Raw genomic sequence first — 56,946 nt, forward strand, 5'->3', positions numbered from 1 at the left:
GAAACGATCAGGTGTGGCGGCATGCAGCGTCCTCGATGGAATCGTGTCACCCCGACTAACGTATAGCCGAACGGCCTGCGACCACAAGCGTCGAACGCGTATGCTGGACGCCTCATACCGTGTCACAGGAGACGCCATGAAGACGCTCGTGATCGGCGCCAACGGCCAGATAGGCCGCCAATTCTGCGAACTCGCCAGCCGCGGCGGCATGTCGCTGCGCGCCATGATCCGCCACTCCGGCCAGCAGCCGTGGTTCCACGAACGCGGCATCGATACCGTGATCGGGGACCTGGAAGGCGACTTCCATCAGGCCTTCAACGGCTGCGACCAGGTCGTCTTCAGCGCCGGTTCGGGCCCGCATACCGGCCCCGACAAGACGCTGCTGATCGACCTCTACGGCGCGATCCGCGCCGTCGATCTGGCGGTCGAGCGCGGCTTGGAGCGGTTCCTCATGGTCAGCGCACTGCGCGCCAGCGACCCCATGGCCGCCCCCGCCAAGCTGCGGCCCTATATGGCGGCCAAGTTTGCCGCCGATGCCTATCTACGCAGCGCCCGCATTTCCCACGTGATCCTCAAGCCCGGCAAGCTCACCGATGCGCCCGCCAGCCGACTGGTCAGTGCCTCAGCCGCGCATGCCGACGGGCTCGAGGTCTCGCGCGGCAACGTCGCCTACGCGCTGCTACACCTGAGCCAGGCGCGCATGCTCAAGAACCGCGAGTTCGACCTGCTCGACGGCGACTCGAGCATTGCCATGGCCCTGCTGTAGATTGGCGGGGCCGACGGGAATCCGTATAGTGGCTGCCTACCCCCGCCAAGCTAAAGTGTCCGATGCTGCAGAATAACGCCCTGCTTGCCCAGCTCAAGCAACAGATTCGCTCTACCACGCCTCGCGTAGAGGGCGTGATCAAGGCCACCGACAAGGGATTCGGTTTTCTCGAGACCGACGACGGCGAGTCCTACTTCGTGCCGCCGCCGGCCATGAAGCAGGTCCTCCACGGTGATCGCGTCGCAGCCGTTGTCCACGAGGAGGGCGACAAGCGCTCCGTGGAGCCGGACACGCTCATCGAGCAGGGTCTGACGCGCTTCGTCGCTCGCGTGCAGAAGCGCGAGGGGCGGCTGGCCGTGGTGCCCGACCACCCGTCGATCAAGAATGTCCTCAAGTCGCGGATCAAGAACAGTCTCGACGAGGAGAGCATCGGCGACGGCGACTGGATCGTGGCCCGCCTGGTACGCCATCCGCTCAAGGAGAACGACCGCGGTTTCTTCGCCCAGATCGACGAGCTGGTGGTCAAGGCCGATGACCCGGCAGTGCCGTGGCGCGTGACCCTGGCCCGCCATGCCCTGGAACAGGCCTCTCCCGAGGCCGGTGACGAGTGGCCGCTGCGCGACGAGGGCCTTGCGCGGGAAGACCTCACCGCCGAGCCGTTCTTCACCATCGACGGCGAGAAGACCCGCGACATGGACGATGCGCTGCGCGTCGAGCCCCGCGACGGCGGCGGCTGGCGGCTCAGCGTGGCCATCGCCGACCCCACCGCCTACGTCGACGAACAGCACGCCGCCGATCTCGAGGCGCGCACCCGGGCCTTCACCGTCTATCTGCCGGGACAGAACGTCACCATGCTGCCGGAAGTGCTGGCCGACGACCTGTGCTCGCTGTGGGAAGGCCGTGAGCGGCCGGTGCTGGCCTGCCAGCTCGAGGTCAATGCCGACGGCAGCCTCGGCGACTACCGCTTCTTCGCCGCCACCGCCACGTCGCATGCCAAGCTCGCCTATGACCGGGTCTCCGACTGGCTCGAGGGCCAAGGCGAGTGGGCACCCGACGCGGCGATCGCCCCTCAGCTCGAGGCGCTACGCGACCTGACCGAGGCGCGCAGCGCCTGGCGCGCCGAGCATGCGCTGGTCTTCAAGGATCGTCCCGACTACGAGTTCGACCTCGACGAGGCCGGCAATGTCCTTGGCATCCGCACCGAGCAGCGGCGCATCGCCAATCGCATGATCGAAGAGTCGATGATCGCCGCCAATGCCTGCTGCGCCGATCTGCTCGCCGACAAGGTCGGCCACGGCATCTTCAACGTGCACCGCGCCTTCGATCCGGACAAGGCCGAGGCCGCTCACGAGTTCCTCAGCGCCCAGCAGATCGAGGTCGAGCGCGAGGCGCTCACCGAGCTGCCGCGCTACCGTGAGCTCAAGCGCGCGCTGGAGAGCCGCGAGGACGCCTGGCTGGACATCCGCCTGCGGCGTTTCCAGGGCTTCACCAGCATGTCGGCGCTGCCCGGGCCGCACTTCGGCCTGGGGCTTGCCGCCTACGCCACCTGGACCTCGCCGATCCGCAAGTATGGCGATATGGTCAATCACCGCCTGATCAAGCAGGTGCTCAAGGGCGAGAGCGCCTCGGCGGAGGCCAGCCAGCAGCTCACCGAGCAGCTCACCGAGCGCCGCCGCCTCAACCGCATGGCCGAGCGCGACGTCAAGGACTGGCTCTACGTACGCTTCCTGACACCGGCCGCCAAGGCCCAGGAAACCTTCGAGGCGGAGATCATGGCCATCAACCGTGGCGGCATGCGCGTACGCCTGACCGCCAACGGTGCCACCGCCTTCGTTCCCGCGCCGATGATGCACAGCGACCGCGACAAGGTCGTCATCGACGACAAGGAAGGCCGCATCCAGGTGGAAGGCGAAGAGCGCTACAAGCTCGGCGATGCGATTCGCGTGGCGCTGGTCGAGGCCCGCGAGGAGACTCGCTCGCTGGTGGCCCGCCCCGCCGAGTGAGTGCTATCCAGCCCGCGACACGGCCCCGCCAGGCTCGCTCTGGCGGGGCCGTGTTATGTGGGCAAGGTGATCGTAGTTCATGGATAGCGCAAGATAGCGCCCAGGGATGGGTTATAGCGCCTCCTCGCAGGGCTGTCGACGGATCAGTCCCGAGCGGTGCTACCTATCTGCGATGGCCCTGGCTATGTGGAGGAGTAACTCGCGTGTAAGAAAGGTTTATGCCAAGGTAACGCAAAAGGACGACAATGGTGGGTGAGTTGATCCATCAAGGAAGCTGATGCGATGGCAACACACCTCGGACTACGTGGTAAGTCGATCGCGACCTTGCTGCTGGCCTTCCTGCTGGCACTGGTCCCGGCGGTGTTGATCGGCTGGATGGCCGTCGAGGAGGTACGTCGCCACTTCGCCACCGCCTATGCCGAACAGTACACCCTGCTGCAGATGCAGCGGATTACCGCGCCGGTGTCGAGGGAGTTGGCGCTATCGCGGCGTTTTGCCAACTCGGTCGTTACCCGCGAGTGGCTTCGCCAGCCCGAGGATCCCGAACGCCGCGCCAGGTTCTCGGCCGAGGCCGAAGGTTTCCGCCAGCAGTTCGGCAGCAATGCCTACTTCATCATCGATCACGCCACCCGAGACTACTACTTCGCCGATCAACGCAGCGACGCACTGACCCCACGCTATCGCCTCGACGCGCAAGAGCCGCAAGATGCCTGGTACTTCTCCACCATGGCCAGTACCTCGACCTACAACATCCAGGTCAGTCACGATCGTGCGCTGGAGCGCACCATGCTGTGGGTCAACGTCAAGGTGCGCGACAGCGGCGAGCTGCTTGGCCTGGCGGGCGGCGCCCTGGATCTCGAGGAGTTCCTCTCCAGCGTCATCCGCACCGAGGCGCCGGGGCTGACCTCGATGATCGTCGACCCGCGCGGCGTCCTCCAGGCCCACCCCGATCAGTCGCGCCTGGCACTGGGCGCGATCAACAATCCCCTGGATGCCGATAGCCAACAGCGCATCCAGTCGTCGATTGCCGATGCCCAACAGCGTGAAGCGCTCAGGCAGGCGATGCAGGCAGTGATACGACGCCCAGGCGACATTCGCGCCATCGATGTCGAGATCGATGGCGCACCGAGGCTGCTGACGGTGGGCTACATCCCGGAGCTCCAGTGGCTGTTGGTCACTACCCTGGACATGCAGACCGCAGCGATCGTCGAAGGCCGCTGGCTGTGGCCACTGCTTGGCACCCTGATCCTGGTGCTGGGCATTCTCACCGCGGCCTTCGCCTTCGCTACCCACCGGCTGATACTGGCGCCGCTCCAGCACCTGACGCTGTCGGCCCGCACCATCGCGAGCGGCGACTACCGTCCTCGGCTCCCCACCCAGCGCCACGATGAGATCGGTGAGCTGTCCCAGGCCTTCTCGCACATGGCGCGCCAAGTCGCCGACCACACGCGCAACCTCGAAGCGCAAGTCCACGAGCGAACTCGCGAACTGGAGAACGCCAATGCGGCGATGGCCGCCGCGCACCAGCAGCTCGACGACTCCATCCAGTACGCCAGCATCATCCAGCGCGCCATCCTGCCCGACATGCAGCTCCGCGAGCATCTGGCGGCGCATCACGCCGTGCTATGGAAACCGAGGGATACCGTTGGCGGCGACTTCTATGTCTTCCGCGCCACCCCGCACGGCTATCTGATCGGCGTGGTCGACTGTGCCGGTCACGGCGTTCCCGGTGCCATGATGACCATGCTGGCGCGCGCCATCATCGACCACGCCATCGCCCAGCAGGGTGCCGACGACCCCGCCGCCCTCCTCAACGAGATCGATCGCCAGTCGCGTCAGCTGCTTCCCGAAGCGCAGCTGCCCTCGTCCATCGCCACCAATATGGATATCGGCCTCGCCTGGGTCGAGACAGCACGCCAGCGACTCACCTATGCCGGAGCCAAGCTCGACCTCTATGCCAGCGACGGCCACCAGCTCGAACATCTCAAGGGGCACAAGCGTGCCCTGGGGCATCGACGCCCGGCGCATTACACCAACCAGCAGCTGCCGCTTCACCCCGGTTGGCGCTATTATCTGTGTAGCGACGGGTTTCTCGACCAGGCCGGTGGCGGACACGGCTTCGGCTTCGGCAACCGCCGTCTAGAGGCACTGATACGAAGCCAGGCGGCGGCGCCACTCGATGCCCAGCTTGCCGCCTTCAAGCAGGCGCTCAACGAGTATCAAGGCCCACACAGTCAGCGTGACGACATCACCCTGCTGATCTTCTGCACGGAGTCGGAAGTCACCGAGTCCGTTCTCCATCGTCCACCCAGCCCCTCCCAGGGCTGACCCATTGCCAGCCAAGGAACTGCCATGGATCTACTGAGCATGCGAGAGAGCTATCTACATGATCGCATCATGCTGTGCTTCAATGGCCCCATATCACGCAGCCTGATCGAGGAGATCGGCAAGGCGCTACGCAACTACCTGGACACTCAGCAAGCCGCACCGTCCGCGGCCATGGATGTCTTTGCCGTCTATATCGAGATGACCCAGAACATCCGCCACTACGCTCGCCGCCAGGGCTATGACGATGAGCTTGCCGCGGCCACGGTGGCCGTGGCGCGCAGCGACCAGGGCCACTATCAGGTGAGCGCAGGCAATCTGGTCGAGCGGGCCGACGGCGAGCGGCTGGTGGCTGCCGTCGAGGCGCTCGCCCTGCTCGACAAGCCAGCCCTGAAGCAGGCCTACAAGCAGCAGCTGCGCCGGCCGCGTGATGCCGAGACACCCAGCGGAGCCGGCCTGGGCCTGATCGACATGGCCCGCAAGTCCAGCCGCCCCCTGCACGCCTCGCTGCAGCCATTGTCGAATCAGCGAAGTTTCTTTAGCCTTACAGCCACGATTTGAGCTGACCATGACAACCATGATTTCCGATCTCGACATTCCCGCCAGCCAGTCGGCGCCGGCGATTCAAAGCGACTGGCAGGCGGGACGTCTGGCCATGCAGGGCGACTCCTACCCGGAGAACTCCTACGAGCTCTTCGACCAGGTGATCCACTGGGTGCGCCTCTTCCTTGCCAACGAGCAGCGGCCACTGCACCTCGAGCTGGCCCTGGTGTACCTCAACACCAGCTCGGTGAAGGCGATGATGGATATCTTCGACCTGCTCGAGGAGGCTTTCGAAACGGGCCGCGAGGTATCGGTGACCTGGCAGTACGACGTGCGCAACGAACGCATCGCCGAACTGGCCGATGAATTTCGCGAGGACTGCAGCTACCCTTTCGCGATCACTCCCGTGTCGGTCGAGTCATGAAAGACCATGACGAAGAGACGTTGCTGGCAGAAGTTGCCGCCCTGCTCGACCTGCCCGAGCACATCGGCCACCCGCTGCATGGCGCCCTGCAACGCCTCTATCGTCAGCACCGCGATCAACGCCAGCAGGTCGAGCGCCTGATCAGCATTTCCGACCGCTATCAGCTGTTGGCCATCGAGGCCCGGCAAGTGACACAGCAGCGCTACGAACGCACCCTGCGGCGCCAGCGCAAGTTGTCACGCATCTCCGACGGCTACCAGGCGCTGATGCGCGAGCGCAACCAGGCACTGCAGCAGGCCTCGACCCACGATCCGCTCACCGGACTCCCCAACCGCCGGCTGGTCGGTGAGCGCCTGGAACAACTCATCAGCGAACGCCGCCGCTTCACGCTGGCACTGCTCGATATCGATCACTTCAAGCTGATCAATGATCGCCATGGTCACGACATCGGCGACCGGCTGCTGGTGGCCATCACTCAGGAGCTGAGCGCGACGCTGCGCCACTATGATCTCTGCGGTCGCTGGGGCGGTGAAGAGTTCCTGCTGCTTTTGGCCGACACCGATCTCGACGAGGCGCAGACCATCGTCGAACGCCTGCGTCACCGCCTTGCCGACGTCACGATCCACGACGACGGTCAGCCGCTGTCGGTCACCGTCAGCGCCGGCTTGAGCCAGCACCGCCGCGGCGAGCCCCATCAGCACACCCTCAAGCGCGCCGATGAGGCACTGCTCAAGGCCAAACGCGACGGCCGCAACCGCAGCCTGAGCGCAACGCGTTAGACCGTTCCCTGATGGCAATTGAAGAAGCGCAGCATCTCCTGAGCCGCATCGGGCCCTTTGGCATCCGTATGCGATCCCCTGGCATCGCCCCCTGACCAGGCATGGCCGGCCCCGTGGATGACCCACTGCTCGAGGTATAACTGGCCACCCGCATCATGATGACGGGTCCGTGTATAGGCGTGGCCATTGGCGACCTGCCCCCGCTCCACCGACTTGCTGGCCCCTCGTGAGACGGCGTACTGCGCGGCAACTCGATCCGCATTGGTGGGGTGCACCGTGGCGTCACGATCACCGTGAAATACTACGGCTGGCACCGTCGATGCCCAGGTGGAAGCGCCGGCCGATGAGGTGGCCGCCATGGGGCGTCCCCCCTGCATCGCCGCCAAGGCATCGGGGAGGCTCTGGGCCACCGCGTGAGGCAGCCCGGAGTGCACGCCCACCGCCGCATAGAGGTCCGGGTAGGTCATCGCCAGTGTGGTTGCCATGGCGCCACCTGCCGATAGGCCCGCGACATAGACTCGGCTCGCATCGAGCGCGTGGGTGTCGATGATCTGACGGGTCATGCCGGCGAGGATCGCCGGCTCGCCGCCGTCACGCTGCTGGTCCACGGCCTTGAACCAGTTCCAGCATTTGGAACTGTTGGCGGTCATCGGCTGAGCAGGATAGAGCACGCAGAACTGCTGCTCTTCGGCCAGCCGGTTCATGCGGGTCCCGGCGGCGAAGTCATCCGGGTCCTGGGTGCAGCCATGCAGCATGACTACCAGCGGCAGTGCCTGGCCGTGATAGCCGCTGGGTAGATAGAGTTTGTATTCACGGGTGCCGGCAGGATGGCTAAAGCGACCGGCAGTGAACGCCCCGGGCTGTGCCGGCTGCGGGGTGCGTTGCGTCTGCTCGGGCTTGGCCATGGGGTCGCGCAACAAGCGCCACGTGTCGCGCCACGTCGAAGCCATGCCGATGTCATCGCTGGCGGCAGTTGCCTGGCGGGCCTGACGAGACCCAGAGAATGGCGCCGCGCCCCCTGACGGCTCAGCGGTCGAGTGCCTCTCGGCAGACGCCGACGACACTTCCTCGTCAACGACTTCGCAGGTCCCGGTGAAGGTACTGCCCGTAGAGTAGGGCTCATCTGGCGTGTGTTCGCTGCTGCCCGCACTCTTCCCGTCAGGCATGGCGCCCTGCAGGATAGCCATGGCCTCGTGCAGCTGCCCGGCGCGGGTGAGCCGCGTCGCTTCTTGCATTCGCTGTGCGTCGATCATCTTCGATGTCCCTATTCGGTGCGTCAGTGGATTCGATCCGCCAGGGCCGCCTTGACCGCCTTGCTGGCATGCAGGGCTCCCAGCACGACCACCGATTCGATGGTGGCGCGGGCAAGCTCCGCTGATACGTCGTCGGCAATGCTGGCCATTCCCAGCACCTGAATCTGCAACATCTCTCCCGCTGCCTGCAGCGCCTCCAGGTCGCTGCGGCTGTAATGCTCGAGCCCCAACACGAAGGCCTTGCGCGTCACGGTGTCCCTGACCACTTCGGCATGGGTCGCCAGCTGGTTGCGGATAGCGGTACGGATCAGGTCGGTGCGATTGGAGTAGAAGCCTTCCTGGACCAGCAGGTCGATCTGCCCCAGGTCGACGACCCCCAGGTTGATGGTGATCTTCTCGCTCGAGTCGCCGCCCTTGCGGCGAAGTTCGTGCACGCTCATGTGCGTTACCTCGTTATCCATACAGCAGGCTCCGCGCCTGCCATCCAAATGGAAGTTATTTGGAGTCCATATACCATCCATATGGATGGCATAATAGGCCTTCTGGGCTGGTAGTCAATGTGCGGGCAAAAAGAAGGCCCGCCGATGACGGGCCACTCTACGCTGCGCAAGCAGGATGAGTTACAGGCCGCGCTGACGCTTCTCCTGCGCCCAGTCGATGGCGGGGCCGCGCATGCCGTGGCCGCCGCGATAGGGGGCATACTGCGGCGGCTGCCAGCCCTTGAGCAGGGCCGGATCGAGGCGATACACCTCGACGCCGATCGGCTGGCAGGTCGACAGGGGATCTTTCGCATCGGGCCCCCACAGGTCCAGCGATAGGTCGCCGCCGGGGCAGCACGACAGCGCGCAGAGCAGGTCGATCTCGGCGAAGAACTCGATGTAGTCGCCTTCGCGTGCCGGGCAGGCCTTCATGAAGTACTGGTCCTCTTCGTTGAGGCCGGTGCACTGGAAGACGTTGAGCACGTCGTGAACGTCGAACTCGGTGAGCCCGAATGGCGCCACCGCCCGCACCAGGTTCGAGTGGCAGTGATGGTCGAAGTCCTCGCCGGTGAGCAGCTTGTTGACGTAGGGGTCGCAGCGCGTGCCGAGCAGGTCGTGGACGCGGCCACCGTCGTCATCGACGCCGTAGCCCTCCAGCGTATCGGCAATGATGGTCGCCATCGGCCGCAGGTAGGGTAGCGTCGACCACAGCCGGTCGAAGGTCGAGACGTGGGCGCGCTGCAGCTGACGCGTCCGCGAGGCCCAGAAGCGCTCGCGGGGGTTGTGCAGGCTCCAGAGATTGAAGTCGCCGACCTGCGGGCCGTGTAGCGTCGACAGGCGCAGCACGTGCCCGGCCGGCACCGTCCAGGCCAGGCCGTCGCGCAGCGGCACCACGTGCTGTGCGATGCGTTCACGGTCGGCGGGATCGCGTAGCCGCGAGTAGAAGTCGCGGTCCACGTCGAGCACCGACCCCCGGCTTGCCTGATAGGCGGCGGGTACCTTAGCCATGCGTTTTCTCCAGGTCGGGTATATGCCTACATCTGATCGGGGTGTGGTGGCGTGCCGACCTTGACCTTGCTGATGCGCTCGGCGGAAAGCCCACGAAACAGCGCGAAGATCATGGCAAACACCATGATGAAGATCGGCAAGCCGATCACCGTGATCACCTGCTGCAGCGCCTCGAGCCCCGCCTCGCCGGCGAGCACGATCAGCATCGCTGCCACGGCGCCCTCGGACACCCCCCAGAACACACGCTGGCGCGCCGGCCCCTGGCCCGCGTCGCCGGTGCACAGCATGTCGACCACCAGCGACGCCGAATCCGACGAAGTGGCGAAGAAGATCGCCACGATCACCACCGCCAGCCCCTGAATCAGGGTAGTGGCCGGGAAGTGCTCGAAGAAGGCGAACATCGCCAGCGGCACGCTCTCGGCCACCGCCGCCGACATCACCCCGGCCTGGTCGCCCAGCGCCTCGCGGGCGGCGCTGCCGATACCGTCGATCTCCATCGCCGACCAGCCGAAGATGGCGAACCACACCAGGGTAAACAGCGAAGGCGCGAACAGTACGCCGAGCACGAACTCGCGAATGGTGCGGCCCTTGGAGATACGCGCCACGAAGATGCCGATGAACGGCGACCAGGTCACCGTCCAGGCCCAGTAGAACACCGTCCAGTTGCCCTGCCAGCCCCAGTTGCCGTCTTCCTGGGTATATTGCGCCAGGGTATCGTTCCAGAACGCCATGGGCACGATGTTGGAGACGTAGATGCCCAGCGTCTCGACGATGCCGCGCAGCAGGAACACCGTGGAGCCGGTCACCAGCACGAACAGCATCAGGCCGGTGGCCATGCCGATGTTGATGTTGGAGAGCACCTTCACGCCCTTGTCGAGGCCTGCCACGATCGACGCCACCGCCACCGCGGTCAGCGCGATGATGATCAGGACCTTGACGGTGACGTTGTCCGGCACGCCCATCAGCTCGGATAGCCCGGCATTGATCTGCGAGGTGCCAAGGCCGATCGACACCGCCACACCGAACAGGGTGCCGAGCACCGCGAAGATATCGATGGTCTTGCCCAGCGGGCCGTAGACCCGCTCCTTGAGCAGCGGGTAGAACACCGAGCTGACCCGCATCGGCAGGCCGTGGCGATGGATGAAATAGGCGAAGGCCAGCCCCGGCAGGGTGAAGATGGTCCAGGTATGCAGGCCCAGGTGGTAGAGCGAGAAGCCGATCGCCTCCTGGGAGGCCTCCACCGAGTGCGGCTCGATATCACCGTGGGGCGGATTGGAGAAGTGGAAGATCGGCTCGGCCACCCCCCAGAACATCAGCACCGTGCCGATACCGCCGGCAAACAGCATGGTGAACCAGGAGATGTTGCCATATTCCGGCTTTTCATCCTCGCGGCCGAGACGAATCTGGCCGTAGCGGCTGATCGCCACCCACAGCAGGAACAGCAGCCAGGCGTTCACCCCCATGATGAAGAACCAGCCGAGATTGGTGACGACCCACTCGCGGCCGTCGGCGAACACGTCCCTGATCGTCTCCGGGGCGATCAGCAGTGCTATCAGAAACGCCACCATCAAGCCTGCCGAGGTAAAGAAGATGGTCGGTTCGGTGCGCAACCCGAGTCGTCTGGCCAGCTCGTCCATATCGCCCCCTGCTCCCTGCTGTGGTGGGATGTCGCGCATCCCCATGGCTTTACGCCATTCAGCCTAGCAGTTCCTCGCCATCTCACCGGCGTGGCCCCATCAACGGACATGAAAAAGGGCACCCGAAGGTGCCCTTTGGCGTCTTGCGACTGAAACGGCCTGCGACTTACCAGCCGGTTACCTGCTTCAGGGCATCGCCGATCTCGGCCAGCGAACGCACGGTCTTGACGCCGGCATCCTCGAGGGCGGCGAACTTCTCGTCCGCAGTGCCCTTGCCGCCGGAGATGATCGCACCGGCGTGGCCCATGCGCTTGCCCGGAGGGGCGGTAACACCGGCGATGTAGGAAACCACCGGCTTGGAAACGTTGGCCTTGATGTAGGCCGCGGCCTCTTCCTCGGCGGTGCCGCCGATCTCGCCGATCATCACGATCGCCTCGGTCTGCGGATCCTTCTCGAACATCTCCAGGATGTCGATGAAGTTGGAGCCCGGGATCGGGTCGCCGCCGATGCCCACGCAGGTCGACTGGCCGAAGCCGTGGTCGGTGGTCTGCTTGACCGCTTCATAGGTCAGGGTACCGGAGCGCGACACGATGCCGACACGGCCAGGCTTGTGGATATGGCCCGGCATGATGCCGATCTTGCACTCGCCCGGGGTGATCACGCCGGGGCAGTTGGGGCCGATCAGGCGCACGCCCAGCTCGTCACACTTGACCTTGGCGTCGAGCATGTCGAGGGTCGCGATGCCTTCGGTGATGCACACGATCAGCTTGATGCCGGCGTTGGCGGCTTCGAGGATCGAGTCCTTGCAGAACGGCGCCGGCACGTAGATCACGCTGGCTTCGGCACCGGTCTGCTCGACCGCTTCCTTGACGGTGTTGAACACCGGCAGGCCGAGATGCTCCTGGCCGCCCTTGCCCGGGGTCACGCCGCCGACCATCTGGGTACCGTAGGCGATCGCCTGTTCGGAGTGGAAGGTCCCCTGGCCGCCAGTGAAGCCCTGGCAGATGACCTTGGTGTTCTTATCGATCAGGATGCTCATTACTTGCCCTCCGCCGCGTTGACGACCTGCTGAGCCGCGTCGGTCAGACTGGTAGCAGCGATGATGTTGAGACCGCTGGAGGCCAGCTTCTCGGCACCCAGCTCGGCGTTGTTACCCTCGAGACGCACCACGACCGGTACGTTGACGCCGACCTGCTCGACCGCGCCGATGATGCCTTCGGCAATCATGTCGCAGCGCACGATGCCGCCGAAGATGTTGACCAGTACCGCCTTGACGTTGTCGTCGGAGAGGATGATCTTGAACGCCTCGGCCACGCGCTCCTTGGTGGCGCCGCCGCCAACGTCGAGGAAGTTGGCCGGCTTGCCGCCGCTCAGGTTGACGATGTCCATGGTGCCCATGGCCAGGCCAGCGCCGTTGACCATGCAACCGATGTTGCCGTCCAGCGCCACGTAGTTGAGTTCCCACTTGGCGGCGTCGGCTTCACGCTGGTCTTCCTGAGACGGGTCGCGCATCGCCTGCAGGTCCGGGTGACGGTACAGCGCGTTGCTGTCCAGCCCCAGCTTGGCGTCGAGGCAGTGCAGGTTGCCTTCGTCGGTCACGACCAGCGGGTTGATCTCGAGCAGCGCCAGATCCTTGTCATGGAACAGCTTGGACAGACCCAGGAAGATCTTGGTGAACTGCTTGATCTGGTCGCCCTTGAGACCCAGCGCAAAGGCCAGCTCACGGGCCTGGTACGGCTGCGCACCGACCAGCGGATCGATCTCGGCCTTGAGGATCTTCTCGGGAGTCTCCTCGGCGACCTTCTCGATCTCCACGCCACCTTCGGTGGAGGCCATGAACACCACGCGGCGGGTGGTGCGATCAACCACCGCGCCCAGATACAGCTCATCGGCGATATCGGTGCAGGTCTCGACCAGGATCTTGGCCACCGGCTGACCGTGTTCGTCGGTCTGGAAGGTGACCAGGTTCTTGCCCAGCCACTGCTCGGCGAAGGCCTTGGCCTCGGCGGGATCCTTGATCAGCTTGACGCCGCCGGCCTTGCCACGGCCACCAGCGTGGACCTGAGCCTTGACGACCCACATGTCGCCGCCGATCTTTTTACATGCTTCAGCGGCTTCTTCGGGTGTGTCCACGGCGAAACCCTTGGACACTGGCAGACCATAGTCGGCAAACAGCTGCTTGCCTTGATATTCGTGAAGGTTCATCGATTCATGCCATTGGTTGCATGTGACTCGAACGATGACCGCGGACACTCAGTGCGTTCCCGGGTCACCCCCGTCTGCTTCCGGTACGTCGCCGGAAGCACTGCGCCGCCCGTAGGCGGCGCTTGTTGTCTTACTTGCGCTTCTTGCGATTGGCCATATGGATGGCATGACCATCCACTGCCAGAGCCGCCTCATGGACGGCTTCCGCGGTAGTCGGATGCGCATAGCAGGTCAGCGCCAGATCCTCGGCGCTGGAGCCGAACTCCATGGCGATCACGCCCTGGGCAATCAGTTCGCCAGCGTGCTGGCCAACGATATGCATGCCCAGGATGCGGTCGGTCTCGGCATCGGCGATGATCTTAGCCATCCCTTCCGATGCATGATTAGCCAGTGCACGACCGTTGGCCGAAAACGGGAAGCTGCCGGTCTTAATCTCGATGCCGGCGGCCTTGGCGTCCTGCTCGGTGATGCCGACCCAGGCGACTTCCGGCGACGTGTAGATCACGCTGGGAATGGCGTCGTAGTTCATCTCGGCTTTATGACCGGCGATGATATCGGCGACCATCACCCCCTCTTCCGAGGCCTTGTGCGCCAGCATCGGGCCGCGCACGCAGTCGCCGATGGCGTAGACGCCCGGCACGCTGGTGCGGCACTGGTCGTCGACGAAGATGAAGCCGCGCTCGTCGAGCTTGACTCCAGCGTCGTCGCCCAGCAGGCCCTGGGTGTAGGGACGGCGGCCGACGCACACGATCAGCTTGTCGAACACCTGCTCCTGCTCGCCCTTGGCGTCGGTGTACTTGACGGTGACTTCCTTGCCGTTGGTCTCTGAGCCGGTGACGCGGGCGCCCATCTTGATGTCCAGGCCCTGCTTCTTGAGCAGTTTTTGGGTCTCCTTGGCGATGGCCGAGTCGACCATCGGCAGGAAGGAGTCCATGGCCTCGAGCACCGTCACCTCGGAGCCCAGGCGGCTCCACACGCTGCCCAGCTCCAGGCCGATGACGCCGGCACCGATCACGCCCAGGCGCTTGGGCGTCTCGTCGAACTCCAGCGCGCCGGTGGAGTCGACGATCAGGCCTTCGGTGAGCGGGGTCGGCGGGATCTCGACCGGCACCGAGCCGGAGGCGATGACGATGTGCTCGGCCTCATAGACGGCCTTGTCACCATCCTTGCTGACCTCGACCTGCTTGCTGGAGAGCACCTTGCCGGCGCCTTCCAGAGCGGTCACACCGTTGGCCTTGAACAGAGCGCTGATACCGCCAACGTTCTTGGCAATGACCTGATTCTTGAACTCGAGCATCTTGGGGATATCAGCGCTGACGTCACCAACGTTGATACCCACTTCGGCGAAATGATCGCGTGCCTCAACGAACTTGTGTGAGGACTCGAGCAGCGCCTTGGACGGGATGCAGCCCACGTTGAGGCAGGTGCCGCCGTGTACCGTCTTGCCTTCCTTGTTAACCCACTTCTCGACGCAGGCGGTCTTCAGGCCCAGCTGGGCGGCACGGATGGCGGCCACGTAGCCGCCGGGGCCCGCACCAATCACGATCACATCGAATTTATCGGCCATGAATACGTTTCCTGTATAGGTTGCGCGTTAGTCGTTGGCAGTCGCGTTATACGTCCAGCAGCAGGCGTGCCGGATCCTCGAGCAGTTCCTTGATGGTGACCAGGAACTGCACCGCGTCCTTGCCATCGATCATGCGGTGGTCGTAGGAGACCGCCAGATACATCATCGGGCGGATCTCGACCTTGCCATTGACCGCCATGGGGCGCTCCTGGATCTTGTGCATGCCCAGGATGGCGGTCTGCGGCGGGTTGATGATCGGCGTCGACATCAGCGAGCCGAAGATGCCGCCGTTGGTGATGGTGAAGGTGCCGCCCTGCATCTCGTCGATGCCCAGCTTGCCGTCGCGGGCGCGCTTGCCGAAGTCGACGATGGTCTTCTCGACGTCGGCGATCTTCATGCTGTCGGTATCACGCAGCACCGGCACCACCAGGCCACGGTCGGTGGAGACCGCCACACCGATATCCTGGTAACCGTGATAGACGATATCGCTGCCGTCGATGGAGGCATTGACGTCGGGGAAGCGCTTGAGCGCCTCGGAGGCCGCCTTGACGAAGAAGCCCATGAAGCCGAGCTTGGTGTCGTGGGCCTTGAGGAAGGTCTCCTTGTACTGTGCGCGCAGCTCCATCACCGCACCCATGTCGACCTCATTGTAGGTGGTCAGCATGGCGGCGGTCTGCTGGGCCTGGACCAGGCGCTTGGCGATGGTCTGGCGCAGACGGCTCATCGGCACGCGCTTCTCGGGGCGCTCGCCCTCGACGACCGGTGCGGCGGCGGCCTGCTTGGGCGCGCTGGCCGGCTTGGAGGCCTTCTTCGCGGAGCCCTCCTTCACGGCCTTCTGGACGTCCTCCTTGAGGATACGGCCGCCCTTGCCGGTGCCCTCGATCTTGCTGACATCGAGGTCATGCTCGGCGACCAGCTTGCGCGCCGCCGGGGCGAGGATCTTGTCGCCGACTTTCTCGTCGTCGCCGGCATCGGACTTGGCGCTTTCGGCAGGAGCCGCCTCACTGCCAGCGCTATCGCCACCGGCGCCTTCGCTGAAGATCGCCAGCACCTCTTCGGAGGCGACCTGGCTGCCCTCTTCGGCCTTGATCTCGGCGAGTGCACCGTCGGCCGGCGCCACGACTTCGAGCACCACCTTGTCGGTTTCGATCTCGGCCAGCACCTCGTCACGCTTTACCGCCTCGCCAACCTGCTTGTTCCAGCTGGCCACGGTGCCTTCCTGGATCGACTCGGGGAAGGTCGGCGCCTTGACGTCGTGCTGCTTGCCGCCCGCGGCGGGCTTGGCGTCAGACGCAGGAGCCTCGGCCTTGGCGTCCTCGGACTTTTCACCCTTGTCGGCCGCCTTGGGCTTGTCGCCCGCCGCGCCAAGAATGCCCAGCACCTGCTCGGACTGCACGGTATCGCCTTCCTCGGCGTTGATTTCGCTCAGGGTGCCGGCTTCCGGCGCCACCACTTCGAGCACCACCTTGTCGGTCTCGATTTCGACGATCAATTCGTCGCGCTCAACGCTATCGCCAGGCTTCTTGTGCCAGGCCGCCACGCTGCCTTCGGCAACGGACTCTGGAAAGGTTGGCGCTTTGATCTCGGTAGCCATGTCGTTTCCTTGTGTGTTCTCTCTCGTCCGGCAGGACGCCTCATGCATTGAAGGCGTCGTCTACCAGTTGGCGCTGCTGTTCGACGTGTACGGACATATAGCCCGCGGCGGGGGCAGCCGATGCCGGGCGGCCAGCGAACTTGAGCTCGCGCCCCAGGCCGTTGTGCAGCATGTCGGCAACTACCCGCATATGGTGCTGGCTCTGGTACCAGGCGCCCTGGTTGAGCGGCTCTTCCTGACACCACACGATCTGTTCGAGGTTGGTGTAGCCCTTGAGCGCTTCATAGAGCTCCTCCTTGGGGAAGGGGTAGAGCTGCTCGAGGCGCACCACTGCGGTGTCTTCGCGCTCATGCTCGCTGCGGTAGGCGGCCAGGTCGTAGTAGACCTTGCCGGCGCACAGCACCACGCGCTTGACCTTCTCGGCGTCGAGCTTGCCCTGGTCCGCCAGCACCATGTGGAACTTGCCGTGGGCCAGCTCCTCGAGGGTCGAGGTCGCCTCCTTGTGACGCAGCAGGCTCTTGGGCGACATCACCACCAGCGGCTTGCGTAGCGGCCGGATGACCTGGCGACGCAGCAGATGATAGATCTGTGCCGGTGTGGTCGGCACGCAGACCTGCATGTTGTGCTCGGCGCACATCTGCAGGAAGCGCTCCAGGCGCGCCGAGGAGTGCTCGGGGCCCTGCCCTTCGTAGCCGTGGGGCAGCAGCATGGTCAGACCGCACAGCCGGCCCCACTTGGTCTCGCCGGAGGAGATGAACTGGTCGACCACCACCTGGGCACCGTTGAAGAAGTCGCCGAACTGCGCCTCCCAGACCACCAGGTGGTTGGGTGCCGTCGTCGAATAGCCATACTCGAACGCCAGCACCGCCTCTTCCGAAAGGAAGGAGTCGTGAATGGTGAAGCGCGGCTGGCCGTCGGCCATGTGCTGCAGCGGCACATAGGTGCTGCCGTCCTTCTGGTTGTGCACCACCGCATGGCGGTGGGAGAAGGTGCCGCGCCCAGAGTCCTGGCCGGTAATGCGGATCGGGTGCCCCTGGTCGAGCAGGGTGGCGTAGGCCAGGGTCTCGGCAAAGCCCCAGTTGAGTCCCATGCCGCCGGCCTGCATCTTGCGACGATCTTCGTAGATCTTGGCCACCTGACGCTGCACCTGAACGCCGTCGGGCACCTCGCACATCTTGGCGGCGAGCTGCTGCATGCGCTTCATGTCGAAGGTGGTATCGGCATCGCCGGTCCACTCATGGCCCAGGTAGGGTCCCCAGTCGACGAACAGCTCGGTGTTGGGCTCCTTGACCAGGGCGTTGGCCACATGGTTGCCGGCCATCAGGTCTTCGCGATAGGTCTCGCCCATCGCCTTGGCGTCATCCTCGGAGAGCACCCCCTCCTCGACCAGCCGCTTGGCATACAGCGCCCGCGCCGAAGGGTGGTTCTTGATCTTCGAGTACATCATCGGCTGGGTGCCGGACGGCTCGTCGGCCTCGTTGTGGCCACGACGGCGGTAGCAGACCAGATCGATGACCACGTCGCGCTTGAACTGCTGGCGATAGTCGATGGCCACCTGGGTGGCGTGCAGTACCGCATCCGGGTCGTCGCCGTTGACGTGGAAGATCGGCGCCTGGACCATCTTGGCGATATCGGTGCAGTACTCGGTGGAGCGGGTGTCGTCGGGATGCGAGGTGGTGAAGCCGACCTGGTTGTTGATCACGATGTGCAGCGTGCCGCCGGTCTTGTAGGCACGGGTCTGCGACATCTGGAAGGTCTCCATGACCACGCCCTGACCGGCGAAGGCGGCATCGCCGTGAATGTTGATCGGCAGTACCTTGTCGCCTGCCGGATCATCGCGACGATCCTGACGGGCGCGCACCGAACCCTCTACCACCGGCGCCACGATTTCCAGGTGCGACGGGTTGAACGCCAGTGCCAGGTGGACTTCGCCCCCCGGGGTCATGACGTTGGAGCTGAAGCCCTGGTGATACTTGACGTCGCCGGAGCCGCGCTCGATGACCTTCTTGCCGTCGAACTCCTCGATCAGCTCGGAGGGGCTCTTGCCAAGGATGTTGACCAGCAGGTTGAGGCGGCCGCGGTGGGCCATGCCGATCACGACTTCCTTGGTGCCATAGCCGCCGGCGCGCTGAATGATCTCGTCCATCATCGGGATGAAGGACTCGCCGCCCTCGAGACCGAAACGCTTGGTCCCCGGGTACTTCGAGGCCAGGTAGTTCTCGAGCCCTTCCGCGGCGCTGAGCCGCTCCAGCACGTGCTTGCGCACCTCGGGGCTGAACTTGGGCTTCGAACGCACCGACTCGAAGCGCTGCTGCAGCCAGCGCTTCTCCTCGGTATCGACGATATGCATGATCTCGCAGCCGATCGACCGGCAGTAGGTCTCATCCAGCGCCTGGACGATCTCCTTGAGCGGCGCCTTGTCCTTGCCCAGGAAGAACGAGCCGGTCTGGAACTCGGTGTCCAGGTCGGCATTGGTCAACTGGTGGAAGGAGAGGTCGAGATCGGGAACCGGCACCGGGCTACGCAGGTCTAGCGGATCGATATCGGCCTTCTGGTGCCCACGGAAGCGGTAGGCGTTGATCAGCTGAAGCACCTTGACCTGTTTCTTGTTCTCACCGCTGTCGGCGGCGCTGACGGCCTGGGTGCTGCGGCGTGACTTGCCGAGCTGATAGAACTGGTCGCGAATCGGGCTTAGCGGAACATCGTGGGAGGTACTGCCTTCAGGACGCGGCAACTGGTCGAAGTAGTTGCGCCATTCGTCGGGGACAGCATTGGGATCAACGAGGTACTGCTCGTAGAGCGCTTCTACGTAGTGGGCATTGCCACCACTCACGTGAGAAGTACGCCACATCAACTCCATTATGCCTTCTTGCATCTCTCGGTCACCCTGCACTGATGGGGTGTTGTCGGCGCCTGATACGACGTCGCCGCATCGGCGTTTCTGGTGCCCTGCCGGCGGGGCAGTCATGCTGTCCGGCATGCCTGGACAGGCAGCGTCGCCTGGGTCTAGGCCTGGCCAATGATCGTCGAAAGCCGGTGCCACGGGCACCGGCTCTCTGCGATCAGGGCCGAGATGGACTGCGACACTCGGTCACAGCCCAAAACCGGGCTACATGATAGCAAGCCTGAGGCCACGATTTAAGTGGCATTGGCCAACAGCATCTCGCGGATCTTGCCAATCGCCCGGGTCGGGTTGAGGCCCTTGGGGCATACCGACACGCAGTTCATGATCCCGCGGCAGCGGAATACGCTGAACGGATCCTCGAGATCGGCCAGTCGCGCCTGGGTCGCTTCGTCACGCGAATCGGCCAGGAAGCGGTAGGACTGCAGCAGGCCGGCAGGGCCGACGAACTTGTCCGGGTTCCACCAGAACGACGGGCACGAGGTCGAACAGCAGGCGCACAGGATGCACTCGTAGAGGCCGTCGAGCTTGTCGCGCTCTTCCGGCGACTGCAGGCGCTCGATGGCCGGTGCCGGGGTGTCGTTCTGCAGATACGGCTGGATGCGCTCGTACTGCTTGTAGAAGATCCCCATGTCGACCACCAGGTCGCGGATCACCGGCAGGCCGGGCAGCGGACGCAGCACCAGCTTGTTGTGCTTGACCACTTCGGAGAGCGGCGTGATGCAGGCCAGGCCGTTCTTGCCGTTCATGTTCATGCCATCGGAGCCGCACACCCCTTCACGGCAGCTGCGGCGATAGGCCATGGAGCTGTCCTGCTCCTTGGTCAGGTGCAGTACGTCGAGCACCATCAGGTCGCGCCCCTTGGTGTCGACCTGGAACTCCTGCATATAGGGTGCGGAGTCGGTTTCCGGGTTGTAGCGGTAAATGGATACCTGAAGCGTGGACATCGTGACCCCCTTAATAAGTACGGACTTTCGGCTCGAAGGTATCGACGGTCTTCGGCGTGAAGTTGACGTCGCGCTTGCCCAGTGTCTTGTCAGCGGGGAAGTAGAGCGAGTGCTTCAGCCAGTTGACGTCGTCACGATCCGGATAGTCGTAGCGGGAGTGCGCGCCGCGACTCTCCTTGCGCTCCAGTGCCGAGATCGCGGTGGCCTCGGCCACTTCCATCAGGTTATCGAGCTCCAGCGCTTCGACACGCGCGGTGTTGAAGGCGTTGGACTTGTCACCCAGGCTGGCATTGGCGATCCGCTCGCGCAGGTCGGCGAGCTTCTTGACGCCCTCCTGCATGTTGTCTTCCTGGCGGAACACGCCGAAGGCGTTCTGCATGATGTCCTGCAGCTCGGCCTTGAGCTCGGGCACACTCTCGCCGCCGCTCGACTCGTTCCAACGGCTCATGCGCTTCATCGCCGCATCGACGTCGGATTCGGAGGCGTCGAGGTAGTCGATGCCCTCGTTGAGCGCACCCTCGATGAACATCCCGGCCGCACGACCGAACACCACCAGGTCGAGCAGCGAATTGCCGCCCAGGCGGTTGGCGCCGTGCACCGACACGCAGGCCGCCTCGCCGCAGGCGAACAGGCCGTTGACGATCTGGTCGTTGCCGTCGGCGTCCTGCATGATCGCCTGGCCGTGCACGTTGGTGGGGATCCCGCCCATCATGTAGTGGCAGGTCGGCACCACCGGGATCGGCTCCTTGGCCGGATCGGCGTGGGCAAAGGTCTTGGACAGTTCGACGATGCCCGGCAGGCGCTTGCCCAGCACCTCTTCGCCGAGATGGTCGAGCTTGAGGAAGACGTGGTCGCCCTTCTCGCCGCAGCCGCGCCCCTCGAGGATCTCCATGACCATCGAGCGCGCCACCACGTCGCGACCGGCCAGGTCCTTGGCGTTGGGCGCATAGCGCTCCATGAAACGCTCGCCGTCCTTGTTGACCAGGTAGCCGCCCTCACCGCGGCAGCCCTCGGTGACCAGGGTGCCGGCGCCGTAGATGCCGGTAGGGTGGAACTGCCACATCTCCATGTCCTGCATCGGGAAGCCGGCGCGCAGCGCCATGCCGATGCCGTCCCCGGTGTTGATCAGGGCATTGGTGGTCGAGGCGTAGATGCGCCCGGCACCGCCGGTGGCCAGCACCGTGGCCTTGGACTTGACGTGCACCACTTCGCCGGTCTCGATATCGAGGGCGATGCAGCCCACCACGTCGCCGTTGGCGTTCTTGACCAGGTCCACCGCATACCACTCGTTAAGGAAGGTGGTATTGTTCTTCAGGTTGTTCTGGTAAAGGGTGTGCAGCAGGGCGTGGCCGGTACGGTCGGCCGCGGCACAGGTGCGCGCCGCCTGGCCGCCCTCACCGAAGTTCTTGGACTGGCCGCCGAACGGACGCTGATAGATGCGGCCGTTGTCGAAACGCGAGAACGGCAGACCCATGTGCTCGAGCTCGAAGACCGCCTTGGGGCCCTCGGAGCACATGTACTCGGCAGCGTCCTGGTCGGCGATATAGTCGCCGCCCTTGACGGTGTCATACATGTGCCAGCGCCAGTCGTCGTTGGGATCGGCCGAAGCGATGGCACAGGTGATACCGCCCTGGGCAGAGACGGTGTGCGAGCGGGTCGGGAAGACCTTGGAGAGCACCGCGGTCTTCTTGCCGGACTTGGCCAGCTCGAGCGCGGCACGCAGGCCGGAGCCACCCCCGCCGATGATGATGGCGTCGAAGGACAGGCTACGCATGTTGGACATGGATCAGGCTCCCCACAGAATTTGAATGCCCCAGACCAGGAACACGAAGATGGCCAGGATGATGGCGCTCTGCACCGCCAGGCGAATGCCGGTCGGCTTGAGATAGTCGGTGGTCACGGTCCATAGCCCGATCCAGGCGTGGGCGGCAATCGAGACGAACGCCAGCAGCGAGAAGATGCGCATCCAGGTCTGGGCGAACAGGCCGCTCCAGGTGGCGTAGTCGAGGCCCGGGTTGAGCAGCAGGTAGGCAACGATGAAGAGCGTGTAGAGCGCCAGGATGACCGCCGAGAAGCGCTGGATCAGCCAGTCGGACAGGCCGCTGCGACCGAAGTTCGTAATATTGGTTACCATACCCAGACTCCTGCGAGAATCACCAGAACCGCACTGACCACCACGGTGATCTGTGCCTTGCGCATGCCGCTTTCGAGGGTCACGCCGATGTTGAGATCCATAAGCAGGTGCTTGATGCCGGCGACGAAGTGGAAGGCCAGTGCCGACAGCAGCCCCCAGGCGACCAGCTTGGCCAGCAGGTTGTTGGCCAGGGCATCCTGCACCGCGTAGAAGCCCGCCGGGGACGACAGCGACTTGTCCAGCGCCCAGAAGGCAAAAATCAGGCCGACGAACAGGATGATGCCGGTAATACGGTGAGTGATCGACGTCAGGGCGGGTAGCGGTAGCTTGATGGTGGAGATATCGAGATTAACGGGTCGTTTGCTATTCACGGCTCTATACACACTCTCTTGGCCCGCTCTGTGCTTCGGGCATGGCCCGAGCGGGCGGTGGTTTTGAGGAAGGGCTCGGCCGTCTGCCAAGTTCGGCACGACCTCCAGTTCCTGCCAGTCGCGCGGGGTGGATTATAGGGACTGGGGCCCACCATGACAAATTGTCGACGACCCTTTGCAACCATGGTGTAGGCCTTGACCCCTCGCCACCAGCGCGGACAATGGTGCAAAGCACCAATAACTATACAAGACCTGTATGAATATCGAAAGTTCGCACAACAGAGCGTCTCCATGGGCTAATTGACAATCCCCGGTACGCTTCTATAGTGGGCGGACCTTTTTCGCCGGCTTGGCAAGCGGGACAACGACTTATCGTCTGACGACAAAACTGGAGAGGAGGCCGACATGGCTGACAGAAAAGCAAGACTGACCGTAGACGGGCTCGACAAGACGATCGAATTTCCGGTCTATTCTGGCAGCATGGGCCCGGATGTCATCGACGTGCGCACGCTGGGTGCCGAGGGGCTGTTCACCCACGACCCGGGATTCATGGCCACCTCCTCCACCGAGTCGGCGATCACTTTCATCGACGGCGGCAAGGGCGTACTGCTGCACCGCGGCTACCCCATCGGCCAGCTGGCCGAGAACTCCAACTTCGTCGAGCTGAGCTACGCCCTGCTGTTTGGCGAGCTGCCCAACGACGAGGAGTTCAACAAGTTCGAGAGCACCATCCGCAATCACACCATGGTGCACGAGCAGCTGGCCAACTTCTTCAAGGGCTTCCGCCGTGACGCCCACCCCATGTCGATCCTGTGCGGCGTGGTAGGTGGCCTGGCAGCCTTCTATCACGACCATCTCGACATTACCAAGGAGGAGGATCGGACCATCAGCGCGATCCGCCTGATCGCCAAGATGCCGACCCTGGCGTCGATGTGCTACAAGTACAACATCGGCCAGCCGTTCAACTATCCGCGCAACGACCTGAGCTACGCCGAGAACTTCCTCTACATGATGTTCAGCAACCCCTGCGAGGAGTTCAAGGTCAACCCGGTGTTCGCCAAGGCCATGGATCGCATCTTCATGCTCCACGCCGACCACGAGCAGAACGCCTCCACCTCCACGGTGCGCCTGGCCGGCTCCACCGGCGCCAACCCCTTCGCCTGTATCAGTGCCGGCATTGCAGCACTGTGGGGACCGGCCCACGGCGGCGCCAACGAGGCGGTGCTGAGCATGCTCGACGAGATCGGCGACGAGTCCGAGGAGAATATCCAGCGCTTCGTCGACCGCGCCAAGGACAAAAGCGACCCGTTCAAGCTGATGGGCTTCGGCCACCGGGTGTATCGCAACTTCGACCCGCGCGCCAAGGTCATGAAGGAGACCTGCGACGAAGTGCTGGCCGAGCTGGGCATGGCCGATGATCCGCAGCTAAAGATCGCCAAGCGGCTCGAGCAGATCGCGCTCGAGGACGAGTACTTCATCGAGCGCAAGCTCTACCCCAACGTCGACTTCTACTCCGGCATCATCCTCAAGGCGATCGGCATTCCCACCAACATGTTCACCGTGGTCTTCGCCGTGTCGCGCACCATCGGCTGGATCTCGCACTGGAACGAGATGATCAGCAGCAACTACAAGATCAGTCGCCCGCGCCAGCTCTATACCGGCCACACCGAGCGCGACTACCCGACCAAGTAACCCGACCGGCATCACCGCCTGTCACTACGCGGGCCACCCTCAGGGTGGCCCGCTGTGTTTCTTGCCTGCACGCCGCCATCGATTACAGCCCTTGTACAAGCCACTTCCGCCGCTGACAGCAGCAGGCAGCGGCTGTGGGCAGCATGCTGCACCACGGCGAACCCCGACGACGACTCGCCTCCCGGGGAGCCGCCACGGGTTTTCCACACAATCTGTGGATAACACTGTGCGCAACCTCGAGATAAGCCTCACAAGCCACCATGACAAGCGGGCTACAGTTAGATTGCTCAAATTTTGAGCAATTTTATGTCGTTGATTTATAACGATTAAACGAAGTTTTTCCGAACAACCCCAGCTTACATCAGGGTTGTGCACAAGCAGTAACCGCCGCACGGCGCCCGTGGACAACTCAGGGGATATGTCAAGCCTGGAAGGCCCATTTATGGCTCATACGTAAGGGGCAGAAAAGCAGACAACGCCATGTGCTTGGGCGTCATATCGCAGTGCGGGCGCACTAACGAAAAGAGACGCCGCATGGGCGTCTCTTCGTAAAGGAGGTGGCGTCCCATAGGGGGTTCGAACCCCTGTTACCGCCGTGAAAGGGCGGTGTCCTGGACCACTAGACGAATGGGACGCATGGTTCCGAGATGGTGGAGCCTAGCGGGATCGAACCGCTGACCTCAACACTGCCAGTGTTGCGCTCTCCCAGCTGAGCTAAGGCCCCGTCTCTCAAGAACGAGGCGTATACTACCCGGCGCCTCGCACTTCGTCAACCGCTTTTCGCGCCGCGTCTCACAGCTCGCGAAATTCCTTCTCGAAACGCTTGGCCTGCTTCTTGGACACGCCGCCGAGCACCTCGATGGCATGGCGCAGGCGTGCGCGGGTCATGTCGGAGCCGAGGATCACCATGGCATCCATCACCGAGGTGGAGGTGGCCGAACCGGTCACGGCGATGAATACCGGCGCCAGCAGGGCCTTCATCTTGAGCTCGAAGTGTTCGCCCAGTGCCTTGACCTCGACCAGCAGCGCCTCCTTGTCCCAGCGCGACACGCCTTCCAGGCGCCAGACCAGGAACTGCAGCAGCTTGAGCAGCGTCTCGCGCTCGAGCTTGACCTCGGCGAAGCTCTCTTCGTCGATGGCCGGCAAGCCGGAGAAGAAGTGCCCAGCCAGCGGCGCGACCTGGGACAGGGTATCCACCCGCGGGCGTACCTGGGGCAGGATCTGGTTGACGTAGGCTTCGTTGAAGGCCCAGTCGCGCAGCGCCTGGAGAAACGCCGCGTCGTCGAGATCCTCGCGGATATAGACGCCGTTGAGCCAGGTCAGCTTGTCCAGGTCGAACACCGGCCCGCCCAGCGACACGCGCTGGATATCGAAACTGGCCATCATCTCGTCGAGGGAGAACTTCTCGCGGTCGTCGGGCATCGACCAGCCCATGCGGCCCAGGTAGTTGGTCACCGCCTGGGGCAGGAACCCCATGCGCCGGTAGTAGTTGATCGAGGTCGGGTTCTTGCGCTTGGAGAGCTTGGACTTGTCCGGGTTGCGCAGCAGCGGCATATGACAGAGCTGCGGCATCTGCCAGCCGAAGTACTCGTAGAGCAGCTGGTGCTTGGGCGCCGAGTTGATCCACTCCTCGCCGCGCAGCACGTGGCTGATGCCCATCAGGTGGTCGTCGACCACGTTGGCCAGGTGGTAGGTGGGCATGCCGTCGGACTTGAGCAGGATCTGCGCATCGACCTGGGCCCAGTCGACCTCGATCTCGCCGCGCAGCATGTCGTTGACCACGCAGGTGCCTTCGCTGGGCACCTGCATGCGCACCACGTAGGGCCACCCCTCCTGCTCGCGACGCGCCTGCTCGTCGTCGGCCAGCGCCAGGTCGACGGGCTTGAGGGCCATCTGCAGGCCGGCGGCCTTGCGCGCCTCGCGCAGCTCGTCGAGCTCTTCGCTGGTACGGTAGCACTTGAAGGCGTGGCCGGCATCGAGCAGCCGCTGGGCGTGCTCGGCGTAGATCTCGCCGCGCTCGCTCTGGCGGTAGGGCCCGTGGGGGCCGCCCACGTCGGGCCCTTCGTCCCAGTCGAGGCCCAGCCAGCGCAGCGAGTCGAGGATCATCTGCTCGGACTCCGCGGTGGAGCGCACCCGGTCGGTGTCCTCGATGCGCAACACGAACTGGCCGCCGTGCTGGCGAGCGAAACACAGGTTGAACAGCGCGATATAGGCGGTGCCGACATGGGGGTCGCCGGTGGGCGACGGGGCGATGCGCGTGCGTACGGTCATCTGCTGCAATCCTTGGGTCGAGAAGCTTGCCGGCATTATACGCACTCCCCCGCCGCCCATCAGCCGGGGAATCATTCGCCTGCTCAGCAGTCCATTGGACGCCGCCAACACTGGAGACCCATCATGTTCCCCACCCTCCCCGAGCGCATCAACGTACTGGTCACCGGCGCCTCAGGCGGCATCGGCCAGGCGCTCTGCCAGGCCCTGCTCGATGCCCCCCAGGTGGCCCGGCTCATCGCCGTCAGCCGCCACCCGCCGGCGCTGGCCGAACATGACCCGCGGGGCATCGCCGAGCCGCTGCAGGCCGACCTGACCAGCGTCGAGGGTCGTGCGGCGCTGGCCGACCATCTCGACGGTGCGCCGCTACACCTCACCGTCAACACCCTGGGCATGCTCCACGACGATGCGGCAGGCATTGCCCCGGAGAAGCGCCTCGAGGACCTCGACCCCGGCGCGCTGACGCGGCTCTTCGAGGTCAATGCGGCAACCCCGGCACTGCTGCTGCAGGCGCTACTGCCGTCGCTCAAGGGTACGCATCCGGCCTATTTCGTCAGTCTCTCGGCGCGGGTAGGCTCACTCACCGACAACCGCCTCGGCGGCTGGTACGCCTACCGCGCCAGCAAGGCCGCCCACAACATGCTGCTCAAAACCGCTGCAGTGGAGTTCAAGCGCCTCAACCGCCAGCTGTGCGTGCTGTGCCTGCACCCCGGCACCACCGACACCGCGCTCTCAGCGCCGTTTCAGGCCCGGGTCCCCGACGGCAAGCTGTTCACCCCTGAGTTCGTGGCCGAGCGGCTGCTGGCGGTGATTGCCCAGCGCAGCGCCGATGACAGCGGCAGCTTCTGGGATTGGGCAGGAGAGCCCATCCCCTGGTAGGGGCTACAACGCCAGGTGCTCGCGAAACCAGTCGGTAATGAAGTCGAGATAGGCACGGGTCTTGTCGGGCAGGTACTTGCGCGAGCGGAACAGCACCAGCATGCTGCCGTGCTCGTTCCAGTAGGGCTGCAGCAGCGGCACCAGCAGCCCCTCGGCCACCGCCTGGCGGGCGGCGAAAGTCGGCAGGTAGGCCAGTCCGAAGCCGGCCTTGGCGGCCTCTACCACCCCCAGCAGGTTGTTGATCACCAGCCGTGAACTGGGCTCGATATCCAACGGCTGGCCGTTGAGTGAGAAGCGCCAGTGGGCGCCGAGGTCGTAGTTGCCGTAGAACACGCTGTCGTGCTCGCGGATGTCCCGGGGATGCTGGGGACGGTTGACGCGAGCCAGGTACTCCGGGGCCGCGTAGAGCCCGTAGACCACCTTGCACAGCGGCCGCGACACCAGGCTCGAGGGCGGCAGCGGCCCCATGCGGATCGCCAGGTCGACGGCATCGTCGATGGGCTCGAAGCGCTGGTCCTCGAGCAGGATCTCCACGGCCACGTCGGGGTAGCGGCGCATGAAGGCGGTGGTCGGCGCCGCCAGGTACATGAAGCCGAAGCTGACCTGGGCACTGACCTTGAGCTGGCCGCGTGGCCGCGCCGTCACCGACTGCACCTGGGCCTCGGCGGAGGCCAGCTCCTCGCGAATGCGCAGACCGTGCTCGTAGTAGATCTGCCCCGACTCGGTGAGCCGCAGCGAGCGGGTCGAGCGGTTGAGCAGGCTCACCCCCAGCTCATCCTCCAGCGCCGCGACGCGCTTGGACGCCAGCGACTTGGAGATGCCCAGGCGCCGTGCCGCAGCGGTGAAGCTGCCGCTGCGCACCACCTCGACGAAGACCTTGAGCGCATCCAGGGTCGCCATGTCATGCCTCATAGCGGTTGTGTGATGGATCGAGCAAAGGTTTCCATTTTGGAAACACTAGTTTTCGATTGTACCCACTTATTCCGCAAAGACCGAGCCCCTATACTGCCTCGGTCTTCACCAGCACCGGCCCCGCCGGACGCGGGTGAGACCAACGCCATCAGGCAACGGGCAATGGTGCCCACGCCTGGATGACGCCTTCAGTGCAACTCGCTTGTGCGCGGCCGGCTATCTCCCGATGACCGGCGCGCTTTCTTTTGCCCGTCACCTGCCCCCTGGTCACAAAAAAGACCCGCTCACGGGGAACGGGTCGAACAACAGCACGGGCTGTCGAGAGAGATCGTATTCAGGGCCGCCTCAGTGGTGGAAGCGCTCCGCTGCCTGGCGCGCCAGCTCACGGATGGCATCCCAGTCCTCGGCCTCGACCAGCGCCTTGGGGGTCAACCAGGAGCCCCCCACGCACATCACATTGGGCAGCGCCAGGTACTCGTCGGCGTTGTCGACGCTGATCCCGCCGGTGGGGCAGAAGCGCGCCTCGGGAATCGGCGCGCCGAAGGCCTTGATCGCCTTGGCACCACCGCTCGACTCGGCGGGGAAGAACTTGAAGCGCCGGTAGCCATACTGCCAGCCGGTCATCAGCTCGGAGATGGTCGATACGCCGGGCAGCATCGGCACCGGGCTCTCGACACCGTAGCGGTAGAGCGCCTCGGTAGCACCCGGGGTGACCACGAAGTCGGCACCGACCTCCTCGGCCTGACGGTACTGGGCCGGGGTCAATACCGTACCAACCCCGATGCTGGCCCCCGGCAAGGCGTCGCGCATGCGCTTGATCGCCTCCAGCGCACAGTCGGTACGCAGCGTCACCTCGAGCACGCTCAGGCCACCCTCGACCAGGGCGCGGCCCATCGGCACCGCGTCCTCGAGCCGCTCGATGGTAATCACCGGGATCACTTCGGCCTTGAGGCAGATGCTGTCGAGCTCGGTGGTGCGCGTGGATGGCAGCTGCTTGTCGATAGTCATGATCAGAGTCTCCAGAAAAGGTCAGGGCGCCCAGTAGATCGCCAGCGGACAGGCCAGGAAAGCGCGGATAGGCAGCGCACGCACATCGTCGCCCCCCAGCGCCGCGGCCAGTACGCTGCGCTTGTCGTCGCCGTTGATATGCAGCATATGGCGGCGCGCCTGATGCAGGCGGCCGGCACTGAAGGTGATCCGCGGCTGCGGCTGGCTGGGCGTGCGCACCGCCACCAGCGGCTCGTCGCTGGACAGCGCCAGGTCGAGCTCGCGACTGTCGGGAAACAGCGAGGCGGTATGGCCGTCGCCGCCCATGCCAAGGACGACCACGCTGGCCGGCCAGGCCAGCGACTCAACCCGTTCGCTGACGTCGGCAACGCCCTGCTCGGGAGTTCCCGCGGCACTGGTCAGCGCCACGAAATTGGCCGCCGCGGCCGGCCCCTGCAGCAGATGCTCACGCACCAGCCGGGCATTGCTGTCGGGGCTGTCGTCGGCGACCCAGCGCTCGTCGGCGAGGGTCACGTCGACCCGCGACCACGGCAGGTCATAGGCGGCCAGGGCGTGAAAGAACGGTACCGGGGTCGAGCCGCCGGACACCACCAGCAGCACTCTCTGCTGCGCGTCGAGGTCGCTGCGCAGCGCTTCGGCGACCGCCTCGGCGAGCTGCACGGCGAGTTGTTGGCGAGCCTGGCTCATGTCAGTAATCCTCATACCAGCTGCGACCGTCCTGGGTGATCATGGCAATCGATGCGACAGGCCCCCAGGACCCCGCCGGATAGCGCCGCGGCGGCATCTCGCGCGCTTCCCAGCCGGCGATCAACTGATCGCACCAGCGCCAGGCGTGCTCGACCTCGTCGCGGCGCACGAACAGGTACTGCTGGCCCTTCATGACCTCGAGCAGCAGACGCTCGTAGGCATCGGGAATCCGCGACTTGGGGAAGGCGTTGTTGAAATCCAGGTGCAGCGGCCCGGGACGCAGGCGCATGCCCTTGTCGAGCCCGCTGTCCTTGGTCAATACCTGCAGCGCGATACCCTCCTCCGGCTGCAGGCGGATAATCAGCTTGTTGGCGGCCAGGCCGCGCTGGTCCGGGTCGAAGATATAGTGCGGCTGCTGGCGGAAGTGGATGACGATCTGCGACAGCTTCTCGGGCATGCGCTTGCCGGTACGCAGGTAGAACGGCACCCCCGCCCAGCGCCAGTTGGCGACCTCGGTCTTCATGGCGACGAAGGTCTCGGTATGGCTGTCGGTGTTGGCGCCCTCCTCCTCGAGGTAGCCGGGCACGCTCTTGCCCTCGCTGGTACCGGCAGTGTACTGGCCGCGTACCACGTCGCGCCCCAACGCCTCGCCGACGAACGGCTTGAGCGCCTTGAGCACCTTGACCTTCTCGTCGCGAATGGCGTCGGCGTCGAGGTTCGACGGCGGGTCCATGGCGATCAGGCACAGCAGCTGCAGCAGGTGGTTCTGCACCATGTCGCGCAGCTGGCCGGCCTGGTCGAAGTAGCCCCAGCGGCCCTCGATGCCGACCTGCTCGGCGACGGTGATCTCCACGTGGGAGATATGGTTCTGGTTCCACTGGGTACCGAACAGCGGATTGGCGAAGCGCAGCGCGATCAGGTTTTGCACCGTCTCCTTGCCCAGGTAGTGGTCGATGCGGTAGATCCGCGACTCGGGGAACACCTCGCCGATCACGTCGTTGATCTGCTGCGATGACTCGAGGTCGTAGCCGATCGGCTTCTCCACCACCACCCGGACGCTATCGTCGAGGCTGCCGCTGGCCTGCAGGTTACGGCAGATATCGCCGTAGATGCTGGCCGGTACCGAGAGATAGACCACCATCGGCCGCGGTGACCCTTCGCGCCAGGCGCGGATCGCCTCGTAGCCCTCGACGCTGGCGAAATCCAGCTTGAGGTAGTCGAGACGCGCCATGAAACGCTTGAGGCTGGCCTTGTCCTGCTCGCTGCTCTTTACCCGCCGCTGCAGGGCATCGGCGACCTGCTGGCGAAACGCCTCGCCGTCGAGGTCCTGCCGCGCCAGGCCAACCAGCCGGGTACCCTCGGGCAGCAGCCCCTCGCGGTCGAGGTGATAGAGCGCCGGAAACAGCTTGCGCAGCGCCAGATCGCCCAGCGCGCCGAACATCGCCAGATCGATCTCGGTGTCGGCAACGCTCGGCATTGCGCTGTGCTGACTCATGCCTTGCCCCCTGAAATTTGGTTAACTTACCGATAAAATACGTTTACGCCGACGGATAAAGCAACATTTATCTGTAATTTTACTACCAAAGATGCAGCATCGTCGAGACGGATATGGTCATCCAGGCGACCCCAGGCTAGGATAACCAGCACCATGTAGTTAAATCACTACATCATCGGCCGCCATGCATCAAGGGCCGCCGCCGCAACCCGGCGACGGCCTCAGCTACCAAGAGTCTAGCCCCCATGTCCAGCCATGACCTGATCGAACGCATTCGCAACCGACTGGACGAGCTCAACCGCTCCGAGCGCAAGGTCGCCGACGTGATACTCGCCGACCCGGCCTCGGCTACCGGCATGAGCATCGCCACCCTGGCCCAGGCCTCCTCGGTCAGTGAACCCACGGTCAACCGCTTCTGCCGCAACTTCGATGCCAAGGGCTATCCCGACTTCAAGATCAAGCTGGCCCAGAGCCTGGCCGGCGGCACACCCTATGTCAGCCGCAGCGTGGAGCGTGACGACGACGCTGCCGGCTACGGCGACAAGATCTTTGGCGCCACCATCGCCGCCCTCGACGAGGCGCGCCGGGCGCTGGATGCCAAGCGCGTCGAGCGTGCCGTCAACTACCTGATCCAGGCCAAGCAGATTCACTTCTTCGGCCTTGGCGCTTCGGGGCCGGTGGCCCAGGACGCCCAGCACAAGTTCTTCCGTTTCAACATGCCGGTGATGGCCTACGAAGACGTGCTGATGCAGCGCATGGTCGCCGCTGCCTGCCACACCGGCGACGTAGTGGTGATCATCTCCTACACCGGGCGCACCCGTGAGCTGGTCGAGATCGCCCGCCTGGCGCGGGAGAACGGCGCGGTAGTGCTGGGCATCACCGCCCCCGGCTCACCGCTGGCCGGCGAGTGCACCGAGACCCTCGAGGTGACCACGCCGGAGGACACCGACGTCTATATGCCGATGACCTCGCGGATGATCCACCTGGCACTGATCGACGTACTGGCCACCGGCGTCACCCTGCGCCGCGGCGAGGACTTCCTGATCCATCTCAAGAAGATCAAGGATAGCCTCCAGGCCACGCGCTTCCCCGCCGGCGGCTAACCCAGACCAGCCGAACTCGCCACACAGAGGTTTGCGACGGGAACCGATTGGCGCATCATGGGTCTCTGCCCAGGCATCCCGTTTCCCCGTCGGAGTCCACATGCTCGCCGATTCGTTACCCGTTCGACGGCTGCTGGCTGCCCTGGCGGGCAGCGCCTTGCTCTGCACCAGCGCCCAGGCCCTGGAGCGCGAGGAGCTGCAGCGCCAGCTGGCCGCTCCCGCCCAGCTGCAGGGCAGCTTCGAACAGCGCCACTGGCTGGCAGACCAGCAGTCGCGGCTGCACAGCGACGGCCGTTTCCTCTATCAACGCGAACGCCTGCTGGTGTGGCGATTCGTTTCACCCCGCGAGGCCACCCTGGCCTTCCCGAAGCGCCTGCCTGGCCCCCGAGAGGAGGTCGAGGAGGAAGGTCTGCCGGACCGCGAGCTGCTTGATGAGCTGCTCCCCCGCAGGGTCGAATTCGGCCGCCACCTGGTCGACCTGCTGGGTGGCAACTGGGCGGCGCTAGAGGAGGACTACGCCATCGCCCTGGCTGGCGAACGCGACGACTGGCAGGCCCGTTTCAGCCCCCGTGCCCCCGCCCTGGAACGCGAACTCGGTGAGCTGCTGCTGATCGGCGATGCCAGCGGCTGGCAGCAAATGGAGATCCAGGGCGCCAACGGCGACGAGCTGCAGGTGGTGTTCTCATCGGTCAGCCCGATGGTCGATGATTCGCTGAGCGACTTCCTCGGCCAGTGGCTGCAGGTCGACAGCGATGCCGGCGAGGAAGACAGCGAGGCGCAAGAGGAGTCGGAGGATGACGATAGCCCGGTAATGGCCGAGGAGCTCGATCCTGAAGAGATCGACGAACAGGATTGAGCCGCGGCGCGCTCAAGTTCGCTTCTGGCAAGCCGATAGTGCTGTCAGGAAACGTGTGGCGATGCTCGCCGCGCGTCGACAGGAGCACACGGATGAACGTCAAGTCTTCGCCGGGCGCCGCCACCCTCGCGCTGATCGTGGTGGTGGTGCTTGCCCTGGCCGGCCTGGGCCTATCGCTTAGCGAACTGCGCCTGCCACTGGGCCCACAGGAGCTGGTGGCGTTGGCGGTATACGGCCTGTCTGCGGCCGGGCTGATCTGCCTGCTGACGCTGGTATCCAGCTTGGTCTCGGGCTTGCGTACTCAGCAGCTCGCGCTCAATCAGAGCCTCGAGACCCAGAGCCGCCAGCTACGCGCCGCCGAGGCCGCCCAGTTGATGGAGCGCTTCGTGCACCAGGCCGAGGCGCTACTCGACAAGGAGAGCCTTGATCCCAACAAGCGTAGCGTGCTGCGCTGCCTGGCCGTCGATGCGATGCGCGGCAACACCGGCCGCGGTGACCCCAATATCTCGCGTCTCGCGCGGCTATTCGAATGGCTGGCCGGCGAAGCCGAACAAGCCAGCGGCGACAGCGCCCGTCTGGGCCTGATCGACCCGGTGCTGCGCCAGTACGCCGAGATCGCCGAGCAGCTGTGCCAGGTCGGCGAATGCGAGCCAGAGCGCATGGCAGTGTTTCTACGCCACCAGCCGCGGCGCCCGGCCGCAGCGAGTGACGAATCCGCCGACTAGCGGCTCAGCGGCTGCCGGGCACCAAGGCGGTGACGGTGATCTCGACCTTGAGCTCATCGGCCGGCAGCGGCGCGCACACGCAGGTACGCGCCGGCGCATGCCCCTCGGGTACCCAGGCATCCCAGACCGCGTTCATCGCCGCCACGTCCTGGCCATCCTTAAGGTAGATCGTCGCCGACAGCAGGTGCTCGCGGTCGGAGCCGATCTCGGCGAGCAGCGCATCGACCCGCGCCAGCATGCTCTCGGTCTGGGCAGTGATATCGCCATGGCGCGCCTCGGGCCCGGCCACCTGGCCACACAGCCAGGCCACACCGTTGTGGATTACCGCGCGGCTCATGCGCGCCTTGGTGTCATGACGGGTGATAGACATGCAGGTTTCTCCTTGCGTTCTAAAATGGATATTTTCGGTGCCGAGGTCGATCAGCGCAGCAGCAGCACCGGCACGCTGGCGCGACGCAGCATCGCCGTGGTGGTGCTGCCCACCAGCAAGTGACGAATCCGCGAATGGCCGTAGGCACCCATCACCAGCAGGTCGATGCCCTGCTCTTCCTTGTAGTTGCGCAGGGTCTCCTCCACCTCGCCAGCGCGAATCGCCCCCTGCGCCTCTAACCCGGCGTTGCGCAGGGTCTTGAGCGCCCACTCGAGCTGTGAGCGGTTGTCACCGGTTTCGGCGCCGACGATCACCACGTGGACCGGAATGCCCTCGAACAGCGGGCTCTTGGCGATCATCTCGACGCCCTTGCGGGTGGTCTTGCTACCGTCAAAGGCGATCAGCACCTGGCTGGGTGTCTGGAACTGGTCCGGCACCATCAGGATCGGTCGATGCAGGGTGCGCACCACCCGCTCGAGGTTCGAGCCCAGGTGGTCGACGGCCTGGTGAGCGGTCTCGCCGCGCTTGCCGATCACCAGCAGGCGGATCTCGTTCTCCAGCTCGCTGAGCGTCTCGACCAGGGTACCGTTGCGCTGGCGGGTGGCCGGCTCGCCAACACCGGCCCCCACCGCCCGGGTCTTGGCCGCAGACAGCATCACCCGGCCCTGCTCCTGGGCCAGCTTGGCACGCTGCTCATCGAGACTGGCCAGCTCCTCCAGCAGGTGCTCCCGGGAGCCCAGGCCGATATTGCCGGACAGGTCCGCCTCGGCGGTCTGCGGGTGGTTGTCCACCACGTGCAGGAAGGTCAGCGGCGCCGCCAGCGCCTGGCTGGCCCAGGCGGCGTAGTCGCATACGCCTTCAGAAAAGCGCGAGCCGTCGATGGCGGCCATTACCTGATCTGTCATCGTGTCGTGTCCCGAACTGGCGTGGGTTGGCGCTCGGCGTCGAGCGTTACTCTCAAGCTATAACACCTCGTTCTACACCATCGGCCCGAATTAGCACAGCGCCATGCGGGCCGAGGCGACTCAGTGCCCGCCCATCAGTTTCTCGACCGCGGCGGGGTCGTCGTGCACCGCATAGCGGTCGACGATAGTGGCGCTGGCTTCATTGAGCCCGATCAGCTCGACCTCGGTGCCCTCGCGGCGGAACTTGATCACCACCCGATCCAGGGTCTGGACGGCGGTAATGTCCCAGAAGTGGGCGCGGGACAGGTCGATGGTGACCTTCTCCACGGTTTCCTTGAAGTCGAAGGACTCACCGAAGCGCTCGGAGGAGGCGAAGAACACCTGGCCGACGATCCGGTAGATGCGGCGGCTGCCTCCGTCGGCCTCTTCGGAGCCTATATACAGGATGTTGCCGACCTTGTTGGCGAAGAACATCGCTGCCAGCAGCACGCCGACGAATACGCCGATGGCCAGGTTATGGGTGCCCACCGTGGTCACCACGGTGGCCAGCATCACGATATTCGTGCTCATCGGGTGCTTCTTGAGGTCGCGGATCGAGGCCCAGCTGAAGGTACCGATGGAGACCATGATCATCACCGCCACCAGCGCCGCCATGGGGATCTGTGACACCCATTCGGAGAGGAACACCACCATCATCAGCAGTACCACCCCGGCAATCAGGGTCGACAGCCGAGTCCGCCCGCCGGATTTGATGTTGATTACCGACTGGCCAATCATCGCGCAGCCGGCCATGCCGCCCATCAAGCCGGAGCCGATATTGGCGATGCCCTGGCCCTTGCACTCGCGGTTCTTGTCACTGGGCGTATCGGTGAGGTCGTCGACGATGGTGGCGGTCATCATCGACTCCAGCAGGCCGACCACGGTGAGCATCAGCGCATAGGGCAGCACGATCCACAGTGTCTCGAGGGTGAGCGGCACGTCCGGCCACAGGAATACCGGCAGGGTATCCGGCAGCTCGCCCATATCACCCACGCTGCGGATATCCATGCCGCTGATCATGTACACCGCGGTCAGCACGACGATGCAGACCAGCGGCGAGGGAATCGACCTGCCGATGACCGGCAGGTAGGGAAAGCCGTAGATGATCGCCAGGCCCGCCACCGTCATGGCATAGACGTGCCAGGTAACGCCGGTTAGCTCCGGCAGCTGAGCCATGAAGATCAGGATTGCCAGGGCATTGACGAAGCCGGTGACCACCGAGCGCGATACGAAGCGCATCAGCTCGGCGAGCTTGAGATAGCCGGCGACGATCTGCAGCACCCCGGTGAGCAGGGTGGCCACCAGCAGGTATTCCAGGCCGTGGTCACGCACCAGGGTCACCATCAGCAGCGCCATGGCGCCGGTGGCAGCGGAGATCATGCCCGGGCGGCCGCCGGTGAAAGCGATGATCACGGCGATGCAGAAGGAGGCGTAGAGGCCGACCTTGGGGTCGACCCCGGCGATGATCGAGAAGGCGATGGCCTCGGGAATCAGCGCCAGTGCGACGACGATGCCGGCGAGGGTGTCGCCCTTGAGGTTGGAGAACCAGCTCTGCTTGATTGTTTCGAACATTCTGCGGTCCAGTCGATGATGTGATGATCATGCCCGTAGGGCGCCAGGGTGCTGTCGGCACGCGATCGCGCAGCGCTGAAAAGAACCATCGGGTGTCGGCCAGGTGGCTAACAGGGTATGGCTGATCGGACACGAGCGTGCCTGACGATGAGCAAGGCATCGCCAAGAAGGGGAAGTACGCTAGGGCGGCGTGGCGCCGTCCCGGAGGGTGCTGCTGGTCGTCACGGCTGGGGGTCCGTTACTCGAATCGGGTGACGGGTCGCGCCACTGGCTTCAAGGTGTTAGACCTTGGTAGTAGCGCTGACCACATGCGAGCCGCGGAGTCTAGCAGAACTTACGCTGCATTGCATCTGAGGGGTGGGGGAAGACAGGGCTATCGCAGATTTAGGCAGCACCGCTCGGAACTGATCCGTCGACAGGCCTGCGAGGAGGCGCTGTGAACCCATCCCTGGGCGCTATCTTGCGCCATCCATGGCGCAAACCTCCTCTTCGACCTGTCCCCGGCGTCCCTTTGCTCAGAGGTGTAACTGCGACTACCTCTCGGGGGAAGAGGCCTGCCGGGGCGGCAGGCCGGAGAGGTCACGCCTCGGGATCGGAGGGGGCCTGGGTACGCGCCTGGGCGGCAGGCGATGCCTTCATCTGCTTGAAGGCCTCCATGATGTCCATTGGCAGCGGGAAGACGATGGTCGAGGCGTTTTTGTTGCTCATATCGCTCATGGTCTGCAGGTAGCGCAGCTGCAGGGCGGCGGAGTTCTCGGCCATGACGTTGGCGGCTTCGACCAGCTTCTTGGAGGCCTGCAGCTCACCCTCGGCGTGAATCACCTTGGCGCGCCGCTCGCGCTCCGCCTCGGCCTGACGGGCGATGGCGCGAATCATGCTCTCGTCGAGGTCGACATGCTTGATCTCGACGTTGGCCACCTTGATCCCCCAGGATTCGGTCTGGGCGTCGATGATCTCCTGGATATCGTTATTGAGCTTGTCACGCTCCGAGAGCATCTCGTCCAGGTCGTGCTTGCCGAGTACCGAACGCAGCGTGGTCTGAGCCAGCTGGCTGGTCGCCACCGTGAAGTTCTCGACCTGGATGATCGCCTTCTCCGGGTCGACGACCCGGAAGTAGAGCACCGCATTGACCTTGACGGTGACGTTGTCCTGGGAGATGACATCCTGCTCAGGCACATCCATGGTGATCACGCGCAGGTCGACTACCTCCATCTTCTGGATGCCGGGGATGATGATGATCAAGCCCGGCCCCTTGACCGCCTGATAGCGGCCGAGGAAGAACACCACGCCGCGCTTGTACTCCGGCAGGATGCGGATCGATGCCGCCAGTATCATCACCACCAATACCAGCGGGACGAGATAGGAAATCATCATGGCTGACTCTCCTTGCGTGAGGTTTTTAGGCGAAGTGGTTAGCCAGGCTGCTCGGCGCTGTCCCGCGGGGCCACCTCGACGGTCAGGCCGTCGAGAGCCGTGACCGTCAGCGTCTGGCCCTTGCTCACCGGCGTGGGGCTATGGGCCTTCCAGGACTCGCCGTGCAGCCTGACGCGCCCCGCGCCTTCGAAATCTTCCAGCGCCACGGCGCGTGCGCCGATCAGTTCCTCCTGACCGGTGCGCACCCGGGTCTTGCGCAGTCCCATGAAGCGGGTCATGGTCCACAGCATGAAGACCGCGGCGATCAGGGCCACGCCGCCGATCAGCGGCAGAGATACCTGCAGGTTGTCTGCGTCCATCAGAATCACCGAGCCGATTACGAAAGCCACTATGCCGCCAATGCCGAGCACCCCGAAGCTCGGCATCAGCGCCTCTCCCACGATCAGCGCCAGGCCGGCAAGAATCAAGGCCAGACCGGCGTAGTTGATGGGCAGCACCTGGAAGGCGAACAGCGCCAGCAGCAGCGAAATGATGCCGATAGTGCCGGGAATCAGGCTACCGGGGCTGGAGAGTTCGAAGATCAGCCCGTAGAAGCCGATGATCATCAGGAAGTAGGCGACATTGGGGTTGGTGATCACCGACAGCAGTTGGGTGCGCCAATCGGGATCGAAGCGTTCGATGGCCAGGTCGGCGGTCTCCAGGGTGCGCTCGCCGCGCTCCATCACCACCTCGCGGCCGTCGATCTGTGCCAGCAGGTCGTCGACGTCACTGGCGACCACGTCGATGACGTTCAACTCCAGCGCCTGGGGGGCGGTGAGGTTGACCGCTTCGCGCACCGCCTCCTCGGCCCAGTCGGCGTTGCGCCCATGGCGCTCGGCGAGCCCTCGGATATAGGACACCGCATCCTCGAGCACCTTGCGCTCCATGGCGGTCTCGCCGCGTCGCGGCGCGGGTTCGGCCTCGTCATTGCCGTTGGCTGCTTCTTCCTCGCCATTGGCGGCCTCATCGTCCTGGGCACCGTTGGCGTCGTCGGCATCATCGTCGCCGATACCCGGCAGGCCGCCACCGCCCATCTGCACCGGCGTGGCCGAGCCGAGATGAGTTGCCGGAGCCATGGCCGCCACGTGGCTGGCGTAGGTGAGGTAGGTGCCAGCGCTGGCGGCGCGTGCACCGCTGGGCGAGACGTAGATGGCCACCGGCACGTCGGCGGTGAGCATGGCGCGAATCATGTCGCGCATCGAGGCGTCGAGACCGCCGGGGGTATCGAGCTGTACGATCACCAGCTCGGCGCCGTCCTCGCTTGCCTGGCGCAAGCCGCGCTGAAAGTAGTCGCTGGTCGCGGGGCCGATGGCGCCATCGATGGTCATCAGCAGTGCCGTGCGCTGCTGCTCCTGGGCCTGGGTGTGCCAGGCCAGCAGGGCGCCGACCATTAGGCTCAGCAGGCTGGCCCATAGCAGCCAGCGCCGCCGGAAGACGCGCTCGCTCGTTAACATGATCCCTGTGCCTCACGTTAGCATTACTGGTGTGATGCCTGGAGCGCACGTTCGTTCACTCGGCTTCGGCTAGCCATTCACCGAGCCTGCGACGACACTCCAATTCCAGCATGGTCGCTACCGCCCAGCGTTGAAAGGCGAGCATGGCACCCACGGGCTGCAACAGGGTCAAGATAAGTTGTAAGGCTGCGTCGCTGGCGGCGACTGAGCCTGAGTCATTGCTATTACAAGGATCTCGTATGCACCCGGCATTGCCGCTCTCAGGCACGATTCTGGTTCTCGCCGTCAGCTGGCAAGTACTGGCCAGCGCCGCCACCCCCCATCAGGAGACCCGCTTCGAGGCGGCCGACATCATCGACTGGCCGACACGCTCCTTCGAAGGCGAGACCGAATATTGCCTGGTCGACAAGGATGGTCACGAGGTGCTCCAGGCCCGCGCACGCCAGCAGGCGTCAGCCAAGTACCTGGAAGGCGAGTTCGACCTCGACGAGACCCCCTACCTGCACTGGTGCTGGCAGGTTGACGGCATCTACCCGGGACTCGATGAAACCACCAGGGCAGGCGACGACTACCCCGGGCGGGTCTACGTGGCGCGCAAGACCGGTCTGCTGCCGTGGCAGGTTCAGTCGGTCAACTACGTATGGTCATCGACCCAGGCGGCCGGTAGCAGCTGGCCCAACGCTTTCACCTCCCGCGCTCAGCTGCTGGCCCTGCAGGGCGGCGAGGCGCGGGTCGGCGAGTGGGTCGCCGAGGTGCGTGACCTGCGCGAGGATTTCGAGACGCTGTTCGGCGACCGCGTCGACAGCATCGACGGCCTGGCACTGATGGTCGACGGCGATAACGCCGGGGTCGACGGTACCGCCTGGTTCACCCATCTCGGCCTGTCATCCAGCAACGAGGCGCCGACATGTCCGTAATCTCCCTCGACGCCGTCCGCAGCGCCCTGGCCAACACCCCCTGGGCCGATGCGCCGCTGCTGCGCCTGGAAGACAGCGGCCTGGCTCATGCCCACCTGCATCTGGGCAGCAGCGGCTGGCTGCTGCGCATTCCCAAGCAGAGTCAGATGGGCCTGGAGCCGGAGACGCATCTGACCTATGAGGCGTGCTGCTTCGCACGCGCCGAGCCCAGTGGCGTAACGCCGGCCCTGGCCGAGCGCCTGCCACCGGCCTCCTCGCTGCCCCGCGGCGCGCTGGTGGTCAAGGCTATCGAGGGGCGCCACGCCGCGCTGCCCGAGGACCTGACGGCGCTGATGCACAGCCTGGCCGCCATCCACCGCCTGCCGCTGCCCGACGCGCCCGGGCGCGCCCCGCTGCTGGCACCCCACGACCCGCTGGCGGCGATGCATCATGAAGTACTCGACCAGGCACGCTACCTGGCCGAGGCCGGCCTCGAGGCGTCAGTCGAGCGCGCCATTCGCGGCGAGCTCGAGCAGTTCGCCGCCACCCTCGATTCGCCCGGCCGCCCCCCTCCGCGGCTGATCACCTTCGATGCCCATCCCGGCAATTTCCTGATCGACGGCCACGGCCAGGCCTGGATGGTCGACCTGGAAAAGGCCCGCTACAGCTACCCGGGCTTCGACCTCGCCCATGCCACGCTGTATACCTCTACCACCTGGGACCTCAACAGCCAGGCGGTGCTCGACTGCGATACCGTCCTCGACGCCTACGCCGCCTGGGAGCAGGCCATGGGTGAGGCGGGCCGCGCCCATCGCGCCTGGCACCTGCCGCTGCGCCGCGCCATGTGGCTGTGGTCGATCACCTGGTGTGCCAAGTGGCAGGTGACCTCGGGGGCGCCGCCGCTGCGCGATGCCCGCGGCCAGGACTGGTCACGCCAGCACAACAGCGATGCCCTCAACGACCACGTGCAGGACCGCGTGGCACACTATCTTTCGGCACCGGTGGTCGAGGCCATGGTCGCGGAGTTTCGCACCCTCGCTGCCGCCTTCGGCGACGATGCGCGGCGCCCCTTATCCACCGCTCCCCACGTCAATCTCAGCCAGTCACAAGGAACCCAACGCTGATGTCACTGCCTCGTTCATGTCACGCTCTCGCCGCCAGCCTGCCGCTCCTCGCCCTGCTCGCCAGCCCCACCGCCCTGGCCGCCCCCGACCCCGGCGACTGGCAGTCGGTGGTCGAGGAGGCACGCGGCCAGACCGTCTACTGGTACGCCTGGGCCGGCGAGGAGCGCACCAACGACTACATCCAGTGGACCGCCGACCGGGTCGCCGAGCGTTACGACATCGAGCTGGTGCATGTAAAACTCAGCGACACCGCCGAGGCGGTGTCGCGGGTGCTGGCAGAGAAACAGGCCGGCAACGACGAGCGCGGCAATGTCGACATGATCTGGATCAACGGCGAGAACTTCGCCACCATGAAGGCCAATGACCTGCTGTTCGGCCCCTGGTCGGAGCAGCTGCCCCACTATCCACTGACCGATCCGGACAATACCCCGGCGGTACGCTACGACTGGACCATCCCGGTGGATGGGCTAGAGTCGCCCTGGAGCAGCTCACAAGTGGTCTTCTACTACGACACCGCACTGGTCGATAGCCACCCGCGCTCGATGCCCGAGCTGCTCGACTGGGCACACGACAATCCCGGCGAATTCACCTATGCCCGGGTGCCCAACTTCCTCGGCAACGCCTTCATTACCCAGGCACTGCTGGAGCTGGCCGATGACACCGAGATCCTCTACGAGCCGATGCAGGAAGAGGACTTCGAGGCGGTCACGGCACCACTGTGGGCATTCCTGGATGAGCTGCATCCACTGCTGTGGCGCAGCGGCCGGGCCTTTCCTGGCAACAGCTCGGAGCTGCGCCGCCTGATGGGCGACGGCGAGATCAGCATCGCGCTCTCCTTCAGCACCACCGAGGCCTCCGGCGCAATTGCCAATTTCGAGCTGCCCGACAGCGTGCGCAGCTATGTGCACGACCACGGCATGATCGGCAACATGAGTTTCATGGCGATCCCCTACAACGCCCAGCACAAGGCCGGCGCCATGGTGGTGGCCAACTACCTGCTGAGCCCCGCGGCCCAGGCCCACAAGCAGGACCCGCTGGTCTGGGGCAGCAATACGGTGCTGTCGCTGGAGACCCTCGAACCCGACGACCGCGCGCGTTTCGACGACATCGACCTGGGCATCGCCACCCTGCCGCCGGATGAACTCGGCGAGGTGCTCGGTCAGCCTCACCCCAGCTGGGTAGACGCCCTGGCCGAGGCCTGGCAGGCCCGCTACGTTGGCCGCTGATCACCAGGCGATCTAATGCTGAGACTTGCCCCTTGGCTGATTGCCGCCCTGCTGGTGGGGCCGATCCTGGCCGGGCTGGCCATGGCCGCCCTGCCCGCCTTCGGCTATCTGCCGGCGCTCGGCGGCGACGCCTTCAGCCTCGACCCGTGGCGGGCACTGATGACCCAGCCGGGCCTGGCGCGCTCGGTGGCAATCAGCTTCATCAGCGGCCTGGCCACCACGGCGGTGTCGCTTGCGGTGGTGCTGCTGTTCCTGGCCGCGGCGTCGGGCAGCCGGCTGGATCGCTGGATCCGGCGCATGGTCTCGCCGCTGCTGTCGATCCCCCACGCCGCGGCGGCCTTCGGCCTGGCCTTTCTGATTGCCCCCTCAGGGCTGCTGGCACGGTTCGCCTCGCCGGCGCTGAGCGGCTGGGAGCGCCCGCCGGACCTGCTCATCGTCAACGACCCCTGGGGGCTGTCGCTGATGGCTGGGCTGGTGATCAAGGAGATCCCCTTCCTGCTGCTGATGAGTCTGGCGGCCCTGCACCAGCTCGACGCCGAACGGCGCGTCGCGATGGCCCGTTCGCTGGGCTATAGGCCGACCATTGCCTGGCTGAAGGTGGTGGTACCATCGCTCTATCCGCTGATTCGGCTGCCGGTGTTCGCGGTCATCGCCTACGCTTCCTCAGTGGTCGACGTGGCGATGATCCTCGGCCCGACCCTGCCGCCGACGCTGGCGGTATCGATTCTCACCTGGTTCAACGACCCGGACCTGTCGCGACGTTTCATGGCCTCGGCCGGCGCCCTGCTACAGCTGGGGGTGACGCTGGCGGCGCTGGCCAGCTGGTGGGGGCTGGAGTGCGTGGTGCGGCGCCTCGGTCGTGGCTGGGTGGCCGGCGGTCAGCGCCAGCGCGGCGAGCGGGCACTGCGCCTGGCTGGCAAGGCGCTGATCCTGCTGGCCGCAGCGACCGCGCTGGTCGGCATCGCCGGCCTGGCCCTCAACTCCCTGGCTGGCGTGTGGCGCTTCCCCGACGGCCTGCCCCAGACCTTTACGCTGCAGCATTGGCAGCGCGCGCTGCCCGCGTTGGGCGGGCCGGTGGCGGCCACGCTGATGATCGCCAGTACGGCGACGCTACTCGCCGTGGGACTGGTACTCGCCGCCCTGGAGCACGAGCAGCGCAGCGGGCGCCAGCCGGCCCAGGGCCGGCTCACGTCGGCACTCACCCTGCTCTACCTGCCGTTGATCGTGCCGCAGATCGCCTTCCTGTTCGGCCTGGTGGTGGTCATGGAAGCCCTCGGTACGCGCCCCACTCGCTGGCTGGTGATCTTCGGCCATCTGCTGTTCGTGCTGCCCTATGTGTTCCTGTCAATGTCGGAAGCCTACCGGCGCTTCGATCCGCGCTGGTCGCGGGTCGCACTGACCCTCGGCGCCACGCCCAACGGCGCCTTCTGGCGGGTGCGCCTGCCGATGCTGCTGGCGCCGCTGCTCACCGCCATGGCGGTGGGCCTGGCGGTGAGCATAGGTCAGTACCTGCCGACCCTGCTGCTGGGTGCCGGGCGCGTGCCCACCGTCACCACCGAGGCGGTAGCCCTGGCCAGCGGCGGCAACCGCCGCCTGATCGGCGTCTGGGCGCTGGTCCAGGCCAGCCTGCCGCTGCTGGGCTTTATTATCGCCGTGGGCCTGCCGCGGCTACTCTGGACCAACCGCCGCGGAATGCGAGGAACGCCATGACTGCTCCCAGCCTCGAGTTCAACCAGGTGCATATTGCCCTGCACGGCAGAACGCTGCTGGCGCTCGACGCCCGCGTCGCCCCCGGCGAAGTGCTCACCGTGATGGGCCCCTCTGGCTCGGGAAAATCGACCCTGCTGGCCTATGCCGCCGGGTTTCTTGCCCCGGCCTTCCAGGCCTCTGGGCAGGTTCTCCTCGGCGGGCAGGACGTCACCGCGCTGCCGGCGGAACAGCGCGGCATCGGCCTGCTGTTCCAGGACCCGCTGCTGTTTCCGCACCTCTCGGTGGCTGGCAACCTGCGCTTCGGCATGCCGCGGGCGACGCCCGACAAGGCGGCCAAGGTCGAGACCGCCCTGGCCGACATCGGCCTGGCCGGTTTCGGCCAGCGCGACCCGGCCACGCTGTCCGGCGGCCAGCAGGCGCGGGTCGCGCTGATGCGCCTGCTGCTCTCGGCGCCGCAAGCGGTGCTGCTCGACGAGCCCTTCTCCAAGCTCGACACGGCGCTTCGCCACGAGATGCGCCAGCTGGTGTTCGACCAACTGCGTGGCGCCGGCCTGCCCAGCCTGCTGGTCACTCACGACAGCGATGACGCCAGGGACGCCGGTGGCCAGGTGATCGAGCTATCATGAGCCTGAGTATCATCATCCCCGTCCTCGACGAAGCCGAGCGCATTGCGGCTCTGCTCGGCGAACTGCAGCCGCTGCGTGACCACGCCGGCGAGCTGATCGTGGTCGACGGCGGCAGCCGCGACCTCACACGCGAGCGCGCGGCGCCACTGGCGGACCGGGTGCTGACCAGCCCAGCAGGGCGAGCCACGCAGATGAACGCCGGCGCGGCCGCCAGCCGTGGTGACCGGCTGCTGTTTCTGCATGCCGACCCCCGCCTGCCGCAAGATGCCGACCGCCTGATCGAGACAGCCCTCGCCGGCGAGCGCTGCTGGGGGCGCTTCAATGTTCGCATCGAGGGCAGGCATGCGTGGCTGCCGGTTATTGCCGCCGCCATGAACTGGCGCTCCAGACTCACCGGCATCGCCACCGGCGATCAGGGGATATTCATGACCCGCGCGGCCTTCGACGAGGTGGGTGGCTTTGCCGATCAAGCGCTGATGGAGGATATCGAAATGTCGCGGCGCTTGAAGCAGCGCACTGCGCCGGCCTGCCTGTCGGCAACGGTCAGCACCAGCGGACGCCGCTGGGAAACGCATGGCGTGTGCCGTACCGTGCTATTGATGTGGCAGCTACGCTGGCGCTACTGGCGCGGCGAATCGCCCGAGCGGCTCGCCAAGGCGTACCGCAATGTGCGCTAACGCCTTTCCACTGGCCGTATTGGCCAAGGCACCACTACCCGGTCATGCCAAGACGCGCTTGATGCCTGCGCTGGGCGCCGAAGGTGCAGCGCGCCTGCATGCACGGCTGGTGCGCCACACCCTGGCCAACGCTTGCGAGGCCACCCCTTGCACGACGCTGTGGACGGCGCTGCAGCACGACCACCCGCTGTTTACGTCACTCGCTGCCAGGTATGCCATTAGCCTGCATCCTCAGCCCTCAGGCGATCTGGGACAGCGCATCTGGACAGCGCTGGAGGCCATGGCAGAGCCGGGGCTAGTGATCGGCAGCGACTGCCCTATGCTGTCCGCCTCGCTGCTGCGTCGCTGCCATAGCGCCTTGGCAGAGGCCGATGTGGTCTGCCTGCCCGCCGAAGACGGTGGCTATGGGCTGATCGGCATGCAGCGCGCCGATCCACGGCTGTTCACCGACATCGACTGGGGCAGCGCGCGGGTAATGGAACAGACAGCACGCAAGGCCGCCGCGCTCGGTTATCGGCTGGCCTGCCTGGAGACGGTATGGGACCTGGACCGCCCCGCAGACCTGGCCAGGCTCTTGACCTGCCACCCGCAGCTGCTGGCGGGACTGGAAAGCACCAAGCGTGACAGGGATTGAAGGGGGAATCAGTTGCCCAGTGCTTCGCTGGCCACCTCTGAGAGCACCCCAGCAACGTTGTCCAGCGGCAACTCGCAGTCGTCGAGGCCGTGGCGTTCGGCCAGGTAGTGCGGGTCGTTCCACTCGATATGCACCTGATCACCGTCCTGGCGAATCAGCATCTTCTGCGGCAAGTCGAGTGCCACGCTGCCCTGGCACTGCATCATCGGTGTACCGACCTCGGGATTACCGAACAGAAACAGCCGGGTGTCAGCTAGCTCAAGGTCGACATTGGCGGCGTTGGCGGCGTGGTCGACCATCTCGACCAGGGCCAGCTCGCGCTCGTCCAGCGCCTCGCGCAGGCGCGCCTCGACGTCGTCGATATTGGCACTACCGCTGAGCCGTTCGACGCCGTGTGGGGTGTCATCGGCATGCAACGGGCCGCTGACCAGGACTCCAACAGCCAGTGCAGCCGCCATGTACGCGAGATTTATGATCATTCTGTCTACCTCCATGTGGGTGAGCCCGGCCAGGCAAGCGTAGGCCGCCAACATGGGATGGCGAGACCCTGGGGAAGTTCATCGCGCTCAGAGGGTGTTTACAAAACAGGCGAACGAAGGCAAGACGAGGCAAAAATTGACGAAATAGCGGAGTTTACGGGGTGTAAATGAGCATATTGAGTCAATTTTTAACGACGTATTGTCGAGTGCAGTCCTTTTGTAGACACCCTCTCAGAAGCGCTCGGCCAGGCTCAGCAGATCGCTCACCGTCATGTCCGGCTCGCCGCCCCAGGGGTCGAACGGCGCCTCGCTGCCGCGCCGCACCCACACCGCATGCAGGCCGGCGTGGCCGGCACCGATCACATCGAAGGCGTTGCTGGAGATCAGCCAGGTATCCGCGGCGCTGGCCTCGAGCCGGGTGCGCAGATGGGAGTAGACGGCGGGGTCGGGCTTGAAGCGCTTGATCTCGTCGACGCTGACGATATCGCTGAAGTGCTGGTCGATGCCGGCCTGGCGCAGCAGGCCGTCCACCGCCTCGCGGGTGCCGTTGGAGAAGGCCACGCAGCGGATGCCGCGGCGGCTCAGCTGCTCCAGCGCCTCGGGCACCTCGGCGAACGCTGGCAGCCGACCGTAGACGGCCATCAGATGCTCCTTGGCGGTCTCCGAGAGATGGGTCCCCAGTGCGCGATCGGTGTACTCCAGCGCCTCCTGGGTGCATACCGAGAACTCGGCATAGGCGCCCATCAGGCCGCGCCGAAAGCTGTACTCGAGCTGCTTGTCGCGCCAGCGCCGCGAGAACTCCGCCGCGCGGGCCTCGCCCAGCAGCTCCTCCAGCTCGGCGACCACGCCGTGGGCATCGATCAGGGTGCCGTAAACATCAAAGGCCAGTAGCGTTGCCATACGGTGCGTCTCCTTGCCAACCGGTAGCTGTTGGATGCTGTCAGCTTGGCTCAGCGCCGCCCAGCGCACAACTCGCTAGCGCACCAAGTAAAGCGCCCCCGTCTCCTCATGGGAGCGGGGGCGCACGCCACGCCGGGGGTGTGGCTTACTTGAGATCTTCGTTGTTGGCCAGCTCGTCGAGCACCCGATCCACGGCGCGCCGGGCGCGGGCGACGATCTCGTCGACCTCGGCGCGGGTGGTGATCAGCGGCGGCGCGAAGCCGAGGATATCGCCCTGGGGCATGGCGCGGGCGATCAGGTTTTCGTCCATGGCCGCCGCGGCGATGCGCGGACCGACCTTGAGGGCCGGGTCGAACGCGGTGCGCTTGGCAGGATCGGGCGAGAACTCGAGTGCCGCCAGCATGCCCACGCCGCGCACGTTGCCGACGATGGGGTGATCGCCGAACGCCTTGGCCATGGCCTGCTGCAGGTAGCCGCCGGTCTCGGCGGCGTTCTGGGTCAGGCCCTCGCGCTCGATGATCTCGAGATTGGCCAGGCCCGCGGCACAGCCCAGGGCGTGGCCGGAGTAGGTCCAGCCGTGGCCGATGGGGCCGAACTCACCGGTACCCTGCTCCAGCACCTGCCATACGCGGTCGCCGACGATCACCCCGGAGAGCGGCTGATAGGCGCTGGTCAGTCCCTTGGCGACGGTGATCAGGTCGGGCTTGATGCCATAGAAGTGGCTGCCGAAGTCGGTGCCGATGCGCCCGAAACCACACACCACCTCGTCGGCGATCAGCAGCACGTCGTACTTGGCCAGCACCGTCTGGATCGCCTCCCAATATCCCTCCGGCGGCGGCACGATACCGCCGGTGCCGAGCACCGGCTCACCAATGAAGGCAGCAACGGTCTCCGGGCCTTCGGCGAGGATCATCTCTTCGAGCTTGGTCGCGCAGTGCTGCGAGAACTCGCGCTCGTTCATGCCCGCCTGTTCGGCACTGCGCTGATAGTAGAACGGCGCCTCGGTGTGGCGAATGGTCTCGATGGGCAGATCGAAGTGGTCATGGAACGCCTTGAGCCCGGTCAGCGAGCCGGAGGCGATGCCCGAGCCGTGGTAGCCGCGCATCCGCGAGATGACCTTCTTCTTCGCCGGCCGCCCCAGCACGTTGTTGTAGTAGCGCACGATCTTGAGCTGGGTCTCGTTGGCATCCGAACCGGACATGCCGTAGTAGACCTTGGACATGCCCGGCCCGGCCAGCTCGAGGATCTTTTCGGAGAGCTGGATCTGCGGCTCGTTGGCGTGCCCTACGTAGGTGTGGTAATAGGAGAGCTCCAGCGCCTGGCGGTAGATCGCCTCGGCCACCTCGGTGCGCCCGTAGCCGATATTGACGCAGTAGAGCCCGGCGAAGCCGTCGATGAACTCGCGGCCGTCCTTGTCGACGATATGGATGCCCTTGCCGCCGCTGATCACCCGGCCCGGCGCGTCGCCGTGGGCGAAGTCGCGCAGGTGGGTGGAGGCGTGGAAGGTGACCTTGCGGTCGCGGTCGATCAATTCCTTGTGCAGGCTCATCTCGCTTCTCTCTTTTTTTGATCCCCGCCCATGCGGGTATACATGTGTGTTGCTAATGTCTGAGGCCAGCTGCCAGGGTGTGCCATCGAGCGATATATACCCAAGGACGCTGGCGCAAGCGCCGCGGACCGCGGCGATCGACATGGATGTCGATCGAGGACCGGCAAGAGGGACCTTGTTCCGGTCCGACGCGCAGTCCGCAAGCGCAGCGTCAGGGTTTCGTTCTTGGGCATCGCGAGAGGGGATACGCTGGCAGTCTCCTAGCGTCGTTAGCTCCCCGACACCGAACCCAGGGCGCCCAGACAGTAGTACTTGGTTTCCAGATACTCATCGATACCGGTGATGCCGCCCTCGCGACCCAGGCCCGACTGCTTGACGCCGCCGAACGGCACCGGCGGGCCGGTCATCTTCACCGAGTTGACACTGACCATGCCGAACTCCAGGGCACGCAGCAGCTTCCAGATGCGGCGGATATCGTGGGTGTAGACGTAGGCCGCCAGGCCGTACTCGGTGTCGTTGGCCATCTCGATGACCTGGTCGTCGTCGGCGTAGGCAGTGACCCCCGCCACCGGCGCGAAGTTCTCCTCGCGCCACACCTGCATCTGCGGCGTCACCCCGGTGAGCAGCACCGGCATGAAGAAGTTGGGGCCCGGCGCCTGATTCTGGTCGCCGGCGACCAGGGTCGCGCCACGCGACAGGGCGTCGTCGACGATGCTCGCCGCCTTTTCCACCGCCTGGCCGTGAATCAGCGGGCCGAGATCGACCTCGCTCTGCATGCCGTTGCCCACGGTCAGCGCCGCCATGCGCTCGGCAAAGTGCTCGACGAACGCATCGTGTATCGATTCGTGGACCAGGATGCGGTTGGCCGCCAGGCAGTCCTGGCCGGCGGTCTGGAACTTGGCGGCCACTGCCGCCAGGGCCGCTTCCTTGGGATCCATGTCGGGACCGACGATAAAGGGCGCGTTACCGCCCAGCTCCAGGGAGACCCGCTTGACGGTATGGGCGCTCTGCTCGAGCAGCAGGCGGCCGACCCGAGTGGAGCCGGTAAACGATAGTGCCTTGACCCGCTCCTCGGCGCACAGGATCTTTGAGACCTCGGGCGGGTCGCCGAGCACCACGTTGAAGACCCCGGCGGGGATCCCGGCGCGCTCGGCCAGCTCGGCCAGCGCCAGCGCCGAAAACGGCGTCTCGTTGGCCGGCTTGACGATCACCGTGCAGCCGGCGGCCAGCGCTGCCGCGGCCTTGCGGGTGATCATCGCCAGCGGGAAGTTCCACGGCGTGATCAGCGCGGCGATGCCCACCGGCTCCTTGAGAGTGCCGAGTGCGGCGTTGGGAATATGGCTGGGAATGGTCTCGCCGAAGGTGCGCTTGCCCTCCTCGGCGAACCAGCGCACGAAGCTGGCGCCGTACTCGACCTCGCCACGCGCGTCGGGCATCGGCTTGCCCTGCTCGAGGGTCATGATGGTGGCCAGATCCTCGCGATGCGCCTGCAGCAGATCGTACCAGGCCAGCAGGCGCTCGCAGCGCTCGTCGGCACGCAGCGCACGCCAGTGTACGAAGGCCGCCTCGGCGGCATCCACCGCGCCGCGGATCTGGTCGGCCTCGAGCAGCGGGATGTGCCCCAGCACCGCACCGGTGGCGGGGTCGGTCACCGCCTCGTCGCGGCCACCGTCGCCGTAGGTCCACTTGCCGTCGATGTAGGCGTGCTGACGAAACAGGCGCGGATCTTCGAGCTTGATGGACTGGGTCATTGGACACCTCCCCTGATGCACCGGGGCGGTCTGATGGCGCACCCGGCATTGGCAAAACATGGCGCGAGCGGCTGGTGCCGCTCGCTGCATGCCTACAGGGTAACGCCCAGGCGGCGGCGAGACTTTTCGTTCGCCGCCGCGGGGGATGCGGTTTTTTTTGTCTCCGCCCAGCGTGAGGCAGAATTTTCTGTCAGTCGCCGCCCTGCTGGGTATCCGCCAGCGCCGCCTCGGTGAACACGATCAGGCCGAGCTCGGGGCGATAGCCGTGGATCTCCTTGACGTCGAGAGCCTGCAGGAAGCGCAGGATCTCGGCGCTGACCACCTGCCCCGGCACCAGTACCGGGAAGCCCGGCGGATAGGGAATCACGAAGCTCGCCGACACCACGTCGCGCCCCGCCTGCATCTCGGCCTGCAGCGCGCCGTTGTCGAAGCGCAGGTACTCGGTGTTCTCCTCGTCGTAGCTGAGGAAGTAGGCGCGCCGGATATCCCCCTCGGGGCTCTCGGTCAGCGGCCGGAAGGCGTCGTGGAAACGGCTGAAGTCAGGCAGCGGCGGCAGCTCCTGGGTCAGCGACCTGATCTGGTGCTCGATGATCTTGCGCTCGGGCCGGCTGCTATCCTCCCAGCGCCTGTCGAAGGACTTGGCCATCTTGATCAGCACATCGAGCAGGTAGGCGATGGAGCCGCGGGTGGTGCCGATATTGGTCATGAACAGCACGGTATTGCGCGAGGTCTTGTTGATCTGGATACCGTACTTGTTCATCAGGTATTCATTCTTGAAGGTATCGCCGTCGATCCCGGTCTGGCCGATCGCCATGGTCACGCGGCTGGGATCGACGACGAACTCGTCGTGGGCCCAGGCCTCCTCCATCTTGTTCCAGCCGGTGCTGGGGTCGTAGAAGGTGTCGACCCCGGACTGGCGGTACTCCAGCGGGATCATGTCGCTGTTCTTGAGCACCTGGAAATACTTCAGCAGCAGCGGGTTGGTATACAGCTGCTCGCGCAGCGACAGCGCCGCCTCGACCTGGGCATGCACCAGCTCGAAGCCCTCCATCTCGGCCTGCATCCGCCCTACGTCCAGGGAGGCCACGATCTGGTAGTTGGGCGAGGTCGAGGTGTGGGTCATGTAGGCCTCGTGAAACGGCCCCTCGACCTTCTGGCGGAAGTCCTGGTCGTGGACATGGATCATCGAGCCCTGGCGCAGCGACGTCAGGGTCTTGTGGGTCGAGTGAGTGGCATAGGCGCGCACCCGCACCTCATCAGGGTCGGGCAGCAGGCGCTGCTCGAGCCAGGTAGCGTCATCCTCCGGGTCGCACTGGTCGAACTCGGCCTTCCAGGCGGCGTACTCCTCGCGATAGGCGTCGCTGCGGTAGCGGTCGAGCAGGGTGCGAGCGGCGTGCATCGCGGTGCGCGGCCGGTAGGTGGGGTTGAAGGTGGCAAAGGCGAACCACGCCTCATCCCACAGAAACACCAGGTCGGGTTTGATCGCCAGGCACTCCTCCATCACCCGGCGCACGTTGTAGACCACGCCGTCGAAGGTGCAGTTGGTGAGCAGCAGCATCTTGACCTTGTGCAGCTGGCCCGAGCGCTTGAGCGCCAGCAGCGTCTTCTTGATCTCCTTGAGCGGCACCGCGCCGTACATCGAGTAGTCGTTGAGCGGGTAGGAGTCGAGGTAGGCGACGTGGGCGCCGGCCAGCACCATGCCGTAGTGGTGAGACTTGTGGCAGTCGCGGTCGATCAGCACGATGTCGCGGGGCTTGACCAGCGCCTGGACCACGATCTTGTTGGCGGTGGAGGTGCCGTTGGTGACGAAGAAGCTCTGCCGCGCCCCGAAGGCACGCGCGGCATACTCCTGGGCCTTCTTGATCGGCCCGTAGGGCTGCAGCAAGGAGTCGAGCCCGCCGGAGGTCGCCGAGGTCTCGGCGAGGAAGATATTGATGCCGTAGAAGTCGATCATATGCCCCGCCCAGTGCGAGCGGGTCACCGACTTGCCGCGCGAGATGGGCATGGCATGGAAGACCCCGGTGGGCTTCTTGCTGTATTCGCGCAGGGCATCGAAGAACGGCGTGCGGTAGCGATCGTCGATGGCACGCAGAATGGTGTGGTGCTGCTCGATGTAGTCGGTCTCGCGGTAGAAGATCCGATTGAAGTGGCGGATATCCTGGCTGGCGGTCGCCTCCACGTCGCCGCTGGTGACCAGGAACTGGTCGATCTCCGGGCGGATTTCGCGAATCATCGAGCTGAGCAGGATGCTGCGCTCGGCCTCGGACTTGCTCTCCAGCTCGCTCTCCGAGAGCCCCTCCAGGTAGTTGCGCAGCGCACTGAGGTTGTACTTCGACTTGTAGGGGAACTCGTAGCGGATCAGGCAAGCCTGGATATTGGGATTGACCAGGATCGCGATCAGCGCATCCTCGAAGCTGCGTACCGTGACCACATCGTAGACGAAGCGGTCCTCGGGGCGGCGCAGGTTGTGGAACGCCTCGCGCACCACCTCCTCTTCCTGCACCGACATGGCGTCGACGATCAGCAGCTCGAAATAGGGCTGCGAAGAGCTATTGGAGGCGGGATGGCCGCGGCGCAGCTGAGCCAGCGCGTCGAGCGCCTCGAGATCCTCGGCGCCAGCGTCGGACTCGCTGAGATCGACGTTACGACGCCGGTAGGACTCGCTGATCAGCGCCCGCACCAGGCGCTTGACCACTTTCTCCAGCAGCGAGTACTCCTCGCGGTCGAACAGCGACCAGAGATGCCGGAAATCCTCCTTGGAAGGAAAGGCGTGGTAGTCCTCGATGATCTCCAGACGGGTCAGCTTGATGTCGATCGCCTTGACCAGGTTGCGTGCCTGGCTTTCATCGCGCAGACGCACCAGCTTGCCCAGGTCGCGCTTGAGGGCATTCCAGGTGTCGGCGCGCAGCTGCGAGATCTTGTGGTAGAAGCCCAGCGCCGTATACGGCGTATCCGACTCGGTTATCTCACTCATGATGGTACCCCGTCCTGTTGCCCTCGGCCGCGCTCGCCGCGCGACCGCCGTAATGGATCGTCAGCTGCTGCTCCCGCGAGTCGTCGAACGACATCGCCAGTGTCGCCCCCGGCCAGAAGAAGCTGGCCCGCCCCTCCGCCGGGTGATATACCGCGGTATAGATGGTGCCCAGGCCGCGCCGGTAGTCGCGGCGAAACAGCGGTGGGACGAAGAACGCCGACACCAGGCGCTGCTCGGTGGTGGCCTCGTCGGCGACCAGGATCGATAGCTGGCGCTCGCGGATCAGCGTCTCCGAGGCCAGCGCGTGGGCGTACCACTCGATCTTCTTCTGGTGGTTGGTGGCCACCGGCACACGGCGGATCGAGGCCGGGCGGTCCGGCGAGATCATCGCCGTGACGTAGCGGCCGCGAGCATCGCTGACGGTGATGTTGTAGGCCATGTGGGTGGGCACCCGGGCCAGCACCTCCACCGCTTGGGGGGTGGTGTCGCAGAACTCGAGGATATAGCGCAGGATGATCGGTGCGCCGAAGCCGTCGCCGACCGTGGTGCGCCCGCCGAAGGCCAGCGACACCGTCAAGCCCTGCTCGTTGATGCCGTCGAGCACGCCCCACAGGCAGTCGCTCATGGCGATCACCCGGCGGTCGTTCCAACAGGTCGAGAGGATGGTGCCCTCGCACAGCTCCGGCGGGTAGTCGTAGTTGCGCACCAGCAGGTTGGCATGGGCGTTGGACAGCACCGCCTGGGAGCAGCCGGTGATATAGGCCGGCGGCCGGTACAGGCTAAGCATGCGCGAGGCCAGGTCGCCGCCGCCGGCCAGCGCGCAGAGCCGCTCGTAGGTCGGCAGCAGTTCCGGCATATGCCGGCTTAGCGCGTTGTAGCAGGCCAGGTAGCCGGGGCGCTCGCGCTCCGTCTCCGACAGGTACCAGCGCTCATAGGCCGGCCAGTGGTGCTCGAACAGCGCCTGCCACTTGGCGCCGGGCTGCGCTTCCACGACGCTACGAAACTCGAGCTGCTTGTTCATGGTACCTACAGAATCTTGAAGTTGCCGCCACCGATGGCGTGACTGACCGCGACTTCCTCGACGACCGGGTCCTGCAGCGCCTGGCCGGCGAACTGGCCGCGGATGCCGTCGATCCAGGCCTTGGCGCGCTCATTGAGCTGGAAGTCGTCGTCCATCAGCCGGCCGCGGGTGATCAGGATCCCCAGGTCGGCGCCCTCGTAGCGGAAATCGCCGACGCCGCTGATACGCACGAAGAAGGCTTCCTCCTCGCTCTCCGCGGCGTGGGGATGATAGCTGTAGTGGTCGTAGTCGATACTGCCGTCGGCGGCCATCTTCCATACCCCGGACTGCGGCGCCTGGGTCAACAGGTCGATGCTCTCGTCGGTGTGCTTGATGACCAGCTGGCTCCAGCTGTCGATGCTGTCGGGATGCGCCCAGCGCTCGTTGATCTCGGCGATGTCGATATCGAAGTCGACGTCGGAGAACTCCAGCAGGTGGAACAGGAACAGCGGCACGTCGGAGTGGGCAAAGGCGGCCACGTTGGTCAGCGAGCTGGCCCCGGTGACCCGCGGGTTGAGCTCGCCGAGATAGACCTCCTCGGTGTCCATGTCGATCAGGAAGTCGAGCTCGAAGTAGCCGCGATAGCCCTCGTCGCGCAGCGCCTCGCCGAACTTGAAGGTGTACTCGCGGGCCTTATCGCGCACCTCCTGGCTGAAGGCGCCGGCGAACATCTCGTTGCCGCACCAGCCGCCCTTGTAGGGGGTCAGGGTCTTGAAGCCCACCAACTCGGTCATCAGCGGTCCGACCACGGTGCCGCAGCGGGTGGTGCAGGCCTCGATGGCCGAGCCGCGGCAGTTGATGCGCTTCATGATCTTGACCTCGGGCTCGGCCTCGATCTCCTCGGCGTACTTGTAGTACTCGTCCTCGTTGGAGACGAAGAAGGTGGTGTGCCCGGAGTCGCCGTAGGCGGACTGGATCACCAGGTCCTGGGTGCCCAGTTCGGCGCTGACCTCCTGGAGGTGGGCGTAGCTGTCGACCTTGGCCAGCACGTTGGGCACGCTGGGCACGCCGACCTTGTTGCCGAT

General features: G+C 65.2%; 49 protein-coding genes and 2 tRNA genes (2 of these 51 cut by a window edge). 18 read left to right on the forward strand and 33 right to left on the reverse strand.

The features are described 5' to 3' along the window. Window positions 1-23, reverse strand: the start of a protein-coding gene (locus QC821_RS06970) for a Cof-type HAD-IIB family hydrolase (RefSeq protein ID WP_309718811.1). Its footprint begins 775 nt before the window's first position; 23 of the gene's 798 nt are visible here — the first part of the coding sequence; its start codon is at window positions 21-23; its stop codon lies off the left edge, out of view. Window positions 24-136: 113 nt separating this feature from the next. Between QC821_RS06970 and QC821_RS06975 the strand changes: the two genes are divergently transcribed. The 6 genes from QC821_RS06975 (at window position 137) to siaD (ending at window position 6,840) form a co-directional block, all read left to right on the forward strand. Next, window positions 137-766 carry an NAD(P)H-binding protein gene (locus tag QC821_RS06975; protein ID WP_309718814.1) on the forward strand — a complete coding sequence of 210 codons (630 nt, stop codon included), beginning with the start codon at window positions 137-139 and terminating at the stop codon, window positions 764-766. 62 nt (window positions 767-828) lie between these two features. Then, window positions 829-2,769: an exoribonuclease II gene (locus QC821_RS06980; RefSeq protein WP_309718818.1), complete on the forward strand. Its 1,941-nt coding sequence runs from the start codon at window positions 829-831 to the stop codon at window positions 2,767-2,769. Window positions 2,770-3,051: 282 nt separating this feature from the next. Further along, complete coding sequence (gene siaA / locus QC821_RS06985) at window positions 3,052-5,097, forward strand: biofilm regulation protein phosphatase SiaA (RefSeq protein WP_309718821.1); 2,046 nt, start codon at window positions 3,052-3,054, stop codon at window positions 5,095-5,097. A 24-nt stretch (window positions 5,098-5,121) separates the two neighbouring features. Further along, window positions 5,122-5,655 carry a biofilm regulation protein kinase SiaB gene (gene siaB, locus QC821_RS06990; protein WP_309718822.1) on the forward strand — a complete coding sequence of 178 codons (534 nt, stop codon included), beginning with the start codon at window positions 5,122-5,124 and terminating at the stop codon, window positions 5,653-5,655. A gap of 7 nt (window positions 5,656-5,662) precedes the next feature. Further along, the gene (siaC, locus tag QC821_RS06995; RefSeq protein WP_422720075.1) at window positions 5,663-6,061 is read left to right on the forward strand and encodes a biofilm regulation phosphoprotein SiaC; all 399 of its coding nucleotides are present in this window, start codon (window positions 5,663-5,665) and stop codon (window positions 6,059-6,061) included. Then, window positions 6,058-6,840: a biofilm regulation diguanylate cyclase SiaD gene (gene siaD, locus QC821_RS07000; RefSeq protein ID WP_309718825.1), complete on the forward strand. Its 783-nt coding sequence runs from the start codon at window positions 6,058-6,060 to the stop codon at window positions 6,838-6,840. The genes siaC and siaD overlap by 4 nt, the downstream gene beginning before the upstream one ends. Here the strand turns inward: siaD and QC821_RS07005 are convergent. From QC821_RS07005 to sdhC, 13 genes are all read right to left on the reverse strand, one after another. Next, a complete protein-coding gene (locus QC821_RS07005; protein WP_309718828.1) occupies window positions 6,837-8,093 on the reverse strand; it encodes an extracellular catalytic domain type 1 short-chain-length polyhydroxyalkanoate depolymerase in 1,257 nt (418 codons plus the stop codon). The two genes, siaD and QC821_RS07005, sit on opposite strands and share 4 nt — an antisense overlap. A 23-nt stretch (window positions 8,094-8,116) precedes the next feature. Beyond that, the gene (locus QC821_RS07010) at window positions 8,117-8,533 is read right to left on the reverse strand and encodes a CopG family transcriptional regulator (RefSeq protein ID WP_309718831.1); all 417 of its coding nucleotides are present in this window, start codon (window positions 8,531-8,533) and stop codon (window positions 8,117-8,119) included. 180 nt (window positions 8,534-8,713) lie between these two features. Next, window positions 8,714-9,580, reverse strand: coding sequence for an urea carboxylase-associated family protein (locus QC821_RS07015; protein ID WP_309718834.1), 867 nt, complete (start codon window positions 9,578-9,580; stop codon window positions 8,714-8,716). A gap of 26 nt (window positions 9,581-9,606) precedes the next feature. Then, window positions 9,607-11,217 carry a BCCT family transporter gene (locus QC821_RS07020; RefSeq protein WP_309718837.1) on the reverse strand — a complete coding sequence of 537 codons (1,611 nt, stop codon included), beginning with the start codon at window positions 11,215-11,217 and terminating at the stop codon, window positions 9,607-9,609. Between the two features lie 166 nt (window positions 11,218-11,383). Next, window positions 11,384-12,256 carry a succinate--CoA ligase subunit alpha gene (sucD, locus tag QC821_RS07025; RefSeq protein ID WP_309718840.1) on the reverse strand — a complete coding sequence of 291 codons (873 nt, stop codon included), beginning with the start codon at window positions 12,254-12,256 and terminating at the stop codon, window positions 11,384-11,386. After that, window positions 12,256-13,422, reverse strand: coding sequence for an ADP-forming succinate--CoA ligase subunit beta (gene sucC / locus QC821_RS07030; RefSeq protein WP_309718842.1), 1,167 nt, complete (start codon window positions 13,420-13,422; stop codon window positions 12,256-12,258). The genes sucD and sucC overlap by 1 nt, the downstream gene beginning before the upstream one ends. A 130-nt stretch (window positions 13,423-13,552) precedes the next feature. Continuing rightward, window positions 13,553-14,989 (reverse strand): dihydrolipoyl dehydrogenase, encoded by a 1,437-nt coding sequence (gene lpdA / locus QC821_RS07035; RefSeq protein ID WP_309718844.1) that lies wholly within the window; start codon window positions 14,987-14,989, stop codon window positions 13,553-13,555. Window positions 14,990-15,035: 46 nt separating this feature from the next. Beyond that, on the reverse strand, window positions 15,036-16,583 hold the full coding sequence (odhB, locus tag QC821_RS07040; protein WP_309718850.1) for a 2-oxoglutarate dehydrogenase complex dihydrolipoyllysine-residue succinyltransferase: 1,548 nt from the start codon (window positions 16,581-16,583) through the stop codon (window positions 15,036-15,038). Between the two features lie 40 nt (window positions 16,584-16,623). Next, on the reverse strand, window positions 16,624-19,458 hold the full coding sequence (locus QC821_RS07045) for a 2-oxoglutarate dehydrogenase E1 component (RefSeq protein ID WP_309718853.1): 2,835 nt from the start codon (window positions 19,456-19,458) through the stop codon (window positions 16,624-16,626). A 263-nt stretch (window positions 19,459-19,721) separates the two neighbouring features. After that, on the reverse strand, window positions 19,722-20,432 hold the full coding sequence (locus tag QC821_RS07050; protein ID WP_309718856.1) for a succinate dehydrogenase iron-sulfur subunit: 711 nt from the start codon (window positions 20,430-20,432) through the stop codon (window positions 19,722-19,724). Window positions 20,433-20,442: 10 nt separating this feature from the next. Continuing rightward, on the reverse strand, window positions 20,443-22,215 hold the full coding sequence (sdhA, locus tag QC821_RS07055; RefSeq protein WP_309718860.1) for a succinate dehydrogenase flavoprotein subunit: 1,773 nt from the start codon (window positions 22,213-22,215) through the stop codon (window positions 20,443-20,445). A 3-nt stretch (window positions 22,216-22,218) separates the two neighbouring features. After that, window positions 22,219-22,566 carry a succinate dehydrogenase, hydrophobic membrane anchor protein gene (sdhD, locus tag QC821_RS07060; protein ID WP_089657670.1) on the reverse strand — a complete coding sequence of 116 codons (348 nt, stop codon included), beginning with the start codon at window positions 22,564-22,566 and terminating at the stop codon, window positions 22,219-22,221. Continuing rightward, the gene (sdhC, locus tag QC821_RS07065; RefSeq protein ID WP_198034486.1) at window positions 22,560-22,937 is read right to left on the reverse strand and encodes a succinate dehydrogenase, cytochrome b556 subunit; all 378 of its coding nucleotides are present in this window, start codon (window positions 22,935-22,937) and stop codon (window positions 22,560-22,562) included. The genes sdhD and sdhC overlap by 7 nt, the downstream gene beginning before the upstream one ends. A 405-nt stretch (window positions 22,938-23,342) precedes the next feature. Between sdhC and gltA the strand changes: the two genes are divergently transcribed. Next, window positions 23,343-24,629 carry a citrate synthase gene (gltA, locus tag QC821_RS07070; RefSeq protein WP_309718866.1) on the forward strand — a complete coding sequence of 429 codons (1,287 nt, stop codon included), beginning with the start codon at window positions 23,343-23,345 and terminating at the stop codon, window positions 24,627-24,629. Window positions 24,630-25,187: 558 nt separating this feature from the next. Here gltA and QC821_RS07075 read toward each other — a convergent pair. The 3 genes from QC821_RS07075 to gltX form a co-directional block, all read right to left on the reverse strand. Then, window positions 25,188-25,263: transfer RNA gene (locus QC821_RS07075), tRNA-Glu, on the reverse strand. A gap of 14 nt (window positions 25,264-25,277) precedes the next feature. Then, window positions 25,278-25,353: transfer RNA gene (locus tag QC821_RS07080), tRNA-Ala, on the reverse strand. Between the two features lie 68 nt (window positions 25,354-25,421). Next, the gene (gene gltX, locus QC821_RS07085; RefSeq protein WP_309718869.1) at window positions 25,422-26,900 is read right to left on the reverse strand and encodes a glutamate--tRNA ligase; all 1,479 of its coding nucleotides are present in this window, start codon (window positions 26,898-26,900) and stop codon (window positions 25,422-25,424) included. A gap of 123 nt (window positions 26,901-27,023) precedes the next feature. Between gltX and QC821_RS07090 the strand changes: the two genes are divergently transcribed. Then, on the forward strand, window positions 27,024-27,776 hold the full coding sequence (locus QC821_RS07090) for an SDR family NAD(P)-dependent oxidoreductase (protein ID WP_309718873.1): 753 nt from the start codon (window positions 27,024-27,026) through the stop codon (window positions 27,774-27,776). A gap of 3 nt (window positions 27,777-27,779) precedes the next feature. Here QC821_RS07090 and QC821_RS07095 read toward each other — a convergent pair whose 3' ends face one another. From QC821_RS07095 to zwf, 4 genes are all read right to left on the reverse strand, one after another. Next, entirely contained in the window at window positions 27,780-28,676 is an 897-nt protein-coding gene (locus tag QC821_RS07095; protein ID WP_095619774.1) for a LysR family transcriptional regulator, read from the reverse strand. Window positions 28,677-29,033: 357 nt separating this feature from the next. Then, window positions 29,034-29,696 (reverse strand): bifunctional 4-hydroxy-2-oxoglutarate aldolase/2-dehydro-3-deoxy-phosphogluconate aldolase, encoded by a 663-nt coding sequence (locus QC821_RS07100; RefSeq protein WP_095619775.1) that lies wholly within the window; start codon window positions 29,694-29,696, stop codon window positions 29,034-29,036. A gap of 21 nt (window positions 29,697-29,717) precedes the next feature. Continuing rightward, window positions 29,718-30,383 carry a 6-phosphogluconolactonase gene (pgl, locus tag QC821_RS07105; RefSeq protein WP_309718876.1) on the reverse strand — a complete coding sequence of 222 codons (666 nt, stop codon included), beginning with the start codon at window positions 30,381-30,383 and terminating at the stop codon, window positions 29,718-29,720. A gap of 1 nt (window position 30,384) precedes the next feature. After that, the gene (gene zwf, locus QC821_RS07110; protein WP_309718879.1) at window positions 30,385-31,878 is read right to left on the reverse strand and encodes a glucose-6-phosphate dehydrogenase; all 1,494 of its coding nucleotides are present in this window, start codon (window positions 31,876-31,878) and stop codon (window positions 30,385-30,387) included. 245 nt (window positions 31,879-32,123) lie between these two features. Here zwf and QC821_RS07115 point away from each other — a divergent pair, with 245 nt between their 5' ends. From QC821_RS07115 to QC821_RS07125, 3 genes are all read left to right on the forward strand, one after another. Then, window positions 32,124-32,981, forward strand: a complete 858-nt coding sequence (locus tag QC821_RS07115; RefSeq protein ID WP_309718882.1) for a MurR/RpiR family transcriptional regulator — start codon at window positions 32,124-32,126, stop codon at window positions 32,979-32,981. A 100-nt stretch (window positions 32,982-33,081) separates the two neighbouring features. Then, entirely contained in the window at window positions 33,082-33,837 is a 756-nt protein-coding gene (locus tag QC821_RS07120; RefSeq protein ID WP_309718885.1) for a LolA family protein, read from the forward strand. A gap of 92 nt (window positions 33,838-33,929) precedes the next feature. Then, a complete protein-coding gene (locus tag QC821_RS07125) occupies window positions 33,930-34,562 on the forward strand; it encodes a hypothetical protein (RefSeq protein ID WP_309718888.1) in 633 nt (210 codons plus the stop codon). 4 nt (window positions 34,563-34,566) lie between these two features. On the opposite strand, the gene QC821_RS07130 is transcribed toward QC821_RS07125, so the two are convergent. From QC821_RS07130 to QC821_RS07150, 5 genes are all read right to left on the reverse strand, one after another. Beyond that, window positions 34,567-34,932, reverse strand: a complete 366-nt coding sequence (locus tag QC821_RS07130) for a RidA family protein (protein WP_309718891.1) — start codon at window positions 34,930-34,932, stop codon at window positions 34,567-34,569. 50 nt (window positions 34,933-34,982) lie between these two features. Further along, window positions 34,983-35,837 (reverse strand): universal stress protein, encoded by an 855-nt coding sequence (locus QC821_RS07135; RefSeq protein WP_309718894.1) that lies wholly within the window; start codon window positions 35,835-35,837, stop codon window positions 34,983-34,985. Between the two features lie 120 nt (window positions 35,838-35,957). Then, the gene (locus tag QC821_RS07140) at window positions 35,958-37,448 is read right to left on the reverse strand and encodes a SulP family inorganic anion transporter (RefSeq protein WP_309718897.1); all 1,491 of its coding nucleotides are present in this window, start codon (window positions 37,446-37,448) and stop codon (window positions 35,958-35,960) included. A gap of 579 nt (window positions 37,449-38,027) precedes the next feature. Next, the gene (locus QC821_RS07145) at window positions 38,028-38,822 is read right to left on the reverse strand and encodes a slipin family protein (RefSeq protein WP_309718900.1); all 795 of its coding nucleotides are present in this window, start codon (window positions 38,820-38,822) and stop codon (window positions 38,028-38,030) included. A 38-nt stretch (window positions 38,823-38,860) separates the two neighbouring features. Further along, entirely contained in the window at window positions 38,861-40,315 is a 1,455-nt protein-coding gene (locus tag QC821_RS07150; protein WP_309718904.1) for an NfeD family protein, read from the reverse strand. Window positions 40,316-40,554: 239 nt separating this feature from the next. Here QC821_RS07150 and QC821_RS07155 point away from each other — a divergent pair, with 239 nt between their 5' ends. From QC821_RS07155 to QC821_RS07185, 7 genes are read left to right on the forward strand one after another with little or no spacing between them, the layout of a single operon-like run. Continuing rightward, on the forward strand, window positions 40,555-41,232 hold the full coding sequence (locus QC821_RS07155) for a DUF3047 domain-containing protein (protein WP_309718907.1): 678 nt from the start codon (window positions 40,555-40,557) through the stop codon (window positions 41,230-41,232). Next, window positions 41,223-42,335: an aminoglycoside phosphotransferase family protein gene (locus QC821_RS07160; RefSeq protein WP_309718909.1), complete on the forward strand. Its 1,113-nt coding sequence runs from the start codon at window positions 41,223-41,225 to the stop codon at window positions 42,333-42,335. Before QC821_RS07155 ends, QC821_RS07160 begins: the two co-directional genes overlap by 10 nt. After that, window positions 42,335-43,561, forward strand: a complete 1,227-nt coding sequence (locus QC821_RS07165) for an ABC transporter substrate-binding protein (protein WP_309718912.1) — start codon at window positions 42,335-42,337, stop codon at window positions 43,559-43,561. The genes QC821_RS07160 and QC821_RS07165 overlap by 1 nt, the downstream gene beginning before the upstream one ends. A gap of 15 nt (window positions 43,562-43,576) precedes the next feature. Further along, window positions 43,577-45,271: an ABC transporter permease gene (locus QC821_RS07170; RefSeq protein WP_309718914.1), complete on the forward strand. Its 1,695-nt coding sequence runs from the start codon at window positions 43,577-43,579 to the stop codon at window positions 45,269-45,271. Next, window positions 45,268-45,897, forward strand: coding sequence for an ATP-binding cassette domain-containing protein (locus QC821_RS07175; RefSeq protein WP_309718917.1), 630 nt, complete (start codon window positions 45,268-45,270; stop codon window positions 45,895-45,897). The genes QC821_RS07170 and QC821_RS07175 overlap by 4 nt, the downstream gene beginning before the upstream one ends. Then, complete coding sequence (locus tag QC821_RS07180) at window positions 45,894-46,574, forward strand: TIGR04283 family arsenosugar biosynthesis glycosyltransferase (RefSeq protein WP_309718921.1); 681 nt, start codon at window positions 45,894-45,896, stop codon at window positions 46,572-46,574. The genes QC821_RS07175 and QC821_RS07180 overlap by 4 nt, the downstream gene beginning before the upstream one ends. Next, on the forward strand, window positions 46,564-47,208 hold the full coding sequence (locus tag QC821_RS07185) for a TIGR04282 family arsenosugar biosynthesis glycosyltransferase (protein WP_309718924.1): 645 nt from the start codon (window positions 46,564-46,566) through the stop codon (window positions 47,206-47,208). The genes QC821_RS07180 and QC821_RS07185 overlap by 11 nt, the downstream gene beginning before the upstream one ends. A gap of 8 nt (window positions 47,209-47,216) precedes the next feature. Here QC821_RS07185 and QC821_RS07190 read toward each other — a convergent pair whose 3' ends face one another. The 7 genes from QC821_RS07190 to QC821_RS07220 all read right to left on the reverse strand — a co-directional run. Further along, window positions 47,217-47,687 (reverse strand): DUF302 domain-containing protein, encoded by a 471-nt coding sequence (locus QC821_RS07190; protein ID WP_309718927.1) that lies wholly within the window; start codon window positions 47,685-47,687, stop codon window positions 47,217-47,219. Window positions 47,688-47,918: 231 nt separating this feature from the next. Continuing rightward, window positions 47,919-48,587 (reverse strand): haloacid dehalogenase type II, encoded by a 669-nt coding sequence (locus QC821_RS07195; RefSeq protein WP_309718929.1) that lies wholly within the window; start codon window positions 48,585-48,587, stop codon window positions 47,919-47,921. Between the two features lie 145 nt (window positions 48,588-48,732). Next, a complete protein-coding gene (locus QC821_RS07200; RefSeq protein ID WP_309718932.1) occupies window positions 48,733-50,136 on the reverse strand; it encodes an aspartate aminotransferase family protein in 1,404 nt (467 codons plus the stop codon). A 269-nt stretch (window positions 50,137-50,405) separates the two neighbouring features. After that, window positions 50,406-51,887: an NAD-dependent succinate-semialdehyde dehydrogenase gene (locus QC821_RS07205; protein WP_309718935.1), complete on the reverse strand. Its 1,482-nt coding sequence runs from the start codon at window positions 51,885-51,887 to the stop codon at window positions 50,406-50,408. A gap of 190 nt (window positions 51,888-52,077) precedes the next feature. Next, window positions 52,078-54,861, reverse strand: coding sequence for an aminotransferase class I/II-fold pyridoxal phosphate-dependent enzyme (locus QC821_RS07210; protein WP_309718938.1), 2,784 nt, complete (start codon window positions 54,859-54,861; stop codon window positions 52,078-52,080). Beyond that, on the reverse strand, window positions 54,854-55,882 hold the full coding sequence (locus tag QC821_RS07215) for a C45 family autoproteolytic acyltransferase/hydrolase (protein WP_309718940.1): 1,029 nt from the start codon (window positions 55,880-55,882) through the stop codon (window positions 54,854-54,856). The genes QC821_RS07210 and QC821_RS07215 overlap by 8 nt, the downstream gene beginning before the upstream one ends. 5 nt (window positions 55,883-55,887) lie before the next feature. After that, on the reverse strand, window positions 55,888-56,946 hold the 3' portion of the coding sequence (locus QC821_RS07220) for a biotin carboxylase (RefSeq protein WP_309718943.1). Its footprint extends 408 nt past the window's final position; only the last 1,059 of its 1,467 coding nucleotides appear in the window; the start codon falls outside the window, past its right edge; its stop codon occupies window positions 55,888-55,890.

This window comes from Franzmannia qiaohouensis, assembly GCF_031451695.1.
In the GTDB taxonomy this organism is placed as follows: Bacteria; Pseudomonadota; Gammaproteobacteria; order Pseudomonadales; family Halomonadaceae; genus Franzmannia; species Franzmannia qiaohouensis.

Bases quoted from the DNA above. Each gene is read 5' to 3' on its own strand.
- sdhA (WP_309718860.1), bottom strand. From the start codon at position 22,215: ATGTCCAACATGCGTAGCCTGTCCTTCGACGCCATCATCATCGGCGGG.
- QC821_RS07100 (WP_095619775.1), bottom strand. From the start codon at position 29,696: ATGACTATCGACAAGCAGCTGCCATCCACGCGCACCACCGAGCTCGAC.
- QC821_RS07135 (WP_309718894.1), bottom strand. From the start codon at position 35,837: ATGACAGATCAGGTAATGGCCGCCATCGACGGCTCGCGCTTTTCTGAA.
- QC821_RS07120 (WP_309718885.1), top strand. From the start codon at position 33,082: ATGCTCGCCGATTCGTTACCCGTTCGACGGCTGCTGGCTGCCCTGGCG.
- sucD (WP_309718840.1), bottom strand. From the start codon at position 12,256: ATGAGCATCCTGATCGATAAGAACACCAAGGTCATCTGCCAGGGCTTC.
- pgl (WP_309718876.1), bottom strand. From the start codon at position 30,383: ATGAGCCAGGCTCGCCAACAACTCGCCGTGCAGCTCGCCGAGGCGGTC.
- QC821_RS07175 (WP_309718917.1), top strand. From the start codon at position 45,268: ATGACTGCTCCCAGCCTCGAGTTCAACCAGGTGCATATTGCCCTGCAC.
- QC821_RS07150 (WP_309718904.1), bottom strand. From the start codon at position 40,315: ATGTTAACGAGCGAGCGCGTCTTCCGGCGGCGCTGGCTGCTATGGGCC.
- QC821_RS07155 (WP_309718907.1), top strand. From the start codon at position 40,555: ATGCACCCGGCATTGCCGCTCTCAGGCACGATTCTGGTTCTCGCCGTC.
- QC821_RS07095 (WP_095619774.1), bottom strand. From the start codon at position 28,676: ATGGCGACCCTGGATGCGCTCAAGGTCTTCGTCGAGGTGGTGCGCAGC.
- sdhD (WP_089657670.1), bottom strand. From the start codon at position 22,566: ATGGTAACCAATATTACGAACTTCGGTCGCAGCGGCCTGTCCGACTGG.
- QC821_RS07010 (WP_309718831.1), bottom strand. From the start codon at position 8,533: ATGAGCGTGCACGAACTTCGCCGCAAGGGCGGCGACTCGAGCGAGAAG.
- siaA (WP_309718821.1), top strand. From the start codon at position 3,052: ATGGCAACACACCTCGGACTACGTGGTAAGTCGATCGCGACCTTGCTG.
- QC821_RS06980 (WP_309718818.1), top strand. From the start codon at position 829: ATGCTGCAGAATAACGCCCTGCTTGCCCAGCTCAAGCAACAGATTCGC.
- QC821_RS07145 (WP_309718900.1), bottom strand. From the start codon at position 38,822: ATGATGATTTCCTATCTCGTCCCGCTGGTATTGGTGGTGATGATACTG.
- siaD (WP_309718825.1), top strand. From the start codon at position 6,058: ATGAAAGACCATGACGAAGAGACGTTGCTGGCAGAAGTTGCCGCCCTG.
- QC821_RS07215 (WP_309718940.1), bottom strand. From the start codon at position 55,882: ATGAACAAGCAGCTCGAGTTTCGTAGCGTCGTGGAAGCGCAGCCCGGC.
- zwf (WP_309718879.1), bottom strand. From the start codon at position 31,878: ATGAGTCAGCACAGCGCAATGCCGAGCGTTGCCGACACCGAGATCGAT.
- QC821_RS07180 (WP_309718921.1), top strand. From the start codon at position 45,894: ATGAGCCTGAGTATCATCATCCCCGTCCTCGACGAAGCCGAGCGCATT.
- sucC (WP_309718842.1), bottom strand. From the start codon at position 13,422: ATGAACCTTCACGAATATCAAGGCAAGCAGCTGTTTGCCGACTATGGT.
- QC821_RS07205 (WP_309718935.1), bottom strand. From the start codon at position 51,887: ATGACCCAGTCCATCAAGCTCGAAGATCCGCGCCTGTTTCGTCAGCAC.
- QC821_RS07165 (WP_309718912.1), top strand. From the start codon at position 42,335: ATGTCACTGCCTCGTTCATGTCACGCTCTCGCCGCCAGCCTGCCGCTC.
- lpdA (WP_309718844.1), bottom strand. From the start codon at position 14,989: ATGGCCGATAAATTCGATGTGATCGTGATTGGTGCGGGCCCCGGCGGC.
- QC821_RS07115 (WP_309718882.1), top strand. From the start codon at position 32,124: ATGTCCAGCCATGACCTGATCGAACGCATTCGCAACCGACTGGACGAG.
- QC821_RS07195 (WP_309718929.1), bottom strand. From the start codon at position 48,587: ATGGCAACGCTACTGGCCTTTGATGTTTACGGCACCCTGATCGATGCC.
- QC821_RS07130 (WP_309718891.1), bottom strand. From the start codon at position 34,932: ATGTCTATCACCCGTCATGACACCAAGGCGCGCATGAGCCGCGCGGTA.
- QC821_RS07160 (WP_309718909.1), top strand. From the start codon at position 41,223: ATGTCCGTAATCTCCCTCGACGCCGTCCGCAGCGCCCTGGCCAACACC.
- odhB (WP_309718850.1), bottom strand. From the start codon at position 16,583: ATGGCTACCGAGATCAAAGCGCCAACCTTTCCAGAGTCCGTTGCCGAA.
- QC821_RS06975 (WP_309718814.1), top strand. From the start codon at position 137: ATGAAGACGCTCGTGATCGGCGCCAACGGCCAGATAGGCCGCCAATTC.
- QC821_RS07090 (WP_309718873.1), top strand. From the start codon at position 27,024: ATGTTCCCCACCCTCCCCGAGCGCATCAACGTACTGGTCACCGGCGCC.
- QC821_RS07185 (WP_309718924.1), top strand. From the start codon at position 46,564: ATGTGCGCTAACGCCTTTCCACTGGCCGTATTGGCCAAGGCACCACTA.
- QC821_RS07045 (WP_309718853.1), bottom strand. From the start codon at position 19,458: ATGCAAGAAGGCATAATGGAGTTGATGTGGCGTACTTCTCACGTGAGT.
- siaB (WP_309718822.1), top strand. From the start codon at position 5,122: ATGGATCTACTGAGCATGCGAGAGAGCTATCTACATGATCGCATCATG.
- QC821_RS07170 (WP_309718914.1), top strand. From the start codon at position 43,577: ATGCTGAGACTTGCCCCTTGGCTGATTGCCGCCCTGCTGGTGGGGCCG.
- QC821_RS07190 (WP_309718927.1), bottom strand. From the start codon at position 47,687: ATGATCATAAATCTCGCGTACATGGCGGCTGCACTGGCTGTTGGAGTC.
- gltA (WP_309718866.1), top strand. From the start codon at position 23,343: ATGGCTGACAGAAAAGCAAGACTGACCGTAGACGGGCTCGACAAGACG.
- QC821_RS07015 (WP_309718834.1), bottom strand. From the start codon at position 9,580: ATGGCTAAGGTACCCGCCGCCTATCAGGCAAGCCGGGGGTCGGTGCTC.
- QC821_RS07210 (WP_309718938.1), bottom strand. From the start codon at position 54,861: ATGAGTGAGATAACCGAGTCGGATACGCCGTATACGGCGCTGGGCTTC.
- QC821_RS07140 (WP_309718897.1), bottom strand. From the start codon at position 37,448: ATGTTCGAAACAATCAAGCAGAGCTGGTTCTCCAACCTCAAGGGCGAC.
- gltX (WP_309718869.1), bottom strand. From the start codon at position 26,900: ATGACCGTACGCACGCGCATCGCCCCGTCGCCCACCGGCGACCCCCAT.
- QC821_RS07200 (WP_309718932.1), bottom strand. From the start codon at position 50,136: ATGAGCCTGCACAAGGAATTGATCGACCGCGACCGCAAGGTCACCTTC.
- QC821_RS07125 (WP_309718888.1), top strand. From the start codon at position 33,930: ATGAACGTCAAGTCTTCGCCGGGCGCCGCCACCCTCGCGCTGATCGTG.
- QC821_RS07020 (WP_309718837.1), bottom strand. From the start codon at position 11,217: ATGGACGAGCTGGCCAGACGACTCGGGTTGCGCACCGAACCGACCATC.
- QC821_RS07005 (WP_309718828.1), bottom strand. From the start codon at position 8,093: ATGATCGACGCACAGCGAATGCAAGAAGCGACGCGGCTCACCCGCGCC.
- siaC (WP_422720075.1), top strand. From the start codon at position 5,663: ATGACAACCATGATTTCCGATCTCGACATTCCCGCCAGCCAGTCGGCG.
- QC821_RS07050 (WP_309718856.1), bottom strand. From the start codon at position 20,432: ATGTCCACGCTTCAGGTATCCATTTACCGCTACAACCCGGAAACCGAC.